This is a genomic window from Bacteroides muris (ex Fokt et al. 2023), assembly GCF_024704895.1.
Taxonomy (GTDB): domain Bacteria; phylum Bacteroidota; class Bacteroidia; order Bacteroidales; family Bacteroidaceae; genus Bacteroides; species Bacteroides muris.
In genome coordinates this window covers 54650-112320 of the sequence record NZ_JAMZEE010000004.1, presented here as the reverse complement: position 1 = coordinate 112320, position 57671 = coordinate 54650, and the positions used below count along the sequence as shown (strand labels likewise).

54 protein-coding genes, 2 tRNA genes and 4 pseudogenes (2 of these 60 running past the window's edge) are annotated in these 57671 nt (G+C 46.3%); 40 read left to right on the top strand and 20 right to left on the bottom strand.

Annotated features, from left to right (window positions below):
• The 15 genes from rsxC to M1B78_RS02910 all read left to right on the top strand — a co-directional run.
• Positions 1 to 1226: the 3' portion of an electron transport complex subunit RsxC gene (rsxC, locus tag M1B78_RS02980; protein ID WP_257939843.1), read on the top strand. The gene continues 112 nt to the left of window position 1, outside the view; 1226 of the gene's 1338 nt are visible here — the last part of the coding sequence; its start codon lies beyond the left edge, outside the window; the stop codon is at positions 1224 to 1226.
• A 6-nt stretch (positions 1227 to 1232) separates the two neighbouring features.
• Positions 1233 to 2225 (top strand): RnfABCDGE type electron transport complex subunit D, encoded by a 993-nt coding sequence (locus tag M1B78_RS02975; RefSeq protein WP_257931849.1) that lies wholly within the window; start codon positions 1233 to 1235, stop codon positions 2223 to 2225.
• Positions 2222 to 2887, top strand: coding sequence for an RnfABCDGE type electron transport complex subunit G (locus tag M1B78_RS02970; RefSeq protein WP_136009984.1), 666 nt, complete (start codon positions 2222 to 2224; stop codon positions 2885 to 2887). Before M1B78_RS02975 ends, M1B78_RS02970 begins: the two co-directional genes overlap by 4 nt.
• A 16-nt stretch (positions 2888 to 2903) precedes the next feature.
• Positions 2904 to 3488 carry an electron transport complex subunit RsxE gene (gene rsxE / locus M1B78_RS02965; protein ID WP_176468688.1) on the top strand — a complete coding sequence of 195 codons (585 nt, stop codon included), beginning with the start codon at positions 2904 to 2906 and terminating at the stop codon, positions 3486 to 3488.
• A 68-nt stretch (positions 3489 to 3556) separates the two neighbouring features.
• Positions 3557 to 4135, top strand: a complete 579-nt coding sequence (gene rsxA, locus M1B78_RS02960) for an electron transport complex subunit RsxA (protein WP_136009982.1) — start codon at positions 3557 to 3559, stop codon at positions 4133 to 4135.
• Between the two features lie 134 nt (positions 4136 to 4269).
• Complete coding sequence (galE, locus tag M1B78_RS02955) at positions 4270 to 5304, top strand: UDP-glucose 4-epimerase GalE (protein WP_136009981.1); 1035 nt, start codon at positions 4270 to 4272, stop codon at positions 5302 to 5304.
• 670 nt (positions 5305 to 5974) lie between these two features.
• Complete coding sequence (gene atpD, locus M1B78_RS02950; RefSeq protein ID WP_136009980.1) at positions 5975 to 7498, top strand: F0F1 ATP synthase subunit beta; 1524 nt, start codon at positions 5975 to 5977, stop codon at positions 7496 to 7498.
• Between the two features lie 21 nt (positions 7499 to 7519).
• The gene (atpC, locus tag M1B78_RS02945; protein ID WP_257939842.1) at positions 7520 to 7765 is read left to right on the top strand and encodes an ATP synthase F1 subunit epsilon; all 246 of its coding nucleotides are present in this window, start codon (positions 7520 to 7522) and stop codon (positions 7763 to 7765) included.
• A 41-nt stretch (positions 7766 to 7806) separates the two neighbouring features.
• Positions 7807 to 8226 carry a hypothetical protein gene (locus tag M1B78_RS02940; protein WP_257939841.1) on the top strand — a complete coding sequence of 140 codons (420 nt, stop codon included), beginning with the start codon at positions 7807 to 7809 and terminating at the stop codon, positions 8224 to 8226.
• Positions 8210 to 9280, top strand: a complete 1071-nt coding sequence (gene atpB, locus M1B78_RS02935) for a F0F1 ATP synthase subunit A (RefSeq protein WP_257939862.1) — start codon at positions 8210 to 8212, stop codon at positions 9278 to 9280. The genes M1B78_RS02940 and atpB overlap by 17 nt, the downstream gene beginning before the upstream one ends.
• Before the next feature lie 74 nt (positions 9281 to 9354).
• Complete coding sequence (gene atpE, locus M1B78_RS02930) at positions 9355 to 9612, top strand: ATP synthase F0 subunit C (RefSeq protein ID WP_176468684.1); 258 nt, start codon at positions 9355 to 9357, stop codon at positions 9610 to 9612.
• A gap of 88 nt (positions 9613 to 9700) precedes the next feature.
• Positions 9701 to 10207 carry a F0F1 ATP synthase subunit B gene (gene atpF / locus M1B78_RS02925; protein ID WP_257931853.1) on the top strand — a complete coding sequence of 169 codons (507 nt, stop codon included), beginning with the start codon at positions 9701 to 9703 and terminating at the stop codon, positions 10205 to 10207.
• Positions 10208 to 10218: 11 nt separating this feature from the next.
• On the top strand, positions 10219 to 10779 hold the full coding sequence (locus M1B78_RS02920; protein ID WP_136009975.1) for a F0F1 ATP synthase subunit delta: 561 nt from the start codon (positions 10219 to 10221) through the stop codon (positions 10777 to 10779).
• Between the two features lie 126 nt (positions 10780 to 10905).
• Entirely contained in the window at positions 10906 to 12489 is a 1584-nt protein-coding gene (gene atpA / locus M1B78_RS02915) for a F0F1 ATP synthase subunit alpha (protein WP_257939861.1), read from the top strand.
• Positions 12490 to 12551: 62 nt separating this feature from the next.
• A complete protein-coding gene (locus tag M1B78_RS02910; protein WP_257931855.1) occupies positions 12552 to 13442 on the top strand; it encodes a F0F1 ATP synthase subunit gamma in 891 nt (296 codons plus the stop codon).
• A 49-nt stretch (positions 13443 to 13491) separates the two neighbouring features.
• On the opposite strand, the gene M1B78_RS02905 is transcribed toward M1B78_RS02910, so the two are convergent.
• The 3 genes and pseudogenes from M1B78_RS02905 to M1B78_RS02895 form a co-directional block, all read right to left on the bottom strand.
• Entirely contained in the window at positions 13492 to 14391 is a 900-nt protein-coding gene (locus M1B78_RS02905; protein WP_257939840.1) for an SDR family oxidoreductase, read from the bottom strand.
• Between the two features lie 84 nt (positions 14392 to 14475).
• Positions 14476 to 15021 (bottom strand): occludin, encoded by a 546-nt coding sequence (locus tag M1B78_RS02900; protein WP_136009997.1) that lies wholly within the window; start codon positions 15019 to 15021, stop codon positions 14476 to 14478.
• A 177-nt stretch (positions 15022 to 15198) separates the two neighbouring features.
• Positions 15199 to 15327 (bottom strand): annotated as a pseudogene (locus M1B78_RS02895) (DNA-binding response regulator); the annotation flags it as partial.
• 203 nt (positions 15328 to 15530) lie between these two features.
• Here M1B78_RS02895 and M1B78_RS02890 point away from each other — a divergent pair.
• Together M1B78_RS02890 and M1B78_RS02885 are read left to right on the top strand one after the other, a co-directional pair.
• The gene (locus tag M1B78_RS02890) at positions 15531 to 18575 is read left to right on the top strand and encodes a SusC/RagA family TonB-linked outer membrane protein (RefSeq protein WP_257939839.1); all 3045 of its coding nucleotides are present in this window, start codon (positions 15531 to 15533) and stop codon (positions 18573 to 18575) included.
• A gap of 22 nt (positions 18576 to 18597) precedes the next feature.
• Entirely contained in the window at positions 18598 to 20334 is a 1737-nt protein-coding gene (locus M1B78_RS02885; protein WP_257939838.1) for a RagB/SusD family nutrient uptake outer membrane protein, read from the top strand.
• A gap of 347 nt (positions 20335 to 20681) precedes the next feature.
• Here M1B78_RS02885 and M1B78_RS02880 read toward each other — a convergent pair.
• The 4 genes and pseudogenes from M1B78_RS02880 to M1B78_RS02865 form a co-directional block, all read right to left on the bottom strand.
• A pseudogene (locus tag M1B78_RS02880) lies at positions 20682 to 21239 on the bottom strand (SDR family oxidoreductase); the annotation flags it as partial.
• A 25-nt stretch (positions 21240 to 21264) separates the two neighbouring features.
• Positions 21265 to 21864: an occludin gene (locus M1B78_RS02875; RefSeq protein WP_257931859.1), complete on the bottom strand. Its 600-nt coding sequence runs from the start codon at positions 21862 to 21864 to the stop codon at positions 21265 to 21267.
• Positions 21865 to 22014: 150 nt separating this feature from the next.
• Positions 22015 to 22734: a response regulator transcription factor gene (locus tag M1B78_RS02870; protein WP_176468677.1), complete on the bottom strand. Its 720-nt coding sequence runs from the start codon at positions 22732 to 22734 to the stop codon at positions 22015 to 22017.
• Positions 22735 to 22785: 51 nt separating this feature from the next.
• Positions 22786 to 24321, bottom strand: a complete 1536-nt coding sequence (locus M1B78_RS02865; RefSeq protein ID WP_257939836.1) for a sensor histidine kinase — start codon at positions 24319 to 24321, stop codon at positions 22786 to 22788.
• Between the two features lie 201 nt (positions 24322 to 24522).
• On the opposite strand from M1B78_RS02865, the gene M1B78_RS02860 reads away from it, so the two are divergent.
• The 3 genes from M1B78_RS02860 to M1B78_RS02850 all read left to right on the top strand — a co-directional run bounded on the left by M1B78_RS02860 (position 24523) and on the right by M1B78_RS02850 (position 29728).
• A complete protein-coding gene (locus M1B78_RS02860; RefSeq protein WP_176468698.1) occupies positions 24523 to 26676 on the top strand; it encodes a TonB-dependent receptor in 2154 nt (717 codons plus the stop codon).
• Positions 26677 to 26810: 134 nt separating this feature from the next.
• Positions 26811 to 27986, top strand: a complete 1176-nt coding sequence (locus M1B78_RS02855; protein ID WP_246866912.1) for a TlpA family protein disulfide reductase — start codon at positions 26811 to 26813, stop codon at positions 27984 to 27986.
• A gap of 71 nt (positions 27987 to 28057) precedes the next feature.
• Positions 28058 to 29728, top strand: a complete 1671-nt coding sequence (locus tag M1B78_RS02850) for a formate--tetrahydrofolate ligase (protein ID WP_257939835.1) — start codon at positions 28058 to 28060, stop codon at positions 29726 to 29728.
• Between the two features lie 97 nt (positions 29729 to 29825).
• On the opposite strand, the gene glyA is transcribed toward M1B78_RS02850, so the two are convergent.
• The 5 genes from glyA to pyrB form a co-directional block, all read right to left on the bottom strand.
• Complete coding sequence (glyA, locus tag M1B78_RS02845) at positions 29826 to 31106, bottom strand: serine hydroxymethyltransferase (RefSeq protein ID WP_136009965.1); 1281 nt, start codon at positions 31104 to 31106, stop codon at positions 29826 to 29828.
• A 102-nt stretch (positions 31107 to 31208) separates the two neighbouring features.
• Entirely contained in the window at positions 31209 to 31979 is a 771-nt protein-coding gene (locus M1B78_RS02840; protein ID WP_176468674.1) for a porin family protein, read from the bottom strand.
• Between the two features lie 24 nt (positions 31980 to 32003).
• Positions 32004 to 32570: a flavin reductase family protein gene (locus tag M1B78_RS02835; RefSeq protein ID WP_136009963.1), complete on the bottom strand. Its 567-nt coding sequence runs from the start codon at positions 32568 to 32570 to the stop codon at positions 32004 to 32006.
• Positions 32567 to 33031 (bottom strand): aspartate carbamoyltransferase regulatory subunit, encoded by a 465-nt coding sequence (pyrI, locus tag M1B78_RS02830; RefSeq protein WP_136009962.1) that lies wholly within the window; start codon positions 33029 to 33031, stop codon positions 32567 to 32569. The genes M1B78_RS02835 and pyrI overlap by 4 nt, the downstream gene beginning before the upstream one ends.
• A gap of 42 nt (positions 33032 to 33073) precedes the next feature.
• Positions 33074 to 34006, bottom strand: coding sequence for an aspartate carbamoyltransferase (pyrB, locus tag M1B78_RS02825; protein ID WP_257939834.1), 933 nt, complete (start codon positions 34004 to 34006; stop codon positions 33074 to 33076).
• A gap of 351 nt (positions 34007 to 34357) precedes the next feature.
• Here pyrB and M1B78_RS02820 point away from each other — a divergent pair, with 351 nt between their 5' ends.
• The 5 genes from M1B78_RS02820 to M1B78_RS02800 all read left to right on the top strand — a co-directional run bounded on the left by M1B78_RS02820 (position 34358) and on the right by M1B78_RS02800 (position 40424).
• Positions 34358 to 36688, top strand: a complete 2331-nt coding sequence (locus M1B78_RS02820; protein ID WP_257939833.1) for a transglycosylase domain-containing protein — start codon at positions 34358 to 34360, stop codon at positions 36686 to 36688.
• 13 nt (positions 36689 to 36701) lie between these two features.
• Entirely contained in the window at positions 36702 to 37067 is a 366-nt protein-coding gene (locus M1B78_RS02815; RefSeq protein WP_257939832.1) for a 2-amino-4-hydroxy-6-hydroxymethyldihydropteridine diphosphokinase, read from the top strand.
• 58 nt (positions 37068 to 37125) lie between these two features.
• Positions 37126 to 37881 (top strand): 3-deoxy-manno-octulosonate cytidylyltransferase, encoded by a 756-nt coding sequence (kdsB, locus tag M1B78_RS02810; protein ID WP_257939831.1) that lies wholly within the window; start codon positions 37126 to 37128, stop codon positions 37879 to 37881.
• A gap of 15 nt (positions 37882 to 37896) precedes the next feature.
• Positions 37897 to 39186: a M16 family metallopeptidase gene (locus M1B78_RS02805; RefSeq protein ID WP_257939830.1), complete on the top strand. Its 1290-nt coding sequence runs from the start codon at positions 37897 to 37899 to the stop codon at positions 39184 to 39186.
• Positions 39187 to 39260: 74 nt separating this feature from the next.
• Positions 39261 to 40424: a phosphatidylinositol-4-phosphate 5-kinase gene (locus M1B78_RS02800; protein ID WP_257939829.1), complete on the top strand. Its 1164-nt coding sequence runs from the start codon at positions 39261 to 39263 to the stop codon at positions 40422 to 40424.
• A gap of 98 nt (positions 40425 to 40522) precedes the next feature.
• Here the strand turns inward: M1B78_RS02800 and M1B78_RS02795 are convergent, their stop codons facing one another.
• On the bottom strand, positions 40523 to 41461 hold the full coding sequence (locus M1B78_RS02795) for a ribose-phosphate pyrophosphokinase (RefSeq protein WP_168354302.1): 939 nt from the start codon (positions 41459 to 41461) through the stop codon (positions 40523 to 40525).
• A 124-nt stretch (positions 41462 to 41585) separates the two neighbouring features.
• Here M1B78_RS02795 and M1B78_RS02790 point away from each other — a divergent pair, with 124 nt between their 5' ends.
• From M1B78_RS02790 to M1B78_RS02775, 4 genes are all read left to right on the top strand, one after another.
• The gene (locus M1B78_RS02790; RefSeq protein ID WP_257939828.1) at positions 41586 to 45932 is read left to right on the top strand and encodes a DUF5113 domain-containing protein; all 4347 of its coding nucleotides are present in this window, start codon (positions 41586 to 41588) and stop codon (positions 45930 to 45932) included.
• Between the two features lie 3 nt (positions 45933 to 45935).
• The gene (locus tag M1B78_RS02785; RefSeq protein WP_257932420.1) at positions 45936 to 46664 is read left to right on the top strand and encodes a DUF5932 domain-containing protein; all 729 of its coding nucleotides are present in this window, start codon (positions 45936 to 45938) and stop codon (positions 46662 to 46664) included.
• Positions 46657 to 48108 carry an AbgT family transporter gene (locus M1B78_RS02780; protein ID WP_257939827.1) on the top strand — a complete coding sequence of 484 codons (1452 nt, stop codon included), beginning with the start codon at positions 46657 to 46659 and terminating at the stop codon, positions 48106 to 48108. Before M1B78_RS02785 ends, M1B78_RS02780 begins: the two co-directional genes overlap by 8 nt.
• Before the next feature lie 379 nt (positions 48109 to 48487).
• Positions 48488 to 48561 (top strand) — tRNA-Arg (locus M1B78_RS02775).
• Positions 48562 to 48678: 117 nt separating this feature from the next.
• Here the strand turns inward: M1B78_RS02775 and M1B78_RS02770 are convergent.
• From M1B78_RS02770 to M1B78_RS02740, 7 genes and pseudogenes are all read right to left on the bottom strand, one after another.
• The gene (locus M1B78_RS02770) at positions 48679 to 48876 is read right to left on the bottom strand and encodes a hypothetical protein (protein WP_022400758.1); all 198 of its coding nucleotides are present in this window, start codon (positions 48874 to 48876) and stop codon (positions 48679 to 48681) included.
• A gap of 20 nt (positions 48877 to 48896) precedes the next feature.
• On the bottom strand, positions 48897 to 49364 hold the full coding sequence (locus tag M1B78_RS02765) for a DUF3761 domain-containing protein (protein ID WP_117880755.1): 468 nt from the start codon (positions 49362 to 49364) through the stop codon (positions 48897 to 48899).
• A gap of 20 nt (positions 49365 to 49384) precedes the next feature.
• Positions 49385 to 49834, bottom strand: coding sequence for a hypothetical protein (locus tag M1B78_RS02760; RefSeq protein ID WP_133303599.1), 450 nt, complete (start codon positions 49832 to 49834; stop codon positions 49385 to 49387).
• 488 nt (positions 49835 to 50322) lie between these two features.
• Positions 50323 to 50562 (bottom strand): annotated as a pseudogene (locus tag M1B78_RS02755) (DNA translocase FtsK); the annotation flags it as partial.
• A gap of 378 nt (positions 50563 to 50940) precedes the next feature.
• Positions 50941 to 51096, bottom strand: a pseudogene (locus tag M1B78_RS02750) (DUF4236 domain-containing protein); the annotation flags it as partial.
• Positions 51097 to 51112: 16 nt separating this feature from the next.
• Complete coding sequence (locus tag M1B78_RS02745) at positions 51113 to 51874, bottom strand: hypothetical protein (RefSeq protein WP_118132118.1); 762 nt, start codon at positions 51872 to 51874, stop codon at positions 51113 to 51115.
• Between the two features lie 259 nt (positions 51875 to 52133).
• Positions 52134 to 52697, bottom strand: a complete 564-nt coding sequence (locus M1B78_RS02740) for a hypothetical protein (protein WP_133303597.1) — start codon at positions 52695 to 52697, stop codon at positions 52134 to 52136.
• Positions 52698 to 52878: 181 nt separating this feature from the next.
• Here M1B78_RS02740 and M1B78_RS02735 point away from each other — a divergent pair, with 181 nt between their 5' ends.
• From M1B78_RS02735 to M1B78_RS02690, 11 genes are all read left to right on the top strand, one after another.
• Positions 52879 to 53205, top strand: coding sequence for an SH3 beta-barrel fold-containing protein (locus tag M1B78_RS02735; RefSeq protein ID WP_118132190.1), 327 nt, complete (start codon positions 52879 to 52881; stop codon positions 53203 to 53205).
• Position 53206: 1 nt separating this feature from the next.
• A complete protein-coding gene (locus tag M1B78_RS02730) occupies positions 53207 to 53416 on the top strand; it encodes a hypothetical protein (protein WP_118132120.1) in 210 nt (69 codons plus the stop codon).
• A gap of 534 nt (positions 53417 to 53950) precedes the next feature.
• Positions 53951 to 54139 carry a hypothetical protein gene (locus M1B78_RS02725; RefSeq protein WP_118273778.1) on the top strand — a complete coding sequence of 63 codons (189 nt, stop codon included), beginning with the start codon at positions 53951 to 53953 and terminating at the stop codon, positions 54137 to 54139.
• A 257-nt stretch (positions 54140 to 54396) separates the two neighbouring features.
• A tRNA-OTHER gene (locus M1B78_RS02720) sits at positions 54397 to 54467 on the top strand.
• A gap of 20 nt (positions 54468 to 54487) precedes the next feature.
• Entirely contained in the window at positions 54488 to 54682 is a 195-nt protein-coding gene (locus M1B78_RS02715) for a hypothetical protein (protein ID WP_117880743.1), read from the top strand.
• 19 nt (positions 54683 to 54701) lie between these two features.
• Positions 54702 to 55058: a DNA-binding response regulator gene (locus M1B78_RS02710; protein WP_257939826.1), complete on the top strand. Its 357-nt coding sequence runs from the start codon at positions 54702 to 54704 to the stop codon at positions 55056 to 55058.
• A complete protein-coding gene (locus M1B78_RS18840; protein WP_118132122.1) occupies positions 55055 to 55354 on the top strand; it encodes a helix-turn-helix domain-containing protein in 300 nt (99 codons plus the stop codon). The genes M1B78_RS02710 and M1B78_RS18840 overlap by 4 nt, the downstream gene beginning before the upstream one ends.
• A 19-nt stretch (positions 55355 to 55373) precedes the next feature.
• Positions 55374 to 56306, top strand: coding sequence for an ATP-binding protein (locus tag M1B78_RS02705; RefSeq protein ID WP_118132123.1), 933 nt, complete (start codon positions 55374 to 55376; stop codon positions 56304 to 56306).
• On the top strand, positions 56296 to 57120 hold the full coding sequence (locus M1B78_RS02700) for an HNH endonuclease (protein ID WP_257939825.1): 825 nt from the start codon (positions 56296 to 56298) through the stop codon (positions 57118 to 57120). The genes M1B78_RS02705 and M1B78_RS02700 overlap by 11 nt, the downstream gene beginning before the upstream one ends.
• The gene (locus M1B78_RS02695; RefSeq protein WP_215709377.1) at positions 57120 to 57584 is read left to right on the top strand and encodes a DUF3127 domain-containing protein; all 465 of its coding nucleotides are present in this window, start codon (positions 57120 to 57122) and stop codon (positions 57582 to 57584) included. The genes M1B78_RS02700 and M1B78_RS02695 overlap by 1 nt, the downstream gene beginning before the upstream one ends.
• Before the next feature lie 30 nt (positions 57585 to 57614).
• A protein-coding gene (locus M1B78_RS02690) for a hypothetical protein (protein WP_227201700.1) crosses the window boundary here: on the top strand, positions 57615 to 57671 show its start. It continues 357 nt past the right edge of the window; only the first 57 of its 414 coding nucleotides appear in the window; the start codon lies at positions 57615 to 57617; its stop codon lies off the right edge, out of view.

The window sequence follows — 57671 nt, the reverse complement described above, 5'->3', positions numbered from 1 at the left end:
AGCACATCGGTGCCCCGGCCAAGCCCATCGTTGCCAAAGGTGATGTTGTGAAAGTGGGTACAAAGATTGCCGAACCCGGCGGCTTTGTATCGGCAGCCATCCATTCGTCTGTCAGCGGAAAGGTCGCTAAGATTGACACGATTGTCGATGCCAGCGGCTACGCCAAGCCTGCCATATTCATTGATGTGGAAGGGGACGAGTGGGAAGAGTCCATTGACCGTTCCGAGATATTGGTAAAGGAATGCAGTCTGACTTCCGAGGAAATCGTGAAGAAAATCGCCGATGCCGGTATCGTAGGTCTGGGCGGTGCATGCTTCCCTGCACAGGTCAAGCTGTGTCCTCCTCCTGCATTCAAGGCAGAATGCGTCATCATCAACGCTGTAGAGTGCGAGCCGTATCTGACCGCCGACCATCAGCTGATGCTGGAACATGCGGAAGAAATTATGGTAGGTGTATCCATTCTGATGAAAGCGGTAAAGGTGAACAAGGCATTTATCGGCATTGAAAACAACAAGCCCGATGCCATCCAGCTGATGACGAAAGTCGCCTCCAGCTATGCCGGTATCGAGGTGGTGCCCTTGAAAGTACAATATCCGCAGGGAGGTGAGAAGCAGTTGATCGATGCAGTCATCAACCGTCAGGTTGCCGCCGGTGCGCTGCCTATCTCCACGGGAGCCGTGGTGCAGAATGTGGGTACCGCATTTGCCGTTTACCAGGCCGTGCAGAAGAACAAGCCTCTGTTCGAGCGTGTCATTACCGTGACCGGCAAGTCTCTGGCCAAGCCGTCCAACTTCCTGGCACGTATCGGCACGCCGATGAAGCAGCTGATTGAAGCCTGCGGCGGCCTGCCCGAAGATACGGGCAAGATTATCGGCGGTGGTCCGATGATGGGTAAAGCCTTGGTGAATACGGATGTTCCGACTGCCAAAGGCAGCTCAGGCATCCTGATTATGAACGAAAAAGAGGCCAAGCGCGGCGAGGCGCAGCCTTGTATCCGTTGTGCCAAGTGTGTGGGAGCCTGCCCGATGGGGCTGGAGCCGTATCTGCTGGCTACCGTTTCGGCCCACGGAGATTTTGAAAGAGTAGAGAAAGAAGACATTATGTCGTGTATCGAATGCGGTTCATGCCAGTTCATTTGTCCTTCCAACCGCCCGATGCTGGATTACATCCGCTTGGGCAAGGGTAAGGTAGGAGCGATGATCCGTGCACGTCAAGCTAAAAAATAACGAAGTATGAATAAATTAATCGTATCCCTTTCGCCCCACGTTCATGGCGGTGACAGCGTGAAGAAGAATATGTACGGTGTGCTTATCGCATTGATTCCGGCATTCCTCGTTTCGCTTTACTTTTTCGGACTGGGTGCGCTGATTGTTACGGCTACTTCCGTAGCAGCCTGCCTGTTCTTTGAATGGGCCATCGGCAAATTCCTTTTGAAAAAAGAGACCACGACCGTTACCGACGGTTCTGCCATCATTACCGGTGTGTTGCTGGCCTTCAACCTGCCTTCCAACCTGCCCGTCTGGATCATCATCCTCGGCGCCTTGTTTGCCATCGGTGTAGGTAAGATGTCTTTCGGAGGTTTGGGTTGCAATCCTTTTAACCCCGCACTGGCAGGACGTGTGTTCCTGCTGCTTTCCTTCCCCGTGCAGATGACGACATGGCCGGCCGTGGGCCAGTTTGCAGCCTATACGGATGCCGTGACGGCCGCTACGCCGCTGGCTGTCATGAAAGGCGTCATCAACGGCGCTCCGGGCATATCATTGAGCGACCTTCCGGGAGCTTTCGACTTGTTGATAGGAAACAATGGAGGATGTCTCGGTGAAGTGAGCGCGTTGGCTCTGCTGTTGGGACTGTTCTATATGTTATGGAAGAAAATCATTACCTGGCATATCCCCGTATCTATTCTGGCGACGGTATTCGTGTTCTCCGGCATCATGTATCTGGTCAATCCGGAACTTTACGTGTCTCCGGTGGTGCAGTTGCTCTCCGGTGGTCTGATGCTGGGTGCTGTCTTCATGGCTACGGACTATGTGACTTCTCCGATGAGCCACAAAGGAATGTTGATTTATGGTGTTTGTATCGGTCTGCTGACTGTCGTAATCCGTCTGTTCGGCGCATATCCTGAAGGTATGTCGTTCGCCATTCTGATTATGAATGCGTTCACTCCGCTCATCAACACCTATGTTAAACCTAAACGCTTTGGGGAGGTAGCGAAGAAGAAATGAAAAAGTTAGAATCATCCTTGAAGAACATGTTGCTGGTACTTACGGGCGTTACCGCAATCTCCGTGGCGCTGCTGGCTTATGTAAACGAACTGACAAAGGAGCCCATCGAGCAGGCCAATGCAAAGACTTTGAGCGATGCCGTAAGTGCGGTAGTTCCGGGTTTTGACAATGACCCTATTGCCGAAAAGAAGATGCAGGAGGTAAACGGAGTGCAGTATGCCGTATATCCTGCCACCAAGGGCGGCGAATATATAGGTGCTGCGGTAGAAGCCACAGCGATGGGATTCGGCGGCGAGCTGAAGGTATTGGTCGGTTTCGATGCCGAAGGCAAAATTATCGACTACTCGTTGTTGTCGCATGCGGAAACTCCGGGTTTGGGCTCCAAAGCTGCCGACTGGTTTAAGAAAGGAAATAGAGGTGACATCACCGGCATGAATCCGGGTGAAGCGGCACTGACAGTGAGCAAGGACGGTGGTAAAGTAGATGCCATTACAGCATCTACCATCACTTCGCGTGCTTTCTTGAGTGCGGTGAATGCGGCATATGCAGCATACGCCGGTCAGGAAACTGCCGACGGCACCACCGGTGCTACCTCCAAGAATGTTGAACAACCTGCTGATTCCGCAGCTCCCGAAGCTGCGGATACACTCGGCGCTAAATAAGAAAGGAGTAGAAGATATGAATAATTTTAAAGTTATGATGAACGGGATTATTAAAGAGAATCCTACGTTTGTACTCCTGCTGGGTATGTGTCCTACACTGGGTACCACTTCCTCTGCCATTAACGGTATGGGTATGGGACTGGCCACGATGTTTGTACTGATATGTTCCAATGTCGTGATTTCAGCCATCAAGAATCTGATTCCCGACATGGTGCGCATCCCTTCCTTCATTGTGGTTATCGCATCGTTCGTAACTCTGTTGCAGATGGTGATGCAGGCATACGTTCCTGCATTGTATGCCACGCTAGGGCTGTTTATTCCGCTGATTGTGGTAAACTGCATCGTACTGGGACGTGCCGAGGCATTTGCCGCCAAAAACAATCCGGTGGCTTCCCTGTTCGACGGTCTGGGTATGGGATTGGGCTTTACCCTTGCGCTGACATTGCTGGGCGCCGTGCGTGAGTTTCTGGGAACCGGCAAGATATTCAACCTGAGTATTCTTCCCGAAGAATACGGCATGCTGGTATTTGTCCTTGCTCCGGGCGCATTCATCGCATTGGGCTACCTCATCGCTTTAATCAACAGTATGAAGAAGGCTTGACAATGGATAATGGATGGTTGATGATGGATAATTGTCAATTGTCAATTTTCAATTAATAAATTAAAGAAATGGAATATATATTGATATTTATCTCGGCAATCTTTGTAAACAACATCGTATTGTCGCAATTTTTGGGAATCTGTCCGTTTCTGGGGGTTTCCAAGAAAGTGGAGACTGCATTGGGCATGTCGGCAGCGGTGGCATTCGTGCTTACCATAGCCACTATCGTGACATTCCTTATTCAGAAGTATGTGCTCGACACTTTTAGTCTGGGCTATTTGCAGACCATTACCTTTATCCTGGTGATTGCCGCGTTGGTGCAGATGGTAGAGATTGTCCTGAAGAAAGTTTCTCCTTCTCTGTATCAGGCCTTGGGCGTGTTCCTGCCGCTGATTACTACCAACTGCTGTATTCTCGGTGTGGCTATCCTTGTTATCCAGAAAGACTACGATTTGCTGACGGGAGTGGTTTATGCGTTCTCCACGGCACTTGGTTTCGGCTTGGCGCTGACACTGTTTGCAGGCTTGCGCGAGCAGATGAGCCTGGTTAGTGTACCGAAAGGTATGCAGGGCACTCCGATTGCTTTGATTACCGCCGGACTGCTGGCAATGGCGTTCATGGGCTTTTCGGGGGTTGTGAAGATTTAAAAGAAGAAAAAACGGAAATAAAGTGAAAGAGGGGGATAAACTAAAATTTATCCCCCTTTTTCTGTTTTTATTAATTTATTTCCTTACATTTGTGGCGTATTGATAACCTAAAAGCTAAATTATCTATATTTAATATGAAAGAGAAAATCTTAGTTACGGGTGGAACCGGTTATATTGGTTCTCACACGGTGGTGGAACTTCAAAACGCAGGTTATGAAGTCGTTATTATTGATAATTTGTCAAACTCCAGCGCAGATGTTGTAGATAACATAGAGAAGGTATCGGGCATCCGTCCTGCATTCGAGAAATTGGATTGCTTGGATTATGCCGGTCTTGACGCTGTGTTTGCTAAATATAAAGGCATTAAAGCCATCATTCACTTTGCGGCCAGTAAAGCTGTAGGTGAGTCTGTCCAGAAACCGTTGCTTTACTATCGTAATAATCTGGTTTCACTGATTAACCTGCTGGAATTGATGCCGAAACACGGAGTGGAAGGTATCGTATTCTCTTCTTCCTGCACGGTTTACGGTCAGCCGGACGAACTTCCGGTAACGGAAAAGGCACCTATCAAGAAAGCCGAGTCTCCGTATGGAAACACGAAGCAGATTAATGAAGAGATTGTTCGTGATACGGTTGCTTCTGGTGCGCCGATAAACGCCATCCTGTTGCGTTACTTCAACCCGATAGGTGCACACCCCACAGCATTGCTGGGAGAGTTGCCTAACGGTGTACCGCAAAACCTGATTCCTTATCTTACCCAGACCGCTATCGGCATCCGTGAGAAACTGAGCGTGTTTGGTGACGATTATGACACTCCCGACGGTTCTTGTATCCGCGACTTCATCAATGTAGTAGATTTGGCCAAAGCACACGTAGTGGCTATTTGCCGTATCTTGGAGAACAAGCAGAAAGAGAAAGTGGAAGTATTCAATGTCGGTACAGGTCGTGGACTTTCCGTATTGGAACTGATTGATGCCTTCGAGAAGGCTACCGGTGTAAAACTGAACTATCAGATAGTTGGCCGGCGTGCCGGTGATATTGAGAAGGTATGGGCCAACCCGGAATTGGCAAACAATGAACTGGGTTGGAAGGCAGAAACAAGTATTGAAGATACTTTACTTTCTGCATGGAAATGGCAGTTGAAGCTTCGTGAAAGAGGTATTCAATGACAAACTTTGAAATTTGTGTTTTTTAATAAATAGGCAATAAACAAATGCCTCCCCGCATTTGTTTATAATGTGCAAATCAACCTGAAGCTATTTATGTATATGTGAATATCCGTAACTAGTACGTATGCCTCCCCGGCATAGACAGGTAAGATTGCATAGTAGTTTTGTCGTGTTTTATTTTGTGTTTGTGTTGTGAATAAGCCTTGTCGAGAGACAAGGCTTATTTTTTTTGAATGCAGGGAAAAGCGGGTAGCTACGGCTGTTCTGTTATAACGCTGTCAAGTAAGGAAAATAGGAAGATTTGCCTGTCAAAAGCGAGTAGGATGAGTTAGGTGGGATTCTATGGATAGTTTATAAACTAATTGTTAATCGAAGTTATAATATCTGTAATGAATTGTTCTAATTGTAACATTAATCGTCCAAATGGCACTTTTTGTTCAAAAAATGCTATATCCGATAACAATTACGCACAATTTGTCTGTACATTTGTGTAGTTGTTTATATAACTATTGGGATGAACAAACCATAGCAGACAAACGTTAATAGGTATGAGTACATGCAGAGCTGATGAAAGACGCGACTTGGCTGACTTATTTATGAGGATATACGCGACTTACAACTTGGCATTGGGAAAAATAATTAAGAAGATATAGAATAAAAAAGATTGCTTATGTCACAGATTGTCGGACATGTCTCGCAGGTAATCGGACCTGTAGTAGACGTTTATTTCGAAGGTACGGAGGCAGAAATGATGTTACCGAGTATTCACGACGCACTGGAAATAAAAAGGTCGAACGGCAGAAGACTGATTGTAGAGGTGCAGCAGCACATTGGTGAAAACACGGTGCGGACTGTTGCCATGGACAGTACGGACGGCCTGCAGAGAGGAATGAAAGTGTATCCGTTGGGAGGACCTATCACCATGCCGATAGGCACACAAATCAAAGGTCGCCTGATGAACGTAGTGGGCGACTCTATTGACGGCATGAAAGAATTGGACCGTACCGGTGCCTATCCCATCCACCGCGACCCCCCTAAATTTGAAGATTTGACTACCGTACAAGAAGTTCTTTATACGGGAATCAAGGTTATCGACCTGCTGGAACCATACAGCAAGGGTGGTAAAATCGGTCTCTTCGGCGGTGCCGGTGTAGGCAAGACCGTGCTTATCCAGGAACTCATCAACAATATTGCGAAGAAGCAGCATGGTTTTTCTGTGTTTGCCGGTGTAGGAGAACGTACACGTGAAGGCAACGACCTGCTGAGGGAAATGATTGAGTCCGGTGTTATCCGCTACGGAGAGGAGTTCAAGAAAGGAATGGAGGAAGGTCACTGGGATTTATCGAAGGTAGACTATGACGAAGTGGCAAAGTCGCAAGTATCCCTGATTTTCGGCCAGATGAACGAGCCTCCCGGTGCGCGTCAGTCAGTGGCATTGTCTGGGTTGACAGTGGCCGAGTCCTTCCGCGACATGGGAGCGGAGACAGACGGTCCGCGTGACATTCTGTTCTTCATCGACAATATCTTCCGTTTCACCCAAGCCGGTTCCGAGGTTTCAGCATTGTTGGGGCGTATGCCTTCTGCTGTGGGCTATCAGCCTACACTGGCTACGGAAATGGGCGCCATGCAGGAGCGTATCACCTCTACAAGAAACGGCTCCATTACTTCCGTGCAGGCTGTATATGTGCCTGCCGATGACTTGACAGACCCGGCACCCGCCACCACTTTTACGCACCTCGATGCCACCACGGTATTGAGCCGTAAGATTACCGAGCTGGGCATTTATCCTGCTGTAGACCCGTTGGAATCCACTTCACGCATTCTTGACCCACACATCGTGGGTGTGGAGCACTATGAAGTGGCACAACGTGTGAAGCAGATACTGCAGCGCAACAAGGAATTGCAGGATATTATCTCTATCCTTGGCATGGAGGAATTGTCGGATGCCGATCGTACGCTGGTGAACCGTGCGCGTCGCGTGCAGCGTTTTCTTTCGCAGCCGTTTGCCGTTGCCGAGCAGTTTACGGGTGTTCCCGGCACAATGGTTTCCATCGAGGACACCATCAAGGGCTTCAAGATGATTCTTGACGGAGAGGTGGATTACCTGCCCGAACCGGCTTTCCTGAATGTGGGAACCATTGAAGAAGCCATTGAGAAAGGCAAGAAACTGCTGGAGCAGGCGAATCGTAAATAGTTAAATCGTAAATAATATCTGATGAAAGGATTACAGCTAAATATAGTATCACCGGAAGAGGAACTCTTTGATGGAGAGGTGGACAGCGTGACACTGCCCGGTGAGATTGGTTCGTTTACCATTCTGCCCCGGCATGCGCCTATTATATCGGCCTTGAGGGCCGGCACGCTGTCTTACGTGACAAAGGACGGCGAAGAGCATAGCAGGGAGATTAACGGTGGTTTTATTGAAATGAACGGTAACAACGTTTCCGTTTGTATAGACTGACCTCCGGTTTAATTGTAAACTTTTAATTATTAATTGGCGAAGTGACTATTACTAAGAGAAACTACTTGTTGCATACGGCACTCTTGACAGCATTGACAGGGATTCTGGGCGGTTGGGCGTATTTTTCAATAAATCCGCACCACTATTTCGGCGGTTATCCGCTGATTCCGTTTTTCTTCTTTGTTTTCGGTGCATTTATGATTAATATGACTGAGAGCTGCCGCCAGCGGATGCCGGGACGGATGTTGCAGATTTATCTGCTGATACGTGTGTTGAGAATGCTGGTTTCGATGATTGTGATGCTGATTTATTGCGTTGTTGTGCAGGAGGAAGCCAGGGCGTTTCTGTTGACGTTTATAGCCAACTATCTGATATATTTGATTTATGATTCCTGGTTCTTCTTCACTTTTGAAGCGGGCAGGAAACCGAAAAAGAAAAGTAATGATGAAAAGATTGCGTGACATACTGACTGTTGTTCTGCTGGCACTGGGCATGCTGCTGCCTGCCACGGTGCGGGCCGGGAGCACGGTGGACGTGAAGGAGATTGTCTTCGGGCATATCGGCGATTCTTACGAATGGCACATCACGACGTGGGGTGAGACTCACGTTACGATTCCGTTGCCGGTAATCGTACATAGCCCGGCTACCGGATGGCATGCCTTCTTATCCTCACGTCTGGAGGAAAATGGCGGAAGTTATGAAGGCTTTTCCATCGCTCCCGCAGGAAGCAAGTACGAAGGCAAACTGGTGGAGCATGATGCCGTCGGAAACGAAACGCGTCCGTTGGACATCTCCATCACGAAGGTGACTCTGGCTTTGCTCATCAACAGTGCATTGCTGCTTGTCATCATTTTGAGTGTGGCGCACTGGTATCGTAAGCACCCGCAGGGAAGTGCCGCTCCCGGTGGTTTCATCGGGTTTATGGAGATGTTCATCATGATGGTGAACGATGATATTATAAAGAGTTGTGTCGGTCCAAAATACCGTAAATTTGCGCCTTACTTGCTGACGGCCTTCTTCTTTATCTTCATCAACAACGTCATGGGGCTGATTCCTTTCTTTCCCGGAGGGGTCAACGTGACGGGAAATATAGCCGTTACGATGGTACTGGCCATCTGTACTTTCTTGGCCGTGAATATCTTTGGAACCAAGACCTATTGGAGAGATATCTTCTGGCCGGACGTACCTTGGTGGCTGAAGGTGCCGGTTCCCATGATGCCGTTTATCGAGTTCTTCGGCATTTTCACCAAGCCGTTTGCTTTGATGATACGTCTTTTTGCCAATATGCTGGCAGGACACATGGCAATGCTGGTGCTTACCTGCCTGATATTCATCTCGGCCGGTATGGGACCTGCTTTGAACGGAACGCTGACCGTAGCATCGGTGTTGTTCAATATCTTTATGAATGCGCTTGAACTGCTGGTTGCCTTTATCCAGGCATACGTGTTCACCATGCTGTCGGCTGTATTCATCGGTCTGGCGCAGGAAGAGCATAAGGAGGAGGCGGTAAAGTGATGAGGTGATAGAAGGATAAAATTGTGTGGGAATATAGAATATGAATAAAAATAATCATTTAAAAACTAAAAGTTATGTTACTATCTGTATTATTGCAAGCTGCTGCGGCAGGTATGGGAGTTAGTAAACTGGGTGCGGCCATTGGCGCCGGTCTGGCTGTTGTTGGTGCTGGTGTAGGTATCGGTAAAATCGGCGGTTCTGCCATGGAGGCCATTGCCCGCCAGCCGGAAGCATCCGGAGATATCCGTATGAACATGATTATTGCCGCTGCCTTGATTGAAGGTGTTGCTTTGTTGGCAGTAGTTGTGTGTTTATTGGTATTCTTTTTATGATGTACAGTCTACCATTTGCAAAGTTTAATTTGTCGTGCGGCATCACTGCGCAGCCAAATTGTAAAATAGTAAAATACTGAATAAGATTATGTCATTGTTATTACCCGATAGTGGTCTGCTTTTTTGGATGCTCCTTTCATTCGGTGTGGTGTTTACGGTGCTTGCCAAGTACGGTTTTCCCGTTATCACCAAGATGGTGGAAGGTCGCAAGACCTACATCGACCAGTCTTTGGAAGTGGCACGCGAAGCGAATGCCCGGCTCTCCAAACTGAAAGAGGAGAGTGAAGCGCTGATTGCTTCTGCCAACAAAGAACAAGGACGCATTCTGCGGGAGGCGATGCATGAGCGTGACAAGATTATCGTCGAAGCACGCAAGCAGGCGGAAGCCGCCGCGCAGAAGGAGCTGGATGAAGTTAGAAAGCAGATACGGCAAGAGAAGGAAGAGGCCATCCGCGATATTCGCCGTCAGGTGGCAGTCTTGTCCGTGGATATAGCCGAGAAGATTATCCGCAAGAATCTGGACGATAAACATGAGCAGATGAAGATGATAGACCGGATGCTGGATGAAGTGCTGGCCGCAAGTAAAAACAATTAATTCTCAAAGAAATGGATATAGGAATCGTTTCGATGCGTTATGCGAAAGCTTTGATGGAATATGCCAAGAGCATGGGGACAGAAGATACGCTGTACAAGGAATTTTGTATGCTCGACCGCAGCTTCAGGAAACATCCGGATTTGCGCATGGCATTGGAAAACCCCATCCTGACGATACGTGAGAAGTTCGCACTTATCTGTACCGCTGCTGTGGGGGATGCTCCTGCCAGCCGTGAGTTTGCACGTTTCATGGCCCTGGTGTTGAAGAACCGGCGGGAAAACCTTCTCCAGTACATCTGCTTGAGCTTTCTGGATTTGTACCGGAAAGACAAGCATATCGGTGTAGGAAGGCTGATAACAGCCGTTCCCGTCAGCCGGGAAGTGCGGGAACGTATCCATGACAGTGCCTCCGCTCTGCTGCATGCCAGCATGGAGTTGCAGACCGAAGTGGATTCCTCTATTGAAGGTGGTTTTATCTTCGACATCAACGACTTCCGTCTGGATGCCAGTATTGCTACGCAGCTTAAGAAAGTGAAACAGCAGTTCATTGATAAGAATAGAAGAATCGTGTGACTTACGATTTGACAATTTGCAATTTGCTATCTAATGGTCTTACGATGCGTAAGTTGCAGAGGTCAAACAGTATGTGGTCCGGATTCTTTCAAAATAGTAAATCGTAAAATAATAAATACTAAGATGTTGTCTGAAAATATAAAAGTAAGCGAAGTCTCCGAAATTCTCCGCAAGCAACTGGAAGGGATTGACACCCGCGTGCAGCTGGACGAGATTGGCACGGTACTGCAAGTCAGTGACGGTGTAGCCCGTATCTATGGGCTGCGCAATGCCGAAGCCAACGAGTTGTTGGAATTCGACAACGGCATCAAGGCCATTGTGATGAACCTTGAAGAAGATAATGTGGGTGCTGTGTTGCTTGGCCCTACGGATAAAATCAAGGAAGGCTTCATTGTGAAGCGTACCAAGCGTATTGCTTCCATCATGGTGGGAGAGGGTATGCTGGGGCGTGTAATAGACCCCTTGGGCGCACCGCTTGACGGCAAAGGGCTGATAGGCGGAGAACTTTATGAAATGCCGCTGGAACGTAAGGCACCGGGAGTTATCTTCCGTCAGCCGGTGAACCAGCCGCTGCAGACCGGTCTGAAGGCTGTGGATGCCATGATACCTATTGGCCGCGGACAGCGTGAGCTGATTATCGGTGACCGCCAGACCGGTAAGACGGGCATTGCCATTGATGCCATCATCAACCAGCGTGCCAATTTTGAAGCAGGTGATCCGGTGTATTGCATTTATGTGGCCATTGGCCAGAAAGGTTCTACCGTAGCTTCTATTGTGAACACCCTGCACCGGTACGGTGCGATGGACTATACCATCGTGGTGGCTGCCACGGCGGGCGACCCGGCCGCATTGCAGTACTATGCCCCCTTTGCAGGAGCAGCCATCGGAGAGTATTTCCGTGATACCGGTCGTCATGCACTGGTGGTCTACGACGACTTGTCCAAGCAGGCAGTGGCCTATCGCGAAGTGTCTCTGATTCTGCGCCGTCCGTCGGGACGTGAGGCATATCCGGGCGACATCTTCTATCTGCACTCCCGTTTGTTGGAACGTGCGGCAAAAATCATCAGTCAGGAGGAAGTGGCGCGGGAGATGAACGACCTGCCGGACAGTCTGAAAGGCAAGGTGAAGGGTGGCGGTTCGCTGACTGCATTGCCCGTCATCGAAACTCAGGCAGGAGACGTATCCGCCTATATCCCGACGAATGTGATTTCAATTACCGACGGGCAGATATTCCTTGATACGAACCTCTTCAATCAGGGCAACCGTCCCGCCATCGACGTGGGCATCTCCGTGAGCCGCGTGGGTGGCAATGCCCAGGTCAAGGCCATGAAGAAGGTGGCGGGCACGCTGAAGATTGACCAGGCGCAATACCGTGAGCTGGAAGCATTTGCCAAGTTCAGTGGCGATATGGACCCCGTGACGGCATTGACCATCGACAAGGGACAGAAGAATACACGCCTGCTGGTACAGCCCCAATACAGCCCCATGCCGGTGGAAAAGCAGATTGCCATTCTTTATTGCGGCACGCACGGCTTGCTGAGGGATGTTCCTTTGGACAAGGTCGGCGAATTTGAACGCAACTTCCTTGAGTCTCTTGAGATGAACTATCGCATGGAGGTGCTCGACGTTTTAAAGACGGGTGTCATCAACGACGATGTCTGCAAGAAGATTGAGGAGACGGCAGAGGCGGTTGCAAGGCAATTCATGTGACCTGCAATCGGATGCAGGCAAAAGTAACCTCAATCGTAAATAACTAAATCGTAAATAAATATATGGCTTCACTGAAAGAGGTAAAAAATAGAATCAGCTCCGTCAAGAGTACACGCCAGATAACATCGGCGATGAAGATGGTGGCATCTGCCAAGCTGCACAAGGTGCAGGGGCGGATTGAGAATATGCTGCCTTATCAACGGAAGCTGAATGAGATTCTGACGAACTTTCTGCGTACGGATGCTTCCTTCCAGTCGCCTTATACCGAGAAAAGGCCCGTGAAGAGGGTAGCGGTCGTGGCGTTTTCGTCCAACAGTTCCTTGTGTGGTGCATTCAACTCGAACGTGGCGAAGATGCTGGAACGGACTTTGGAAGACTACCAGTCGCTGGGCAAGGAGAATATTCTGATATATCCCGTTGGGAGAAAGGTGGAGGAAGCCGTCAGGAAGATGGGATATGTGTCGCAAGGCAGCTTTCAGGTGATGGCGGACAAGCCTTCGTATGTCGAAGCGTACGGACTGGCAGAGAAGCTGATGCGGGAGTTTGTGGAAAAGCGGATTGACCATGTGGAACTGATTTATCATCACTTCAAGTCGATGGGTTCGCAGGTGTTGTTCCGTGAGAATTATCTGCCCATTGACCTGACACAAGTGGTGCAGGAGGCGGAGGAGGGTATGCCGGAAGATGCCCGCAGTTTTAATAATGACTATATCGTGGAGCCTTCCGTCGGTGAGCTGATAGCGGAACTCCTGCCCAAGGTGTTGAGCCAGAAGATATTTACCGTACTTCTTGATTCCAACACTTCGGAACATGCTGCCCGCATGCTTGCCATGCAGACGGCGACGGACAACGCCAACGAGCTGATTCAGGATTTGACGAAGCAGTATAACAAGAGCCGCCAGCAGGCCATTACGAATGAGCTGCTCGATATTATCGGCGGTAGCTTGAAATAGCCCGGATTGCTCCGTAAAGGGAATCTGCTGCCATCCGAGCCTGCATTATTCACCATCCGAACATCAGCTTTATTCCTTCATCCAGCGTGTGTGGCCGATACTCCAGTTCCTGGCGTGCCTTTTCTATACTCAGTCCGCTGAAACGGGGACGTGGCGTCTTTTCATTCATCTCCTTTGTGGTGACGGGACGGATGAGCGAGCGATTCAGCCCCAATACGTCCGCTACCCGATAAGCGATGTCTGCAATGGTCAGGCACTCGCTGCCACAGAGGTGGTAGATGCCGTTTTGCGGGTGGTTTATCAGTTTCTCCACTCCTTGCGACACGTCTCCCACGAAGGTGGGCGTACGCCATTGGTCGGCCACGACGAACACTTCCTCATTGCTCCTTAATCTGTTTGCCACCAGTTGGAGCACATTGCCATGCTGTCCGGGCAGGGCAGCACCGTACACCACCACTACACGGACGATGGCATAATTCCCGCAAACGGCAGCGATGCGTTTCTCACCTTCCAGTTTGGTGTAGCCGTAATAATTGACAGGAGCGGGAATATCCTCCTCCGTATAGAGCCGGTCTGCATCACCACCGAAAACGAAATCGGTGGAAAGATGGATAAAACGGCTGCCTCCCGCCTCACAGCATTCTGCCAGATGCTCCACGGCAGTAATGTTGACGGCATCCGCTTCTGCATGGTGTGTTTCGCAATAATCGGGGACGGAAAGGGCGGAGGTATTGATTACGACATCCGGCCGTACTTCCTGTAAAAGCTTTTCCACTGCGGATCGGTTGCATATGTCCGTACGGATAAAGCGATAGTCGCCCGAATGAGGACAGATGTCATCGTGCAGGGAACAGCCCGTTGCCTGATAAGCCTGATTGCGGGACAAATCGTCCAGGATGCGTCTGCCGGTAAAACCGTTGGCGCCTATCACCAGTATTTTCCTTTTCATAATTACGTTTATAAATGCGTGATTGAAGACAGACAAAAGAAGCATGCTGGGGCTGCCAGAGTCACATTGTCACTTCGGCCCCTTTCAATATGGATAGTTCCTTCCCTGCTGCACTTCGATGCGTATGCCAAAGGCTCCGTTGGCCGATTTCAGCTCGAACGCCCCTTTGAAATTGTTCTTTTCCCAAGGCAGTGCGGAAGGGTTGGGCACTCGCCATCCGTCTTTGTCATATTCGCCGTAGGTATGGATGCGCATGCCGTTCTTCAAAGTGAAACTTCCCATCTGCAGGTTGTCAGTAGAGCCCCAGAAGCCCGTCAGTCCGAAGGGGTTCGAACTGAAATACCGGGAGTTGCTGAGTGAGAATATGTTCGAAAGACCTTGTGAATAAGTCATGTTCGGGTTCAACCGGAAGATGCGGCTGTAGTCCTTGCTGGCATCCGGTATCTCCAAAGTAAATTTAGGAAGAGTGGGGGCGGACAGATTCATCAGTCCCATATCCAGCAGGAAGCCGTCGTAATTTTTTACGGTTGCCGGTAGGCCGCTTATCGTGTCGGTCGCCACTTCTTCTTGTGCATGGACGGACAAAGTGCCTGTAAATAAGACAAGGACGCAAAGCAGCATCCGTTTTATCATTCCATTTTGGTACATAATTATTATTCTATATTATTATAATCTTTGCCGTTTTATAATTGATTCATTGGGTTTCAAATACAAAGGTAGTTGGAATATATGAGACTTTAATCTTTCTAAAGAATAAAGTTACTACAAAATTCAATTATAAATGAGAAAGCTTTATTAAAGAGAGTTTCAGCCGTTGATGATCCGTTTGTAGCCTATTCCCCTCATATTAGCAATACAGATGTACTCGTTTCCAGCCAGCTTGCGCCTCAGTTTTGTGATGAACACGTGCTGGCTACGGGTGTTGAAGATGGTATCCAAAGCAACTTTAGATATTACGATATTATTCTATGTTTTTTATATATTTTTTTAATAGGGGTATTGTAATTATTAAATATTTGTATAATTTTGCGCTGATTATTAACAAATGGTAGGTCTCTCTGCTTTAGAAAGAACGGATAAGTGTGTTTTATTTGTTGATAATCAAAATTATACATATTTATTAACCCAAAGTAATACTTATGAAAGTTGAAAGATTAACTCTGACTGGCAAGTATGTCTTGCTTGCAGGTGCCTTGGGAATATTTTCCATACCAGTGTCTGCTACTCTGGCAGATGCGGTAAATTTGCTGCCTGCAATTACACAACAAACCACGAAAATCAAAGGTAAGGTTTTGGACAATAATGGGGAAACCATTATTGGTGCCAATGTATTGGTGAAAGGTACAACTAATGGTACCATTACGAATCTGGATGGAGAATATGAATTGAATGCACCGGTAGGCGCCACGTTGGTCGTATCTTATATTGGATATAAGACTATCGAGGTGGCTGCGACCTCTGGAACGCAAATTGTCAAGTTGGCAGAGGACACCGAAACATTGGACGAGGTAGTCGTTGTGGGTTATACTACCCAACGCAAGGAGAGTTTGACAGGAGCCATGAGCACTGTGAAGAGTGACAAACTGAAGGACATCACTACTCCTTCTGTGGAAAATATGCTGAACGGCAAGGTGCCGGGCGTATATGTGGCTCCGGGTTCTGGACAACCAGGTTCTAATGGTGCCGTAGTGATTCGCGGACAAGCTTCGTTGAGCGGTGGTACACAGCCCTTGTGGGTTATCGACGGTGTTATCGTAGGTAGTAGTGCCGGTGATTTGAACCCTGCTGACATTGAAAGTATGACCGTTTTGAAAGATGCCGCTTCGACTGCTATTTATGGTTCGGAAGGTGCCAACGGTGTGATTGTAGTCACTACCAAGAAAGGGCGTGAAGGCAAATTGAATGTAAGTGCATCCGTCAAGATGGGTATAAGTACTGTGAACAACGGTAATCTGGAAGTGATGAACGGTGCCGAGTTGTACGATTATTACGCTTCTTTCCAGAATGTTAACGAAATTGCGTTTACCCGCTGGAATCCTGAACTGCGCAACAGTAATTTTAACTGGTGGGATTTGGCTACCAAGACCGGTTTCACGCAAGATTATCACGTCTCAATCTCTGGAGGTTCAGACAAACTCCAGTCTTACTTATCTGTTGGCTACTACGATGAAGAAGGAGCTGTAAAGGGATATGACTATAAGCGATACAGCTTCCGTACGCGTACCACCTATAAGCCGTTCAACTGGTTAACAGTAAAACCGTCATTGAGTGGTTCTCGCCGTGACATTTACGACCAGCAATATTCTGTTACCGCCATGTATTCCATGTTCCCTTGGGATAGTCCGTATGACAAAAATGGAGAATTGGTGCCTCATCGTTATAGTGGATGGGTAAATGCGCAGAATACCAACTATTTGCTGGACTTAAGCTATGGCAACTATGGAGAATCTACCAACTATGAGTTCATGGGTAACTTTGACTTCGACATTCGTCTTACAGACTGGTTGACATTCACCTCTGTAAACAATTACCGCTACCTTTCTTATTCTTTACATAGCTATACAGACCCGCGCTCAAATGGCGGTTCCGGTGTGGATGGACGTTTGTATGAATATCGCAGTGAAGTGGTGCGCCGCTATACCAACCAGAACTTGATGGTGAGCAAAATGTTCGGTAAGCACTCTATCAACGGTCACGTATCCTACGAGTTTAAGGACTACACGGCCAAGACCTTTGCAGGAAACGGTACAGGGTTTATTCCCGGTTTCCAGGTGATGGACGTTACTGCCATTCCTGAATCTATTGGAGGTGCACGCACTGAATGGGCTGTACAATCTTATTTTACCAACTGGAAATACACTTATGACAATAAATATTTGGGAGAAGTGATGTTTCGTCGTGATGGTGCTTCCAATTTGGGAGACAATGCCAAGTATGGTAATTTGTTCTCTGTCAGTGCCGGTTGGATTATTAACCGTGAAGACTGGTTCAACGCAGATTGGGTGGACAATCTGAAACTCCGTGCATCCTACGGTTCTGTAGGTAACCGTCCCAGTTCACTTTATCCGCAGTACGACCTTTATTCCGTTTCTTCCAGCTATAACGAACAGGCAGGAGCTTTGATTTCTGTCATCGGGAACAAAGACCTGACTTGGGAGAAAACTTTCACCACCGGTATTGGTGTGGATGGTGCGTTCCTTGACAATCGTCTGCACATGACTTTTGATTACTATCTGAAGAACACCGATAACATTCTCTACAATGTGCCCGTTACTGGTTTGACTGGTGTAACATCCATCTACAAGAATATCGGTAAGATGCGTAATACCGGTTTTGAACTTTCCGTAGGTGGCGACATTATCCACAACAAAGACTGGAACTGGAACGTAGAGTTCAACGTCGCTACCAACAAAAACGAGTTGAAAGACCTCTATGCACAGAAGCAAGCTGACGGCAGTTATGCCATAGTTCCCGTTATCATTAGCGATGGTAGTTCCATTGCCGGTACCATCAACAGACGTCTGGAGGTGGGTGAACCTATCGACACTTATTATGGAAAAGAATGGGCAGGTGTAAATTCTGAAAACGGTGCCCCGATGTGGTACATGGACGATGAGAACGGTAATAAAGTAACGACATCCAATTATTCGGAAGCAGACTATTACAAACTGGGTACAGCCAATCCGAAAGTATTCGGTGGATTCTCTACTTCTTTATCATGGAAGAACTTCGACCTGAGTGCTGTATTCGGCTATTCTCTCGGTGGACAAATCTACAACTACTCACGTCAGGAATATGACTCGGACGGTACTTATACCGACCGTAACCAAATGAAATTGCAAAAGGGCTGGAGCCGTTGGGAAAAACCGGGTGACATTGCTACACACCCTGTGGCCAAATACAACAATTCCGACAAGGGTAATTCCGCATCTTCACGTTATTTGGAAGATAGCGATTATCTGAAGTTACGCTCACTGACTCTGAGCTATAACTTCGTTTTGAAGAAATACGGTATACAGAACCTCCGTCTTTCTCTCTCGGGCGAGAACCTGTTTACCGTTACAGATTATTCCGGAGTTGACCCTGAGATTCCTGCATCCGATGGTTCCGTTATGGGAACTGCCGGTCCGGCGGTTTATCCGTCTGTTCGTAGATTCATGCTTGGTCTAAATGTTACATTCTAATCTAAAAAAAGGAAAATAAACAATGAAAAAGATACTAGCCATCGCACTTGTTGCAGCAACTGCATTGACAAGTTGCGACATTGAAAGACTGCCATATGGTTCTATGTCTGCTGAGCAAATCACCAGCGACCCTTCTGCATCCTTGGATGCCTTGATGAATGGAGTATATGCACAATTGAAGACATGGTCCGACCCTATGCACCGTTGCGGTGAATACGCCGGAGACAACATGATGATTCGTGGTAGTTCCACGGATGCTTTCTTTGAATTCATCTCATACTCTCGTACTCCCAACAACTATCGTCTCCAGAACTTTTGGGACTATGGTTACAAAGGTATCGCACAGGCTTCGAACATCATCAACATGATTGAAGAAGGACAAAGTGAAGAAATCGACAACCAACTGGGCGAATGCTATTACGTGCGCGGTATGCTCTACTTCTATTTTGTACGTGCATATGGACGTCCATACTATCAGGCACCGGAAAAAAATTTGGGTGTGCCCATTGTAAACGGTACTCCTGACAACATCATGACAGACTTGTTTATGGAAGACCGTGCTACCGTGAAGGAGACTTACGAACAAGTTATTAGTGACTTGAAGAAAGCCGAAGAAATGCTGACTATAGACAAAGGTCCTGCTTACGCTTCAAAAGGTGCCGCACAAGCCATGCTGTCACGTGTGTACCTGTACATGAGCGGTACTTATGAAAACCCGAATCAAGAATATGCACGCTTGGCTGTGGAATATGCCGACAAGGTAATCAATTCCGGTGATTATAGCCTGTTGAATCGTGACCAATTCATGAAATACAATACCCTTACGCCGGAAAACAACGACGAATCTATCTTCGTGGTAAAACGTGTGGCTTCCGAATTCTCGGGATATGACCATTACTACGGTATCGGTGGTATGTATGCCAACATTGGCGGTATGGGATGGGGCGAAATGTATGCCAGTGCCAAATACATCGACTTGCTGAATGAGACAGGTCGTAACGACTGGCGTCCGGACCATTATAGAATTGTAGATGCACGCGCTGCTTTCATCGAACCGACGTATGAAGATGGGAATAAATTGGTGTTCCGTTTCATCAAAAAAGAACAAGAAAAAGGCTCCGACCCTATATTGAACTACGCACAATTCGATGCAGAACGCAATGGGGCTACAGTGACTTGCAAAGATGCAGAGAAGAACTCTTATACACTGACTCCTGTCAACGAAGAAGAGGAAATCTACGAAATCAATTATGGTGGAGCAACCTACCAAGGAGTATTGGACTACTATATTTCTCTGAACCGTGTATATCCGCAATTCTATATCACCAAGTGTTCTCGTGAGGGTGAAGATTCACATCTCCATTCTCCCATCATCAGCCGGTTGGGCGAGATTTACCTGAACCGCGCGGAAGCGTACGCTAAATTGGGACAATATAGCCAGGCTTTGACTGACCTGAACACAATTCGTGAACGTTCTATTCCGGGAGCTGGCTATGTATCGTTGGATGAAGAGGATGCTGCCGAAAGAATCGACAAAGAGCGTCAATTGGAATTGGCGTATCAGGCAGAACGTAGCTATGATGTATTCCGTAACGGCAAGCCTTTGACTCGTCGTTTCCCGGGTCCGCACAAACAGTTTGAAGACGTTTCGGCTACTGACTATCGTGTGACTTATTACATTCCGCAAGATGCTATCAACGCTTATCCGGGTACTTTAACCCAGAACCCGACAGACAATGGCGGAGTGGTACTCAACTAATAGGAATATAACAGTTTTGCATTACATTATTTCACAATTCTAACCTTGAATCGAGTGGTTGCCCATTTTGTGGGCAGCCACTTTTTGTTTTTCATTAATCAAAATCAGTAGAGGACTATGAATTGTAATACGGCAATAAACGCTGTGTTTCTATTATTGGCAAGCATTTGTGTGCAGGCGCAAGGAAGTTTTATTATTGAAGGTAAGGTAAAGAATGTGAGGTAGGGTGTCTGCTTGAATCTGTTTAGGATGGAAGGTGGCGTAGGAGTAGTATTGCTGTCGATACGTTGCAGGGAAACAGCTTTCGTTTCGAGGTACCTGTTTCGGAAGTGGGTACGGATTGTTTTAGTCTGGTGATTTTTGATGGTAATCTGTACAGTATGGGGTTGCCGCTTTGGGCTAAGAAAGGTACTTATATCTGCCTGATAGGTGAGGATATGAACATCTACACTTGGCGGGTAGAGAGTGATATGCCACAACAGCAGACATGGCAACTTTTTGTTATCTTCTTCCGTATAAGGCCGATTCGTATTGCCGCTGAAAACAAAGTCTGTGGAAAGATGGATGAAGCAGCTTCCTTCTGCTTTGCAGCATTCTGCCAGATGCTCCACGGCAGTAATGTTGACGGCATCTGCTTCTGCATGGTGTGTTTCGCAATAATCGGGGACGGAGAGGGCGGAGGTATTGATTACGACATCCGGCTGCACTTCCTGGAAAAGCTTTTCCACCGCCTGGCGGTTGCATATATCCGTACGGATGAAACGATAGTCACCCGAATGGGGACGGATGTCGTCGTGCAGGGAATAGCCCGTTGTCTGATAAGACAGGTTGCGGGACAAATCATCCTGGATGCGTCTGCCGGTAAAACCGTTGGCGCCTATCACCAGTATTTTCTTTCTTGCCATAGATTCTGTCGTTAAGTGATGGACATCAATAGGGCACGTGTTTGCCTTGCTGTACCTCGATGCGTATGCCAAAGGCTCCGTTGGCCGATTTCAGCTCGAACGCCCCTTTGAAATTGTTCTTTTCCCAAGGCAGTGCGGAAGGGTTGGGCACTTTCCAGCCGTCCTTGTCATATTCGCCGTAGGTATGGATACGCATGCCGTTCTTCAAAGTGAAACTTCCCATTTGCAGGTTGTCGGCAGAGCCCCGGAAGCCCGTCAGCCCGAAAGGGTTCGAACTGAAATACCGGGAGTTGCTGAGTGAGAATAGGTTCGAAAGGCCTTGTGAATAAGTCACGTTCGGGTTCAACCGGAAGATGCGGCTGTAGTCCTTGCTGGCATCCGGTATCTCCAAAGTGAATCTGGGAAGAGTGGGGGCGGACAGATTCATCAGCCCCATATCCAGCAGGAAGCCGTCGTAATTCTTCACGTCCGGCAGAAGCTCCTTTTCGGACGGAGACATGCCTTCGGGAGACATCTCGTCGCGTACGGACGCAGAGCGTACCGTATCGGCAGGCATCTCGCTCTGTGCGCTGACGGATGACATGCCTGCAAGTAAAGTGATGATGCAGAAGAAGATTTGTTTCATAGTTCTTTGTTCACGATTTCAGTTGCTGCCCACCGCATAGGGGCGGACTGAACAAAGATACTCGTTTCCCTCTATTTCCGGAAATATCTTTGTATTACTTCTATTTCTTTATACGAATGGCAGGGACGAAGACGGCAGTTTAGTTTTAGTTTAGTCTACTATCAGTTTATATCCTATTCCCCGCACATTGACGATACGGATGCGCTCGTCTCCGGCCAGTTTATGCCGCAGTTTGGTGATGAACACATGCAGGCTGCGGGAGTTGAAAAAGCTGTCGTCTCCCCAGAGGTCGAGCAATACGTTCTGGGTATTGACCACCTGGTTGCGGTTCTCGCAGAGGCGTTTCAGTATTTCGGACTCGCGGTGGGAGAGTTCCACTTCCGTCTGCATCTGCGGTGAGGCAGCGACTCCCACGTACGTAAGTCGCTGCGTGATGGAGTTGAGTCGGTAGTCGCCTATCTCGAAGCTGGTGCTTTCCTTGGGCTTCTCGTCTGTAAAGGAGAAGGCTTTACCTGCCAGCGCCTTGATCCGAATCATCAGCTCCTGCATGCCGAAGGGTTTCTTCAGATAGTCGTTGGCACCCAGTTCAAACCCTTCCACCACATCGTTGATGGCGGAGCGGGCGGTGAGGAACAGTACCGGGGTCTGTTTGTCGGTCTGCCGGATGCGGCGCACCATTTCAAAGCCGTCCATGCGGGGCATCATCACGTCTGCCACCAGCACGTCGGGGCGGAGGTCGAAGAACTTGCGCAATCCTTCTTCACCGTCTGCTGCGGTGTGGATGATGAAGTTCTGCCCTTCCAATGTGTCTTTGATAATCATGGCGAGGGTTTGTTCGTCCTCAACCAGAAGTACGGTTATCTTTTCCATAATTGTCGCTTTTGTTACAAGTAATGTAAAGTGCCCTAACAAATAATGTTATCATATCCTTATCGTAAAGGTACTTCCTTTTCCCAACTCACTCTTTACCGATACGCCGCCACCATGCTTCTCTATCATGGTCTTCACATAGAACAGTCCCAGCCCATAGCCTTTCACATCGTGCAGATTACCCGTGGGTACGCGGTAGAACTTGTCGAAGATATGCTTCAGCTTTTCCGGTGCGATGCCTATGCCACGGTCGCTGACAGATATTTCGGTCTGCTCGCCTTGCTCCATGGTAGCAATCCGTCGGCAGCGGATGTCTATTTCGGCTTCTCCGTTAGAGTATTTGATGGCATTGTCCAGCAGATTGCTGAGGATGTTGCTGAAGTGCGTACGGTCGGCAAGGACGGTGAGGTCCTGGGGCTCGATGTCGGTGGAGGTGTGGACGGGCTTCCCGGCTTTCAGCTTGTGTTGCTCTACGAGGCGTTCCACGATTTCTTGCAGGGAGAGCTCCTCCGGATGGAGGCGAAACGTACGGCGGCGCTCCATGCTCATGGAGAGAATCTGCTCCACCAGTCTGCTAAGCCGCTGAAGCTGCTCCTGGCAAATGCGCAGGTACTTGTCGCGTTGCGTCTTTTCCTCGGCCTGGTTGAAGTTCAGCAGGGCATCGTTGGCGGCATAGGCCACGGCGATGGGTGTTTTCAGTTCGTGGGTGATGTTGTTGGTAAAGTCGCTCTTCATTTCCTCCAGGGTCTTTTGCTTCAAGATGGTGCGGATAAGGAACCAGAAGGAGAAGGAGAGTATCACGAGAATGATGAAGGAAGTGGCGAGAATGCCCGACATCTGCCGTAGCACAATCGCGGTGACGGGTTCTATCGTCAGCCGGTACAACTGGCTGCCATGCAGGTTGAAGGCATAGTCGTACTGCACGGCTTGGGCGCTGGGCGTGTACCCCTCGGTGCCCTTCACGGAAAGGGTGTCGGTGTAGGGGAGGACGTTGCCGCTGCCGCCTCCCGCATACAGGTATTCCAGCCGGTAGGGCATGTCGAGTCCCTGCTCGCGCAGCAGGCTGGTGAGCAGGCTGTCGTAGATGGCGAGGTCTGGGTTGAGGACGACGTCCAGTCCGGAGTGCAGTCCGCGTTGGAAGTAGTTCGTCAGTTTCTGCATGTTGTTCTGCTTGCCGAGGATGACGTCCATGCCTTCGTGGACTCTCATGGCGGATTGCTGCAGGTCGGCAGGTTCGTACTCGGATATGGTGTCTCCCGTCACTTCCACAATGAGGCTGTCCGCTTTCTCGGGCTCTTGCTTCGGGATGGTCGTGGTGATACTTGTGGAGCTGCTGACGTAGGACTTGTCGTTATCATAACCTGCCGATACACTCACGGTTCCTTCTTTGATGCTGTCATTCCGTAGTTTTTCCACGCGTATCATCATCTCGTTATAGTCGCTCATGCGCATGGCTTCGGTGATGTCGCGCTCCATCTGGTCGTGCATGGTATGGTAGAGTCCCGTCAGCCAGTAGGCTTGGTAGGCGAAGATGCCGGCCAGGGAGACGATGACAAGTATGGCAATATATTTGAATGGCAGTTTCATGTTTGTTTCCGGTTGTTTTTATACATACAAAGATAGGATTAATGTTGTGAACCCTGACATCCGATAAGACTAAATAACACTCCCGATAACACTGGATAACACTTGGTAAGCCGCTGATAACACAAGTTTCTGCTGATTCTGCCGTACTTTGCGGATGAAGATTCACAGAAGAAGAATATAAACATGAATATGAAGAAGAACATGAAACGATTCTATTTACTCCCTATTGTATGCTGTGCATTGAGCATCAGTCTTTCGGCACAAGAGAACAACGGCACTGCAACCACCTCCGATGCGGACGGCAACCGCATCCTCAGCGCTGACAGCCTTGTCACGACCGATGCCCGTCTGGACAGCCTTTATCAGACCTTGCCGGAGGTGATGATTACCGGTGAACGCCCCATCGTAAAGGCAGCACAAGGCAAACTGGTGTATGACCTGCCCCGCCTTATCCGGAATCTCCCCGTGGACAATGCCTACGATGCCGTGAAAGAGCTTCCCGGCGTCATCGAGGTGAATGGCGGGCTGCAACTGGCAGGCCAGGGAGTCACCGTTATCCTGGACGGCAAAGTAACCACCCTCGGTACCGGGCAGCTCTATGCCTTGCTGCGCAGCATTCCTGCCAGCCGCATCGAGACAGCGGAAGTGATGTACAATGCCCCTGCGCGCTACCAGGTGCGTGGCGCACTTGTCAATATCACCCTGAAACAATCGGCAGACGGCCCCGGCTCCTGGCAAGGCGAACTCTACGCCAAGTATCGCCAAAAACACGACGAAGGCTTTGAACAACGCGCCAGCCTGCTCTTCAGCAAGAATAAATTCTCAGCAGACTTTCTTTACTCGCACAGCCATGGCCGCGGCTACTCTACTACCGGTAAAGAGGCTGTGCACACCTTGGCAGACGGCTCGGTTCACCCCATGACAACAGATGAGGTGAGCCGTGGCCGCAGCCATGCCCACAGCTTCCGGGCAGGAGCGGACTATGACCTCGCCAAGGACCATCAGCTGAGTTTCGTCTATGACGGCGCCTATTCCACCGGTCACAATCACAGGGATATCACCGGTACCCAAGTTTCTACCACTCGCAGCAACAGCACCGACTGGCTGCACAACGGCCGTCTGGACTACCGCGCTCCTTTCGGCCTCAAAGCCGGTGCCGAACTGACCTACTACCGCTCTCCGTCCGACCAACTACTACATAGCCGCATGCAGGACGAGGAACTCGATTTCTACACGGAAGACTGCCAGCGCATCAATCGCTGGAAGTTCTTTCTGGCACAGGAACACAGTCTGGGCAAAGGCTGGGACTTGAACTACGGAGCCGTCTACACCACCGGCATCGACAACAGTTATCAGTATTATTACGACCCCGAAACCGGTGAACGTTTGACTTCGTCGGATGCCTTGAGCAATATGAAGTCCCACCGCCGCGAGCAGACCTGGAATGTCTATGCCGGCTTCAGCAAGAGTTTCGGCGACAACCTTGTCTTGGACGCTTCTCTTGCCGTGGAGCATTACAAGACTCCCGTCTGGAGCCAGTGGGACTGGTATCCCATCCTCAACCTGAACTATATGCCTGCCCCGGGACATATCCTCCAACTCTCCCTGAGCAGTGACAAGGACTATCCCGACTACTGGGCCGTGCAGGATGCCGTCTCTTACATCGGTGGCGGATATTCCGAGCTGCATGGTAATCCGTTGCTGAAACCGGCACAAGAGTATGGGGTGAAAATGACCTATATTTTGAAAAGCAAATACATCTTCAGCGCCTGGTTCAATCACACCAAGGACTACTCCGTACAGACGCTCTACCAATCCTCCGAACGTCTGGTTGAAATCTACAAGACACTCAGTTTCGACTGTCAGCAACAAGCAGGCATACAAGCCTCTATTCCATTTAATGTGAAGAATTTGTTGAACTCGCGCCTTACCCTCATCGGCTTGTGGCACCGCGAAAAGGATGGTGATTTCTGGGATATTCCTTTCGACAGAAAACAATGTTATGGCATTGCCCAGATGAACAATACTTTTACTCTCTCCACCAAGCCCGACTTGAAGCTGACGGTGACCGGATTTGTGCACAGCAAAGCCATCCAGGGCATCTACGACCTGCCAGCGTCGGGCCATGTGAATATCGCCCTGCGCTACGGCTTCGCCAAGAACAAAGCCATCCTCAACCTCTACTGCAATGACCTTTTTGAGACGGGACAGATTTCTCCCCGCATCCGTTTCAGGACGCAGAATGTGACGAACCGTTACTCATGCTTCCGCGAAGCAGGTGTATCGTTCACCTATAAGTTCGGAGGATATAAGGAGAAGCAACGGGAGGCGGTGGATACGTCGCGGTTCAAATAAAAAGTAATTATTCGCTGAATAGTTACCAATAAAAAAGGTCGATGTTAAATATGAATAAAAGGGGGTACGATATTTTCGTAATTCCTTTTATTCTTAGTATCATTGTTCATTGTTAATCAAAATCGATAAAGGATATGAACTGCAGGAAGGTAGTAAGCGCTGTTTTTCTGTTATTAATAAGCGTTTGTATGCAGGCGCAAGGTACTTGTGTCATTGAAGGAAAAGTAAAGAATGTGAAGCAAGGAGTCTGCCTGAATCTATTTCGGATGGAAGGAGACGTGGAAAACAGTATTGCGACAGATACCCTTCAGGGAGACAGTTTTCGTTTTGAAATACCTATCTCTAAAACAGATACAGAACGTTTGAGTTTGATGATTCGTGACGGTAATCTGTATAGTATGGGATTGTCCCTTTGGGCTAAGGAAGGTTCCCATATCCGCTTGACGGGCGAGGATATGAACATCTACACCTGGCAGGTGGAAAGTGAAATGCCGCAACAGAAGATATGGCAGCTTTTTGTAAACGATTCACGGGATTTATGGAACCATAATCAGGAGAATAGAATGGAGCACATGCGATTGATGCGCAAATATCCCCGGAAACCGGATGATAAGGAGGTGCTGGCAAAGGTCGTTGCTTTGCGTGACAGTTTGGAAAAAGTGGAAAATGATTTAAAATTCCGTATAGCCTCCAATGTAATAGCCCGAATGAAGCAATTGCCGGTAGAAGAAGTTTGGATGGATAACCTGAAAAGCTTGGCAATAGGAGTGAAGTACACAAAAGGTTATCCTTACCGTAAAGAAGTAGAGGAATTATATGCCAGACTTACTGAGGAACAGCGTCATACACCGGAAGCTTTGGACATCCAAGCCTATTTGTTTCCTGTCAAGGCGGTAGCTGCACAGGAAAAGGCAGCAGACGGCGATTTGTTCGACTTGCAAGGAAATGTACACCGTCTGTCCGACTTTAAAGGGAAAGCAGTCTTAATGGATTTTTGGAGCCGTGGATGCAGACCTTGCCTTATGGCATTGCCGGAAATGAAAGAAATCAGCAAGAAATACGAAGATTGTCTGGTGATAGTCAGTTTGAGTATTGATGATAAAACCAACTGGGAGATAGCTTCGCGCCACCATGACATTAGCTGGTGGAATTTGAATGACTTGAAAGGAAATCACGGTTTGTATGCTAGGTATAGTTCAGGTGCTATCCCTCGCTATGTATTTTTATCTCCGGAAGGAGAGGTTGTAGAGATGTGGTCCGGTTATAGAAAAGGCAGTTTGTTGGAGAAACTGGAAAAACTGATGGAATAGTAGGGGATTTTTCGTACTTTTGCAACTTTGAAGCAAAATATTAAAGTTGTTATTTAAAGAAAAGACTCTGTATGAAATCTGACATTGAAATAGCTCGCAGCATAGAGCTGAAGAAGATAAAGCAGGTGGCCGAGAGTGTGGAGATTCCGCGTGACGAGGTAGAGAACTATGGCCGTTATATAGCCAAGATTCCTACGCATCTGATTGATGAAGAGAAAGTGAAGAAAAGTAATCTGATACTGGTGACGGCTATCACGGCTACGAAGGCGGGTATCGGTAAAACAACCGTGTCCATCGGTCTGGCATTGGGGCTGAACAAGATTGGCAAGAAAGCGATTGTGGCTTTGCGCGAACCCTCGTTAGGTCCTTGCTTCGGCATGAAAGGCGGTGCCGCCGGCGGAGGGTATGCCCAGGTGCTGCCCATGGAAAAAATCAATCTGCACTTCACGGGAGACTTTCACGCCATCACTTCCGCGCACAACATGATTTCCGCTTTGCTCGACAATTACTTGTACCAGCATCAGGCGGACGGATTCGGGCTGAAAGAAATCATCTGGCGGCGTGTACTTGATGTAAACGACCGCTCCTTGCGCAGCATTGTCACCGGATTGGGACCGAGCACCAACGGCATTGCCGAGGAGTCGGGATTCGACATTACTCCGGCTTCCGAAATTATGGCCATTCTTTGCTTGGCAACAAGCCTGGATGACCTCCGTCGCCGTATCGAGAACATTATTCTGGGATTCCGTTTCGATGGTACTCCATTTACGGTGAAAGAGTTAGGCGTAGCCGGTGCCATTACTGTCTTGCTGAAAGACGCCATCAATCCCAACCTGGTGCAGACTACCGAAGGTACTGCCGCTTTTGTTCATGGAGGACCGTTCGCCAATATTGCTCATGGTTGCAACTCCATTCTTGCTACAAAAATGGCAATGACATTCGGCGATTATGTGGTGACAGAAGCCGGATTCGGGGCTGACCTCGGTGCGGAGAAGTTCTACAACATCAAGTGCCGCAAGAGTGGCCTACAGCCCAAGTTGACGATAATCGTTGCTACCGCACAAGGACTGAAGATGCATGGCGGCGTCAGTCTGGACTGCATCAAGGAACCCAATATGGAGGGACTGAAAGAGGGCTTCGGCAACCTGGACAAGCATGTACGCAATTTGCGTTCATTCGGCCAGCAGGTCATCGTGGCATTCAACCGTTTTGCCAGTGATACGGACGAGGAGGTGGAGGCTATCCGCCGCCATTGCGAAGAAAAGCTCAATGTAGGGTTTGCCGTGAACAATGCCTTTGCCAAAGGAGGAGAGGGAGCCGTTGACCTTGCCAATCTGGTGGTAGATACCATCGAGAACAAACCATCCGAACCGCTGACCTTCACCTACGAGGAGAACGATTGCGTGGAACGTAAAATTGAAAAGGTGGCCTGCAACCTCTACGGAGCAAGCGTAGTGACTTACAGTCTCCATTCCCGCAAGGTTATCAAACTGATAGAGCAGATGGGCATCAGCCATTACCCCGTCTGTATCGCCAAAACACAGTATTCCTTCTCTGCCGACCCGAAGATATACGGTGCAGTCAACAACTTTGAGTTTCACATCAAGGATATCGTAGTCAACAACGGTGCGGAAATGATTGTAGCCATTGCCGGTGAAATCCTCCGTATGCCGGGATTGCCAAAGAAACCACAAGCCGAACGCATTGACATTGTGGATGGAAATATAGAAGGGCTGAGCTAAACGTACGGGCGCATGTTTAGAATGGAGGATTAAAAATAAAGGCTGCGCAGTTCAAAGCTCGCGCAGCCTTTAATTTTTAATTTCCTCCTGTTGCTTATTAATAAGCAAACAGAGGATATTCTTTCATCTTTGCATTGACGCGTGCGCGTACCTCTGCAATGACTTGTTCGTTGTCTACGTTGGACAAAACGGTTTCAATCATCTCGGCAATTTCGAGCATCAGGTCTTCCTTGGCGCCACGGGTTGTGATGGCAGGAGTACCCAGGCGGATACCGGAAGTCTGGAAAGCCGAACGGCTGTCGAAGGGAACCATATTCTTGTTTACGGTGATGTCGGCAGATACCAACGCCTTCTCGGCAACCTTACCGGTCAAATCGGGATATTTACTGCGCAAGTCCACCAGCATGGAGTGGTTGTCCGTACCGCCGGAAACGATGGTGAAGCCACGGTCTATCAAGGCTTGTGCCAAGACAGCGGCGTTTTTCTTCACCTGCTTGGCATATTCTTTCCATTCCGGTTGCAGGATTTCGCCAAAGGCAACAGCTTTGGCAGCGATGACGTGTTCCAGCGGACCACCCTGAATACCGGGGAATACGGCTGAATCCAGCAATTGGGACATCATCTTGATTTCTCCCTTCGGAGTTTTCTTGCCCCAGGGATTGGGGAAGTCTTTACCCATCATGATAACGCCACCACGCGGACCACGCAGAGTCTTGTGGGTAGTAGAGGTCACGATGTGGGCATATTTCACGGGGTTATCCAGTTCACCGGCTGCAATCAGTCCGGCAGGATGAGCCATGTCAATCATCAGGATAGCACCTATCTTGTCTGCGATTTCGCGCATGCGCTTGTAGTCCCATTCGCGGGAATAAGCAGAACCGCCGCCGATAATCATTTTGGGTTTCTCGCGCAGGGCGACTTCTTCCATCTGGTCATAGTCCACGCGTCCGGTCTCCTGATTCAAATTATATTCGCAGGGAGTATAGATAATACCGGAAGTGTTGACCAAGGAGCCGTGGGAGAGGTGACCGCCGTGTGCAAGGTTCAGTCCCATGAATTTGTCACCCGGGTTGAGTACGGCGAGGAATACGGCTGCATTGGCTTGTGCACCGGAGTGCGGCTGTACGTTGGCCCATTCTGCGCCGAAGATTTGTTTCAGGCGGTCAATGGCAATCAGCTCACTCTGGTCCACGACCTCACAACCACCATAGTAACGTTTGCCGGGATATCCTTCAGCATACTTGTTGGTGAGGCAGGAGCCCATTGCCTGCATAACCTGGTCACTTACAAAGTTCTCTGATGCAATCAGTTCAATGCCCTTGAGCTGACGTTGGTGTTCTTTTTCGATAAGTTCGAAAATTAAATCATCTCTTTTCATTCTGCTTATTAGATAAGTTTGATAAATCTGTATTCTCTTATTAAGCGTACAAATTTACGGGAAATAAATGAATAAATTGAAAGAAAAGGAAGAAATTTACTGTCAAAAGAACACTCCGAAAGAAAAACTCAGCACATTGTCCCTGCGGTGAAAACGGATTTCGTTTTTCGTATTTTCGTTTGCAGCGTTGTTGTCGGCCGGCATGTCGTATGTCACGCTCTTGGAGATGTTGTGCAGTCCCATGTCGTAACGGAAGTCGAAAAAGACGCGTGATATGGTGACGGATACGCCAACCGTGAAGCTGAGATTAAGCGGGCGAAGCCTTTCACGGATATTCATCTGGTCGAAATTTTCGAAGTCGATGTCGCTTTTCCGGTCCCATATATAGCGCACTTTAGGACCGCCAAAGACAGCAAGGCTGTACGGCCCCTCCTTGATGAAGTTGTATCCGTAGATGACGGGGATATCTATGCTGTGAATGGATGATGTAATGGAGGCTTCCTCCGGCAGGGCTCCCGATGCGGCGTCTTCGGGCAGAGGTTTCTCGAAAGTGATGTTGCACCGGTTGATGTTGTAGGAAATTTCCGGTTGCAGAAAGTGGCGGTCGAAGTTTATCCGCATGAAAAGGGAACCGAAATATCCTATCTTGTAATTGTTCTGCACTTCGTCAATGGGCATTCCGTTGACGCTGAACTGGGATACAAGGAATAAGGAAGAGGTGAAACCGCCTTTGAAACCGAAATTGACCGGAGTTTCCTTGTGGTGTCCGGAATGCTCTTTGCCGGCAGTGCCGGGCACAACCGGAGTCTGTCCCCACATCATGGCAGGAAAGGCCAACAGATATAAACCCATCAAGATTCGTCGCAGCTCCATCTCTTAAAACCTTTAATTGCATTATTACTTCTTTTTCTCCACTGACCATCCGAACTTGCCTATCTTTTCCCCCAGCTCATAATATCCGCCGTGCACATAGACCAGGGGATTTGTTTCCGCCAGTTCCAGCTTGCCGGTTTCAGGGTTCAGATTACGGGTATCGGCACGGACATTTACCACATCCGCTATGAACATGTCGTGCGAACCGAGAGCCATAATCTCCTTTACCCGGCATTCTATGCAAAGCGGTGATTCTTCGATAAGAGGCGCGCTGACTACGGTGCTTTTCCCGGGTGTCAGATGCATTTCCTCAAATTTGTTGTAATCCTTTCCGGAGCGTACACCGCACCAGTCCGTGGCCTGCGCCATGTCTTTTGTGGTGAGGTTGATGACGAACTCCATATTTCGCTTGATGATGTCGTAGGAGTGGCGTTCGGGGCGTACGGAGATGTAGCACATGGGCGGGTTCGTACAAATCGTTCCCGTCCATGCGATAGTCAGAATGTTATATTCCTCCGGAGTGCTTCCGCAACTCACCAATACGGCAGGCAGCGGATAAATCATTGTTCCGGGTTTCCAGTCTTCTTTCATATGATTTCAATATCTTCTCTGGTCTGTTCCTTTTCGCAATAGTGGCATTTGATGATGCAATTGTCCTTATCCACAACATGAAATAATGTAGGCATCGGCTCATTGTTCGTGATGCACTTCGGGTTGGCGCATTTCACGATTCCGCGCAGCTCTTCGGGCAGGCGGACTTCGCGTTTTTCCACCACTTCGTAGTCGCGGATAATATTCAGTTTTACATTGGGAGCCACTACGGCGATACGGTTTATCTCTTCGTCGCAGAAGAACTTGTCGGCAATCTTGATGATGCCTTTCGTGCCCAGTTTCTTGCTCTTGAGGTTGAAGCCGATGGTGATATTGTTGCTCATGTGTTCCAGTCTGAGCAGGGAGACTACTGTAAACAGTCTCTCGGAGGGTATATGGTCTATTACAGTGCCGTTTTCCAGAGCGGCCACCTGCAATTCTTGTTTCTTTTCGCTTAACATCTTGATATATTTGTTATTAGACGATTCTATTGAATTACTCCTTTACTCTTTTTTCACCTCATCCAGTGTGATGCCCAGTACATCGCACAGAATAGCTTCACGGGCATATAGTCCGTTTTGTGCCTGCTGAAAATAGTATGCTTTGGGATTGTCGTCCACATCATAGGCTATTTCGTTGACACGGGGCAGCGGATGCAGTATGCGCAGGTTGGGACGGGTATGCTCCAGCATCTTGTTGCGCAGGATGTAGACATTCTTCACCTGTTCGTATTCCATGAGGTCGGTGAAGCGCTCGCGCTGCACACGGGTCATGTAAAGGATGTCGGCGTCTGCGATGATTTCTTCCGTAAAGTCCGTATGTTCCATATACTTGATGTTGTGCTCGCGGCAGTAGATTTTGTATTCTTCGGGCATCCGCAACTCGTCGGGAGCGATGAAGTGGAAGGTAGGGTTGAAGTGGCGCATTGCCATCAGCAGGGAGTGGACGGTACGACCGTACTTCAAGTCGCCGACCAGAAAAATGTTCAGGTTTTCCAGCGTACCTTGCGTCTTGTAGATGGAATAGAGGTCGAGCATGGTCTGTGAGGGGTGCTGGTTGGCACCGTCTCCGGCATTCACAATGGGCACGGTGGTGACTTCACTGGCATAGCGTGCGGCCCCTTCGAGGTGGTGACGCATCACGATGATGTCGGCATAGTTGCTCACCATCTTGATGGTGTCTTTCAGCGTCTCGCCTTTGGATGAGCTGGTGGCCTTTGGATCGCTGAATCCGATGACACGTGCTCCAAGTCGGTTGGCGGCAGTCTCAAAACTGAGGCGTGTACGGGTGGAAGGCTCGAAAAATAAGGTGGCAACTACTTTCCCGTCCAATATATGCCGGTTGGGATGGGCTTCAAACTCTTTCGCCATCTCGAGCATATAGAGGATTTTTTCCCGGCTATGCTCGGCAATGGTGACTAAACTTCTGTTTTCCATATCGTTGAATTCATTTATACTTTTCGAGAGTGTAAAGTTACGTAAAATATGCGGGCTACGGAAATGTGCGGGAAAATTTTTTGCGAAATATGGGTTGTTTTTACCATGTGGCATTTCGGATGGCGGCCCGTCGTCGTTCTGTCAACGACAACATCGTTTTTTCCTATTCGTTTTTTTTCTTCAAGTTTTTCTGGTCGTTTTGCAATTCATTGAGAATTTCCGTTAAAATGAACGGGTGTTTTCATAGGTTCCGTAAAGCTTATCCTGAAAAAGATATAAAAAGCATAGGCACATCCAATATATTTCCGTACCTTTGCCCTATTATTGAACTTTGATTTTAGCAACTGAAACATGATAAAGAAGGTCGTCAAAATCCTATGGATTTTTATCGCACTGATTGCGCTGGTGTGTGTCTTTATATTCTTTTCCATAGCCAAGGGCTGGATAGGTTATATGCCTCCGGTGGAGGATTTGGAGAATCCGAATTACAAATTTGCCACAGAAGTCTTTTCCGATGATGGAAAAGTATTGGGTACTTATTCCTATAGTAAGGAAAATCGTGTGTTTGTGGGCTACGATGAGCTGTCTGCCAATATCATCAATGCCTTGATTGCTACGGAAGACGTACGCTTTGCCCAGCATTCGGGCATTGATGCCTACGCTCTGACGCGTGCCGTGGTGAAGCGCGGTATCCTGATGCAGAAGAACGCCGGCGGTGGCAGTACCATCACCCAGCAACTTTCCAAACAGCTTTATTCTCCCGGCGCCGACAATGTGATGGAGCGTCTGTTTCAGAAGCCTATCGAATGGGTGATTGCCGTAAAGCTGGAACGTTACTATACAAAAGAGGAAATCCTCACCATGTACCTCAACAAGTTCGACTTCCTGAACAATGCGGTAGGTATCAAGACTGCTGCTTTTACCTATTTCGGTTGCGAACCGAAGGATTTGAAGATTGAGGAAGCGGCTACGTTGGTGGGCATGTGCAAGAATCCGTCGCTTTATAATCCGGTGCGCTACAACGAACGTTCCCGTGGGCGGCGCAATGTGGTGCTCGACCAGATGCGGAAAGCGGGATATATTACGGAAGCCGAGTGCGACTCCCTCCAGGCGTTGCCTCTGAAACTGAAATATAACCGTGTAGACCACAAGGAAGGGCTCGCCACTTATTTCCGCGAATATCTGCGTGGTGTGCTCACCGCCGAGAAGCCCGACAAGGCCGATTACCGCGGTTGGCAAATGCAGAAGTACTACGAGGATTCACTCAACTGGGAGAACAATCCGCTCTTTGGATGGTGCGAAAAGAATACCAAGAAAGACGGTACCAAATACAACCTCTACACCGACGGGTTGAAAATCCATACCACGCTCGACTCGCGTATGCAGCAGTATGCCGAGGATGCTGTAACAGAGCATCTGAAGGAGCTGCAAGGCTATTTCTTCAAGGAAAAGAAAGGGGCCAAGAAAGCCCCCTACACCTTCCGTCTGACTCAGGAACAGGTGGACGAGATTTTGAGACGTGCCATGAGGTTGTCCGACCGCTACCGCTTCATGAAGAAAGCCGGAGCCACTGAAACTGAAATAGAGAAGGCCTTCGATACGCCGACAGAGATGTCCGTATTCAGTTGGGAAGGGGAGAAAGATACCATCATGACCCCGATGGATTCCATCCGTTACTACAAATTCTTCCTTCGCGCCGGCTTCATGTCCATGGACCCGCGCAACGGACACGTAAAGGCATACGTGGGCGGACCGAACTATCATTATTTCCAGTACGACATGGCCATGGTGGGACGGCGACAGATAGGCTCTACCGTCAAGCCTTTCCTCTATACGCTGGCTATGGAGAACGGATTCTCTCCGTGTGACGAAGTACGCCATGTAGAATATACGCTGTTTGATGAAAACGGGAAACCGTGGACACCGCGTAACGCCAACAAAAAGCTGATTGGTGATATGGTGACGGTGAAGTGGGGGCTGGCAAACTCGGACAACTGGATTACGGCCTATCTCATGAGTAAACTGAATCCCTATAACTTGAAACGTCTGATACATACTTTCGGTGTCCGTAACCGTGATATTGTACCTTCCGTTTCACTCTGTCTGGGCCCGTGCGAGATTTCAGTCGGCGAGATGGTGAGTGCCTATACCGCATTCCCCAATAAGGGCATCCGGGTAGCTCCGCTGTTCGTGACCCGCATCGAAGACAATGATGGAAACGTGCTGGCAACCTTTGCTCCCGAAATGCAGGAAGTCATCAGCGTATCCAGCGCTTACAAGATGCTGGTCATGTTGCGTGCCGTTGTCAACGAAGGTACCGGAGTCCGTGTGCGCCGTCTGGGTGTGAAAGCCGACATGGGCGGCAAGACCGGAACGACGAACTACAATGCCGACGGCTGGTTTATGGGCTTCACGCCTTCGCTCGTATCCGGTTGCTGGGTGGGCGGTGAAGACCGTGACATTCATTTTGATACGATGCTTCACGGACAAGGCGCTTCCATGGCATTGCCTATCTGGACTAAATATATGGTAAAAGTGTTCGGTGACAAATCTCTGGGATATGATGAAAATGAAACATTCCAGTTGCCTGAAGGCTATAACCCCTGTAAAGATGATATAAATCTGGAAGGAGATACCCATATAGAAGAACCGATAGAGGGACTCGACGAACTGTTTAATTAGTTGAGAATCGAGAATGGATTATACGATTAGTATCGGGAGCAACGAGCAGCGGAGGGAGAACATGGACCTGGCACGCAGACGCTTGACGGAACTTTTTCCCGGAATACGTTTCTCGGAAGAGGAGGAGACGGAACCTCTGTTCTTTCACCGTCCGAATCTGTTCTCCAACCAGGTGGCACGCTTTGTTTCTGATAATCCGGCAGAGGAAATCACTGTCTGCCTGAAAACCATCGAACGGGAAGCCGGAAGGAAACCCGAAGAGAAGGAGCGGGAAATTGTACGGCTGGATATAGACTTGTTGTCTTGTGACGAGACGGTCTATAAGCCGAAAGAGCTGAAACGTGGTTATATCCTGCGAGGATTGAAGCAACTGTTATGATAAATACCATTCTCCCTCTCCTTAAGGGAACGAGGAGATTAAAAGACGAAGATTAGAAATGAAATTTTTAGGAATCATACCTGCCCGTTACGCGTCTACGCGTTTTCCAGCCAAACCATTGGCGGTGTTGGGCGGAAAAACCGTGATACAGCGGGTATACGAGCAAGTGGCAGGAGTCTTGGACGATGCATACGTGGCTACGGACGATGAGCGTATTGAAGCCGCAGTCAGGGCATTCGGCGGAAAGGTGGTTATGACTTCCACCGAACACAAAAGCGGCACTGACCGCTGTCGGGAAGCTTGTGCGAAAATAGGAGGACTGTTTGATGTCGTGGTGAATATTCAAGGGGATGAACCTTTCATCCTGCCTTCGCAATTACAAGCCCTCAAGGCATGTTTCGACGTCCCGGCCACCCAGATAGCCACTCTGGTGAAACCTTTTACGGCTGATAATGGTTTCGAGGCATTGGAAAACGTGAACTCTCCGAAGGTCGTGCTCGACAAAAACATGAATGCCCTCTATTTCAGCCGTTCTATCATCCCCCACCAGCGCAATGCGGCGAAGGAGGACTGGCTGAAGAACCATACTTATTATAAGCATATTGGCCTATATGCCTATCGCGTTGAGGTACTGAAAGAGATAACTGCTCTTCCGCAGTCATTTCTCGAGGTTGCCGAATCATTGGAACAGCTTCGTTGGCTGGAGAACGGATACACTGTCAAGGCAGGTATCACAGATGTGGAAACTATCGGCATAGATACTCCCCAGGATTTGGAACGCGCAGAAGAATTTCTTAAAAGCCGTGGGCTGTAAACTCATTGGAAGCCCATGCTGAACCGAAGTGACCAACCCCGGATTCTTGAACCGGAACAACTGGCAGTGCAAAGACCAGAGCGTATCAAGTTGCCTAATGGCGTGCTTTTGAGCGTGCTCAATGCCGGTGACAATGAAGTGACACGTATCGATCTTCTCATGGCAGGCGGCCGATGGCAACAGAAACAGCCATTGCAGGCGTTGTTTACGAATCGCATGCTTCGCGAGGGAACCCGACGTTACGATGCCGTTGAGATAGCGGAAAAGCTGGATTATTATGGAGCCTGGCTGGAACTGTCCAATGCATCCGAATATGCCTATGTCACCCTTTATTCTCTGAATAAATACCTTCCCCAAACGCTTGACATATTGGAGTCTATCGTCAAAGAACCGGTATTTCCCGAGAAAGAGCTGGGAGTGATTGTGGACAACAATATCCAGCAGTTTCTTGTCAACTCTTCCAAGGTGGATTTTCTGGCACACCGCGGATTGGTGAAGGTTCTGTACGGCGGGCAGCATCCCGGTGGACGTCTGGTGCAGGAGGAGGATTATCGGCGCATCACCCCTGCAGTGCTACGCGAGTTTTATGACCGTTACTATCATTCCAATAATTGCAGCATCTACCTTTCAGGCAAGGTAACCGACGATTGCATCTGCCGGATAGAGTCCTTGTTTGGTTGCGAGGCTTTCGGTACAGACCTCCGAAAACCGGAGAAGAAAGAATTCCAGCCGGTTACTGCTTCTGGAAAACGCATTTTCATCGAACGTCCGGACGGCCTGCAGAGTGCCGTCCGTATGGGCATGCTTTCCCTGGACCGTAATCATCCGGACTACTTGAAGGCCCGCGTGCTGGTCACACTGTTCGGGGGCTATTTTGGCAGTCGCCTGATGTCCAATATTCGGGAAAATAAAGGATACACATACAGTATCTCCGCGGCCATCATGCCCTATCCGGGACAGGGAGTGTTGGCGGTCAGTGCTGAAACTGCCAACAAATTTGTGGAGCCTCTTATCTGTGAGGTTTATCATGAAATAGACCGCCTTCAGAACGAGCTGGTTTCCGATGAAGAACTTTCCATGGTGAAGAACTATATGTTGGGCGACATGTGCCGCAGTTATGAGTCTGCATTCTCGCTGGCAGATGCCTGGATTTTTGTGCAGGTATCTGGCTTGCAGGATACTTACTTTGCTAAAGCACTGGATGCTGTCAAGGAGGTTACCCCGCAAGAAATCCGTGAACTTGCAGGGCGTCATTTATGCAAAGAGAAATTAAAAGAAATAGTGTGTGGCAAAAAAATGTCATAAAAAGCAGGAGTTATCGCATCATTTTACCGGATAAATCCTACCTTTGTCAATTATCAACTATCAATTATCAATTAATGAAATATCTATATACTGCACTCATTCTGGCTTTCTTATGTCAAGGCGAAGCCACTGCCCAGGAAAAAAAAAGCGGCTTTTTCGATAAAGTGAAGAGCACATTCTCTTCAGAAATAAAGATAGGTACCTATACGTTCAAAGATAACGGAGCTGTCTATACCGGCGAAATAAAAGGCCGCAAGCCCAATGGAAAGGGAAAGACCGTTTTTAAGAACGGTGACGTTTACAAGGGCGAGTATGTGAAGGGCAAGCGTGAAGGCTACGGTACGTATATGTTTCCCGACGGTGAAAAGTATGAGGGGCAATGGTTTCAAGACCAGCAGCATGGCAAGGGCATCTACTATTTTATGAATAACAACCGTTATGACGGCACGTGGTTCCAGGATTACCAGCACGGGAAAGGAGCCATGTACTATTACAATGGAGACATTTATGAAGGTGACTGGGTGAATGATAAGCGCGAAGGCCAGGGAACATATACCTGGAAGAACGGTTCCAAGTATGTAGGCTCATGGAAGAATGACAAGAAAGACGGCAAAGGAACACTGACCTGGAATGACGGCTCCAAATATGACGGGGAGTGGAAAAATGATGTCCGGGACGGTAAAGGAACTTTTGAATATGCCAACGGCGACAAATATGTAGGCGATTGGAAGGATGATATACAACATGGCAAAGGTATTTACTTTTTCCATACAGGCGACCGTTATGAAGGTTCTTATGTTCAAGGTGAACGTACCGGAGAGGGCATTTATTACCATGCCGGCGGCAACAAGTATGTAGGTAGTTTCAAGGATGGAAAGCAGGAAGGGCACGGTACATTTACGTGGGTAAGCGGCGCCGTTTACGAGGGTAATTGGAAAGATAACCAACGTGACGGTTATGGTACTTACAAATGGAATGTAGGTGACTCTTACGAAGGTGAATGGAAAGACAACAAGTTCAACGGCCAGGGCACCCTGATTCAGACTGATGGAACCAAATACAAAGGCGGTTTTGTGAACGGCATGGAAGAAGGTAGCGGCATCCGGGAAGACAAGAACGGAAACCGTTATGAAGGTTTCTTCAAACAAGGCAAGAAACACGGTCCGTTTGTGGAAACGGACAAGAACGGGAAAGTGATACGGAAAGGAACATACAAGATGGGAAGATTGGAAAATTAAAGAATTGATAATTAAAAATTAAAGGCTGCGCAATGTTCGGACGAACTGCGCAGCCTTTAATTTTTAATTATCAATTTTCAATACTAAACGCTTCACGTTTAGATAATGTATTGTGAACTGATTGATTCATTGTTCATCACCCGCTTGATGGTTTCGGCAAACATGTCGGCAATGCTCAACTGCTTAACCTTGGCGCATTTCTTAGAGTAGGGGATGCTGTCGGTAAATACCATCTCGGTCAGTGCGGATTCTTGTACACGGAAAGAAGCCGGGTCGGACATTACGCAGTGGCTGGCAATGGCACGGACGGATTTGGCTCCTGCTTCCAGCATGATGTTGGCAGCTTTGGTAATGGTTCCTGCCGTATCTACAATATCGTCTACCAATACGACATTCTTATCCTTTACATCACCGATAATCTGCATGGTGGCAACCACGTTTGCTTTTTCGCGTGTCTTGTTGCATAATACCAGAGGGACACCGAGGTATTTGGAGAATGTGCTGGCGCGTTTTGAACCACCGACATCAGGGGTGGCGATTACCAAGTCTTCAAGCTTCAAGGATTCAATATAGGGGAGGAACACGGCTGATGCATACAAATGATCCACCGGAATGTTGAAGAACCCCTGAATCTGGTCTGCATGAAGATCCATTGTAATCAGACGGTCAATACCTGCAACAGATAGCAGGTCGGCCACTAGCTTGGCGCCAATGGACACGCGAGGCTTGTCTTTTCTGTCCTGACGAGCCCAACCGAAGTAAGGGATAACGGCTACAACGCTTTTTGCCGATGCTCTTTTAGCAGCATCAACCATCAGCAGAAGTTCCATCAAATTGTCAGAATTAGGGAAGGTTGATTGAACCAAGAATACATGCGAGCCACGGATAGATTCCTCATAAGAGACTGCAAACTCACCGTCTGCAAAATGGGTGATGTTCATCTTTCCCAGAGGGCAATCAAGGCTAGCGCAGATTTTCTCTGCAAGGTATCTCGAATTTGTTCCGGAGAATACCATAAAGGGTGCTTTTTCGCTCATTTGTGTAATAGATGTTACCTATTTGTTAATTTGCGTGCAAAGGTATGAATTTCCCGTTACATAAAACAAGAGTTATTGTATAAAAAATATTTTTCTTTCCCGGATTTATTCGTAGCTTTGCTTTATGAAACAGCTTTCTTCTATATGGTTTGCGGGTTTGTTGTGCCTTTGTACAACAATAGTTTCGTGTGTGGGAACGGCACCCATGAAGGAAGTACGCCTTGTCGACTCTCTGAACCAGGTGGCCTATGCTTATCGTTACAAGAACTTGGATTCATCCTGCCATGCGGCATCAAGGGCGTACCGAGAGGTTAGCCTCTATAAACAAGGCAAGGCGGAAGCGTCCAATAATCTGGGTTTTTGTGCTTTCATGCGTATGGATTTTGAGCAGGCCGAAAAGTTTCATACGGATGTTTATAATCTGACCAAGAATGAACTGGAACTCCTTATTGCCGACATCGGTTTGATGAAGATTTATCAGCGGACAGCATTGAACAAGGAGTTTTACGATTATCGCAACAGTGCTTTGCGTCGTATGAAGAGAATAGCAGAAGATGACAATCTTTTTGTGGACAAACACGAACTGATGCGCTTGAATTATGCTCGCTCTGAATTTTATATAGTTTCTGCCGTTTATTATTATTATCTGCAACAACGTCCAGAAGCGATGGCTTCTATTAATGAAGCAACCGGAAATCTGAAACTGTTGGCAGATACCAACCAGTTATTGTATTATCATTACATCAAAGGCTCTGCTGCCTTGTGCGAGGGCGAGACACCGGATGAACGGAGACTGTGCGAGTTTGACGAACTATATATCACGTGGCGGCTGGCATCCCGTAAGGGGTATCTCTACTTTGAAGGGAACGGAGTGCAGGGGCTTGCCAATCTGATGGCTTCGCCGGATAATTATGAGTTTTTTCTAGAGCGCCGTTCCCATGCTCTGACACGGTTAGGAATACCGGTAGACTCTCTATTGCCAATGCGTCTGGGGCAATTGGCATTGCAAAAATTCAACCAATACAAGGATTTGTACCAGATAGCGGGAGCATACGTGTCCATCGGCAAATACCTGAATGCCCACAGTCACTATACAGAAGCTCTTGATACTTTAAAACTTGCTCTGGAATGTGTAAATGATCATCACCGCCTTTTCTATGACTGCCACGATAGTTTGGACTGGCTGAAAGCATTTGACCGCCGAGATACGATTTGTGCGGAGAAGGCATGGATGGAGCAGAAACTGAAGACCGTACCTGAATGGATTTCACGTATTCGTGAACAGTTGAGCGTTTCGTATGCAGGGCTCGGGATGAAAGAAAAATCAGACTATAACCGCAATATTTATCTGGATATCCTTGAAGATACACGCCAAGATAAAGAGCTGGAAAGCCGCTATCAGGCATTGGAAAAGGAGGCGGGACAACTGAATGTTGTGCTGTCATTGGTCATTGCAGGCTTTGTTCTCGTATCTCTATTTTTCTGGTTCTTCAACAAGCGTTCCAAAGAACGGAATAAAATGCATCTTCACCGCTTGCAACTGATGCTGGATATTTGTCAGAAAATAACAGCGTCCATTCCTGCCGATGCGCAGGCTGAAGAGGAAATTGTCGATTCCATACGTACGGCTGTCTGTCCGGAACTGGAAAAGTTGTTTGATGTGAAGGATATTCACATAGAGAACGGAGAATTGACGTTCCCCCGTCGGATGAGCAAGGATGAGCAGGCAATGGTACGGGTGATAACTCCCTATATCCAATGGGCAATCGACAACGGCATGACGTCCATCTCCCTTGGCGACGAACGCCGCAGGCTGGAAAAGCAACGCTATATTTACGAGCAGCACATAGCGGGAAACAAACGGCAGAATCTGATAAAGAAAGCATGTATGGCTATTGTAAATGGGATTCATCCTTACATAGACCGTATTATCAACGAAGTGCAGAAACTGATTCAAAAAGGATTCATCAAAGAGGAGCGGATAAAGGAGGAGAAATACCAGTATATTGACGAGTTGGTCACTACCATCAACGAATACAATGATATTCTTGCTCTTTGGATAAAAATGAAGCAAGGAAGCCTTAGCCTGAACATAGAGACTTTCGGGCTGAATGAACTTTTTGATTTGATAAGGAAGGGTAGCCATACGTTCGAGATGAAGAAGCAGTCTTTGGAGGTGCAGCCAACGGATATCTTGGTAAAGGCAGACAAAGCTCTTACCTTGTTCATGATAAATACGCTGGCGGAGAATGCCCGTAAATATACTCCTCGGGGCGGCGTGGTGAAAGTATATGCACGGCAGGAGGAGAATTATGTGGAAATCTCGGTAGAGGATAACGGCTGTGGGTTGTCACCGGAAGATGTAGCCCGTATCGTGGGAGAAAAAGTCTATGATTCGAAAAGCATTGGCATGAATGACGCTCCCGACAAGGAAGAATTAAGGAAGAGCAAAGGAAGTGGCTTTGGACTGATGAACTGCAAGGGCATCATTGAAAAATATCATAAGACGAATGATTTGTTCAAGGTTTGTCTGTTCAATGTAGAGAGCGGGCTGGGGAAGGGTAGCCGTTTCTATTTCCGTCTGCTTGCTGGCATCCGTAAGCCCGTGTCGGTGTTGTTCGTCGTATTGTCTCTGTGCATGTCGTCCTGCCGGCATACTGTGGAGCAGCCTGCTTCCGGAGAAGTGCGGCCGGATTCTCTGGCACTGCTTGCACAGAACGAATATGAAGCTTTGTTGGACGAAGCTTCCGATTATGCCAATGAAGCTTATTACTGCAATGTAGATGGAGAATATAAACTGGCCTTACAATACATAGATTCGGCAATGTATTGCCTGAACGAACATTGCAGACAATATGCCCCTTCTACACATCGCTGTATGACGCTGACGGGAGATGGGATGCCTGCGGAACTGGATTGGTGGAACCGGATGTTTAACTCGGATTTCCATGTAATTCTGGATATCAGGAATGAAGCGGCAGTCTCATTCCTTGCATTGAAGCAATGGGATGACTACAGTTATAACAATGCAGCCTACACCACTTTATATAAGTTGTTGGGAGAAGATCAATCTCTGGAAGAATATTGTCGACAATTGGAACGCTCCACCAACAACAAAATGGTAGGTGTTTTGCTGGCGGTGATTTTGCTGTTTGCATTATTGTTGGGATATTATATACTCTATTTCCGTAAGCGTCTGATCAACCGCTGGAATCTGGAGCAAGTATTGGAAATCAATGGAAAGGTGTTCAATGCATCCCTGCTTCCGGCTTCGGATACGGAAGAAATGTTGCAGCGTGAGGAGGACACATTGAAGGAAATTCCACAGCAGATAGTAAATTCCGCTTTTGATGCAGTGAACGAACTTTTGAGTATCGACCGGTTAAGTATAGCTGTATACAATGAGACTACACATAAGTTGGAATATACTTCCAATCCGTTGGAAGATGTTGTAATGGATGAACAGCCTGTTTGGAGAAAATGTATGGAGAGTTGCTTTGAACGGCAAATGTACATATCGGAAAAAGGTATACAGGCATTGCCGCTTGTTGTGGATGCGGGCAATATGTGCCGTTGCATAGGTGTGCTGTGTCTGGAACGCAGGGAAGGTACAGAGCAGGAGACCGATCATTTGCTTTTGGAACTGATTGCCCGTTATGTATCCATTGTAATCTTCAATGCAGTGGTCAAGTTGGCTACGAAATACCGGGACATCGAAGTGGCTCAGGATGAAGCCCGACGAGCTTCGTGGGAGGACAGTTTGTTGCATGTGCAGAACATGGTGCTGGATAATTGCCTCTCGACCATCAAGCATGAAACGATTTATTATCCGAATAAGATAAAGCAACTGATAGGGAAACTGCGGTCTGGCAGACAGACGGAAGTGAAGGAGCGGGAAACGGTGGCTGCCATCAGCGAATTGATAGAATACTACAAAGGTATTTTTACGATACTCAGTTCATGCGCTTCCCGCCAGCTGGAAGAGGTGACTTTCAGGCGTGCGACAATATCAGTGCCGGAGCTTATGGCTACTGCCGAGAAGTATTTCCGCAAAGTGTACAAGGGAAACAAGGCGCATATTGATTTTAGGATACAACCGTTGGAGGGACGGATTACCGGTGACTGGAACCAGTTGCGTTTCCTACTTGAAAACTTGATAGATGAGGCTTGTTGCATAACTCTGGATGGAACAGTCTGTCTGACGGCTCAAGAAGAAGGGGAGTTTATACGTTTTCTGTTTACGGATATGCGCAGGGAAAAGACCCGTGAGGAATTGAACCAATTGTTCTATCCCGACCTGTCCCGCATGGCAGCTGGTGAGAAAGGAGAACTGTATGGTACGGAATATCTGGTGTGCAAGCAGATTATCCGCGACCATGATGAGTTTGCCGGACGCCGGGGATGCCGTATCAATGCCGAACCGGGAAGGAAAGGAGGTTTTACAATATATTTTACGCTACCGAAAAAATGAAATATGGAAGACAAAAAATTTAAAGTAATCATCGTTGAAGATGTCAAGCTAGAGCTGAAAGGGACGGAAGAAATCTTCCGCCATGAAATTCCCAATGCGGAAGTAATAGGTACTGCTATGACTGAGCAGGATTTCTGGACATTGATTGAAGCCGGTGTGCCAGATCTTGTCCTGCTTGACTTGGGATTGGGAGGTTCGACCACGATTGGGGTGGACATCTGCCGGAATATCTTTAAACGTTATCCAGGGGTTCATGTGCTGATATTCACGGGAGAAATATTAAATGAGAAGTTATGGGTGGACGTACTTGAAGCCGGTGCCGACGGTATTATCCTGAAAACCGGAGAACTGCTAACCAAAACCGATGTGCAGGCAGTGATGGACGGCAAGAAGCTGGTCTTTAACTATCCGATACTGGAGAAGATAGTGGAGCGCTTCAAGAAATCGGTCTTGAATGATGCGAAACGTCAGGAAGCAATCATAAGCTATGATATTGACGAGTATGACGAGCGTTTCCTCCGTCATCTGGCATTGGGCTATACCAAAGAAATGATTGCCAATCTTAGGGGAATTCCTTTTGGGGTCAAGTCGTTGGAGAAACGGCAGAATGACTTGGTCGGCCGTCTTTTCCCACCCAGTGAACGGGTGGGAGTGAATGCCACTCGACTGGTGGTGCGTGCATTGGAACTCCGAATCCTGAATATAGACAATCTGGAAGCTGACGATGAGTAAATTCCGAATGCCACATCCCGCTACGATGTTCTTCCTGCTAACTCTGGCAGTCATCCTTCTTTCATGGATATTCGATATCTATGGCCTGAGCGTGCTGCAACCGCAGACAGGAGAAGAAATACGCGTGCAAAGCTTGCTGAGTCCAGAGGGCATACGCTGGCTGCTGCGCCATGTCGTGACTAATTTTACAGGATTCGCTCCGTTAGGGCTGGTGATTGTGGCTATGTTTGGAATAGGGGCGGCAGAGCATTCGGGATTCATTGACGCATGTATTCGCAGGGGAGTACGGCACCAACGTGCTTCCTGGCGCATTATTCTGCTGGTCATTGTCTTAGGGATGTTGTCCAATATAGTGGGAGATGCAGGATATATTATTCTGCTGCCGATAGCAGCAACTTTGTTCCAGTTCGTTGGTCTGCATCCTATTGGAGGTATAATTACAGCTTATGTTTCAGTCTCTTGTGGCTATAGCGCTAATGTGTTTTTGAGTACCTTAGACCCCATGATTGCCTCTGTAACGCAGGAAGCGGCTGATAGGATAAATATCGCTCCGGGGCAGACAAGACCATTGTGCAATTATTATTTTCTCTTCGTTTCCACGTTCTTGCTTGCATTCATCATTTATCATATTACCAGCAGGAGCTTATTACCACGTTTGGGAGAGTACGTAGGGAATATTCATTTTAATGGTTACAAGCAATTGTCACGCAAGGAGCGGAGAGCCATGTTGGGAGCTGTATTTGTTGGCTTATTGTATATTGTTATTATTTTGTTGGCTACATTCTCTTCGTGGGGAATACTGCGGAGTGTCAATGGTGGACTGATTCGTTCTCCATTTATAGTCGGCATTCTGTTCTTGCTTTCGTTTGGAATAGGTTTGATGGGAATGGTTTATGGTTTCGCTTCTGGTCGTTATCGCACAGACAGTGATGTGATAAAAGGACTTACACAGCCGATGAAACTGCTGGGCGTTTATTTTGTGATAGCTTTCTTTGCCTCACAGATGTTTGCTTGTTTTGAGTATTCCCACTTGGATAAGTGCATTGCCATTTTAGGCGCCAATCTGTTATCTTCCGCTTCTTTGAGTAGTTTATGGATATTGATTTTATTTATTCTTTTCACGGCGCTGGTCAATCTTTTTATGGTATCTGCCACAGCTAAATGGATTTTTATGTCTTTCATTTTTGTTCCGGTATTGGCAAGTATGGGCATATCGCCGGATATGACCCAATGTGCATTCCGTATAGGTGATAGTGCGACAAATGCCATTACTCCTTTTATGTTTTACATGCCGCTTGTCTTGACCTATATGCAGCAATATGACAGGCAATCTACTTATGGTTCACTGCTGAAGTATACTTGGAGATATTCTTTAGTCATTCTATTGGCATGGACTGCCTTATTTGTACTTTGGTACATCAGCGGTTTGCCATTAGGACTGTAATATCATAATCGGTGAACAGCCTGCTTTCGATAATATCGGTAATGGCGCTTTCAGTTTCTGTTCCAAATCAGGAATACCATACCATGCAGAACCATTATAATACTGAACCATTTCGTTAACAGGAGAACGAATGGATTAATGCTACTTTCCCTACTTGAATATTCCTTCAGATTTTTATTTTTCATAATTGATAACATTGATAATTTGCAAAATGTCTTGATGTATCTGTATATAAATATCGTATATCTTGTTTATGAAAATAACTAATCATTACTTTATATATGACAAATGAGCCTTTTATACATAGATAACAAAAAAAAGTGATACAAAAATTTGCAATATTCGTAAAAAAACGTACCTTTGCACCGCAATTAAGGCTGGTTCCGTAGCTCAGCTGGATAGAGCAACGCCCTTCTAAGGCGTGGGTCTTGCGTTCGAATCGCAACGGAATCACAAGGAGAAATGCTAATAGGTTCATTGATAACTTGTTAGCATTTTCTTTTTATGATAGTTGCACAACATTTGCACAACTTGCGAATAGGGAAAGAAAAAGCCGGGAAATAATTCCGGCTATATTGTTGTTTTAACCCCACCGCTGATTTTAGGAGATGGGTCGTATTCTGCTTTTTGTCTTCGTTTCTCATCCTCGTCTTTGAGGTACTTGTTCCTTATCTCTTTGATGTCATTCGTCATTCCCCATACCTTGAAGAAGAGGATGATTTGCAATACTCCGAATATTAGGAGTATGATGGTTAGAAAGTCAATCATAATCTTATGTGTCTAATTTGTTATTTTAGCCATTTTGCAACTCCACCATGATGTGAACATGTTCCTCTACGGCTTTTGCTAAAACTATATGTTCCATCTCTACATAAAGCTGTTGCTCCAGGAGGCGCGGAATTATAATAAGTTGGAGATTGTACTCTTTCTCCCTTTGAATTTGTATAATATTTAATAGACGTACTGTTATTGTATGTAGTAGTACATTCTATTTTTTCTTTTGAAAGGTATTTAGTCGAAACATATCCTATGTATCCATTATAGTTTATCGGAATCCATTTACATTCACAGTCTTCATCTATGGTAACTTGAGTGCCTTTAGGTATTTGAGTAATAATAGCAGAGGTCGTATTAGGAGCCTCTCTCAAATTTAGATTTGCCATAACATATCTTATGGTATCTTGCTGAGTGGAAAGTTGGGCATTTAACAAGCAAGGAAATAAGAAAGAAAAAAATAGTATTATTCCTCTTTTCATAATCTTAGATATTTAGTTTGTTATTTTCTCCTAGAAGGAGCTCTTCTTGTATGTGGCTTAACATAAGTTCCATCCTTTCGATAGTATCCTTTAACTTGGACAGTACCACCAGTTGATGTTGGCTTATACTTATATTTTGTTGAATTACTAAGTGCATGATTAGAATGCGAATATTTATATGTAGATGTTTCAGAATCAAAATTCCAATCAGATAAAGAACGAATTTTCTTTTCTGATAGGAATCTTGTTTTATATACATAACCTCTTTTGTTACCGTATTTAGCTCTTCTGTATTTCTTGTATTTTCCTGTTGAAATTAAGTTTTTGCCAACAGGTACTTCTATATATGTCGAGTTAGTATTTGGCGATGCGTATAACTTTACAGGACCTGCGGTTTCACATAAAAAATAATTGGTTGTACAACTACCGAATATTAGTATGAAAAATAGTAGTATTAATAATTTTTTCATGACTTTTATAATTTAGATTGTTCTTGAGATTTCTTATACAGTTTTTGGGCTTTTTCAAGTCTTGTAATATACTCCATTACGTCATATTGAACGAAAGCCCATTTCCCGTCTTCGTATCTAATACTTTCATTGGTTTCAAGTGCTTGCATCACTTGATTGTATAATGATGAATCTTCTTCAATTATTCTTCCGGCTCTACGTTCATTTTCTTTCATAAATACGCTTATGGCTATCTTGATGATTCTGACTTCATTATCATAATCTTTCTTTTTCCGATAGAGAATCATTAGTCTATCATAGGGATGTGTTGCTGGAAGTTGTGGTATGATAGCTTTTTCATATACAGCTATAGCTTCATTTATCATACCTTCCTTTTCTAAATCTATGCCCAATTTAATTAATCTTGAACTTTCATTCTGTATTTCTCGTTGAGATGCTTCTTCAAATTCTTCTTCCTGTTTTTGTTGAAGTCTTTCAAAGCGAGATTTTTCCAAATGGTTTAGTTTATATTCGAGTTCATCTTCATCTTTACATAAAACTTCTCTCGCTTTAATCCCACTTGTTTCTCCTACAATACCAGCACATTCCAGTTGGTCCATAATACGCCCTGCTCTATTATAGCCTATAGCGAATTTACGTTGAATTAATGAAGTGGAACCTTGTTGGTGGATAACAACTAATCGAGCTGCATCTTCAAATAGTGGGTCAAGCCTTGTCATGTCAACCTTTTCTACAGAGGGGTACTCTATTTTTTCTTCATCTTCCTCCGTTATGAATTCCTCTTCTTTTTCTTCTGTGTCTATAATTGCCCTGTTTATAGGCGTTTCTACAACTTTGGCATTATTACCGTTGTCAACCTCATTATTGCTTTGAACTGTTTCCTTCTTTTCAACCGACGATAGATGCAATGCAAATCCTATTATAATAAGAAATATAGATACAGAGAAGTGCACACCGCAAATCGGCAATATGATTGCAAGCGCATAGCATATCGCCGAGAAAAGACATCCTGTGTAATTTTTAATCTCATATCCAGAATCAATATTGCTTGATTGCATTCTACGATTAGATATACCATTACTACTGACTTTTGTTCTTGAGTAAATTCCGGTTCCCGGTATTCCGGTTGTTACATAAGTGCCACGCTTCCCAAAGTTAACTTTTGCTCCACGTGGACCAACTGACCAGCTTGTACCGGATTTGCTAATATTCATGTGCACTCCGGGAAGTATCTTAATTCTTTTTCTGAAATATAGTCCCATAGTATTTAGATTTCATCTACAATAATATATCACTTACAATATGTTGTTTAACTATCCATAAGCTCCTAACCTGAGCAATTTCTATATCGAAGTCATCAAACTCTTTTTCATTTATTGAATGAGCTATCCAGTATTTTCGAGATACTTCTTGGTCTTTATATCTGCGAATAACTTTAATGTGACCGTGATAATCTCCGGTAATTTCATCTTCAACAACTACTCCGAAAATATTCCCAAATGGAATTGCATTTGGATTATTACGAGGAAGAGTGTATTTTTTGAGTGCAACCCAGCATCCGGCAGGAAGCGCAGGCGTCATTGAATTTCCTACAATTTGGGCAACTCCTTCGCAATCTTTACAATCGGGAAGATACCAATAACGGGTAATATCTTCTGTTTTGCTTATCAATTCTGCCTGACCGGCGGCAAACTTGAAAGTTACTTCTGGAAGAAGATGAAATCCTTTCTCCATAGCTTCTTTATACTCCTTTTCGGAAGTTACAGCTATCCCGTTTGAAGCAGGAATATTGATTGTTTCGCTCAAGGCGTTTTCTTCCTTTAGTGGTGTTCCTCTTCCGGTGAGAATGTATTCTGGATTCGCATTCTCATAATACGAACAAAATGGAGCTATTATTTTAGTAGAAACTTCTCCTGTTTCCCCAGTTCTAAGTTTTGACATCATATTTTTTGTGATGCTTGGAATGGTAGTATACACTTTATAGTCATTTAAGCCAAGCTTTTCCATTACCGCATAAAATCTATCTTTAATAGTTTCCATAGTTCTTGATGGTATCATAAAAGATACTTATATTTGTGCTGGAATCAAGTTGCGGATGATACCAACTAAATTGTTTAACTGTTCCCGCAAGGGATTATATAGGCGACTTCACTTCAAACCGCAACTTTGGAGTTGGTCGCTTTACTTATTATTATGGAAAAGAATATTCCCGAAGGTTTTTCTACAGAATTCTTAGACAGCGATGAAGGTAAGGAGTTGTATTCTCAAATACAATCATCAATGACGGATTACCACTTCGTTACTTCACGTTCACTAAAGCGATCCTATTTAATAATTCAAGGAATCCTTCTATTTTGTCGGTGTGTTTCACGCCAGATAAAAGCTTGAGAATGTCATTCTTTCCATTTTTTGTTATAGTTATAGATTTAGGATTTGCTATACATTCAAGTAATCCTTTTACTACCACATTGCAAGTCGTTATATCAGAGAATTGTGATGTATGGAATAAGCATGCAACTCCATGATATAAAAATCTGTATTCTAATCCCAATGGGTCTTTTCCTAATAATAAATAATGATATATCATCCAGTTGGTGTTTTCAGAAACTGCCATGTTTTTTTGTACCATGAATGATGCTCCAGTTGATATTTCATCAATCTTATCTCTTGTGTTTTTTATGTCAATTATCGTATATATATTCCATCCTATCAAAATTGTAACAAGTAATGATAGAACACCAACCAATACGCCTTGATAGTCAAATCCTAACTCTGCCTTGTGAGGGCAAGAAATACATAATGCAATAATGCTTATCGCTATCGCAATTCCACTCAATACTAAAGCCCAATTTTCTTTCTTCATATTATAATAAGGTATAAACCGCTCTAATAGTTAAATAATGTTTGTTACTATCTAAAAAGATACCATTTGTTTTGATGGTGTCTTTTTAGATAGTATATTTGCATCATCAATCAATCACGTAGCAAAGATAAACTAAATGATTGACGATACAAATAGTATAAACATATTAAATCACACGATTATGAGCACGAAGAGTTTTTTACATGAAGTTATGAGCCTTGCATGGCAGTTCGTTCGCAAGAACGGTTTCACGATGTCAGAAGCATTAAAATGCGCTTGGGCTAACATGAAATTGAAATTGCAGATGAAAAGCAAGATTGTGAAATTCTATTTTCAAAAGGTGGACGGTTCTGTGAGAGAAGCCTACGGTACACTAAATGAAAAACTGATGCCTGCCGTCACTGGTACTGACAACAGAAAGAAGAACGACACCGTTCAAACTTACTATGATACTGAACGCCAAGAGTTCAGATGCTTTAAGAAAGCTAACCTTTTAAAAATCGCCTGATATGAGACAGTTTAGAGTATGTGACAGTGTAGAAGCCTACGGGCTTGAGAAGGCTTTGGATAAGGCTTGTATAGACCTTGATAGAGTTGATAAGATGTCTGACACAGAGGCTTGTGCTTTCTGTAATACTGATACCAAAGAAGAGGCCTTAGAGGTTATTCAAGAAGAGATTGATTACATAGAGTTTCAACTTGATAGAATAGCAGTATGATAGAGGCATTGATAGTATTAGGCTGCTTGTATGCAAGTTATAGGCTTTTCAGAAAGCCGGGCGAGAAGTTCTTTTACGATGATTAATCACACGATTATATCACGCACGACAGTCCTATTGACAGCTAAAGACTGGCATCCGATAGCGAGAATCGGGTAGGGTACTATTGATTGGTTCTTTGATAAGTCTGTGAAAGCAATTACGGTGTAATTCATAAGCCGTTTTTGCCAACCAAAGATAACGAACGCACATAAGCAAGTTGGGGCTTGCGAGCTGTGCAATGTTTAACAATTAATAGATGTGTAACCATAGTCTTTGAGGTGTAAGTAATGACGGATTAGGCGGCCGACACGCACATCGACAATATAGCCCTATTGACAGCTAAAGACTGACATCCGATAGCGAGAATCGGGTAGGGTACACAACCGCAGCAAAGGTTAGTGCTACTATCGTACTAAAAGCCACGGGCAAAGCGAAGTGCGCACCGCTTTACCTCATCCTTGTACGGGCGGTAAAATTTAAAATCACACGATTATGGGAAAAAGTATGTATAAATCACGTATGCCATATATAGGTATGCCGGTTAAGTGTAAACATCCCGGATGGGAAAGCAAGATTGGGGCGATTTGCGCCATCAATGGGGATAAAGTAATGGTAGAGTTCGGAAAGCACGATTTTGTAGAATTCTATAGTGATGAACTGGTTGCAATGACGATGTTATGAAGATAATTATGTTCTCTTTTTCGTTGCTTGTACTGCTTTGTATGACAATGATATTATGTAATTCCATAATAAAGGATGGCCCTTTGTACATGACGGGAATCGTGTTGACATCTGCAATGTTTATTTTGTCTGTTATACTTGCAGTGATAACCGGCATGGAGTTACATGAAAAGTGTTAGTATAAACTGTTTTGTCGTGTTTTATTTTGTGTTTGTACTGGGTGTGCCGTCTGTGAAGATAGCGCACCTTTCTTATTGGGGCGTTCGGTGTAATGGTTAACACACCTCATTGGAGGAGACTGGCGGTTCGAGTCCGTCAACGCCCACCAATCATTCTAATATAACATTTATGGAAAAGGTAGAAAGTAAAGAGAAAATGAGAAACATGAAGAGAGGAGCCACGATAGAGCTGCCTATATCTTCACTTGAGACAATCCGCAACAACGTATCACTTCTAAATGCCAAGCATCTTCTTGAGGGTAAAAAATGGGCTTCAAAGTCTTATCCGAAAAAAGGTATTGTCGTTGTAAAAAGGGAGTCATAGTCATCTAACTCACACGATTATGGAACGGGTATTCACAGAACTCACCCCTGAATGCGAGATTACAGCACGGATGTATGCACAAGGGTATGAGAAAAAGGAAATCGCCAATTTCAAATGCCGGGCGGTTAGCACGATTAATAACCAATTGCAAAAGGCTTTTGAAATATTGCATGTACGGAATGGGAGAGAACTTGCAACAATGCTTTATGAACGGATAGCCGGTGTGAGGCTCACGATGGATTTTTCGCCTATAGTCCGTGTGTCCGTCGCATGTTGCTTACTGTGTATATTTTCTTTGTCACTTTACCACGAACAAGGTGATATGAGAAGGTTACAAAGATTTAGAATTGAACATATAGAAAGGGTAAGAGAATGAACATGGAGGATATTTTAAATAGTGGTGCCAATGTTACTTTGACAATAAAGTCCACTGATTTGAAAGAGTTCGCAGAACATCTTGTAAAAAAGACTGTGAGAAGTATTAGAGACTCTTTCATCAGACCGGAAGAGGACTACTTGACCATTAAAGAGGCAAGTCAGATTCTACATACCGATAAGTCAACCTTATGGAGATGGCATAAAATTGGATATTTGTGCAGGTTGGAAATAGGAGGTAAGAGATTGTACCGAAAAAGTGATGTAGATGCTATTCTACAGAAAGAGAATAATTAACCCTTTAAATTTTACGATTATGAGTCTTATCAAAAAATCAAATGAATTAGTAATCCCTACCACAGTGAAAATGATGATTTACGGCCAGGCTGGTATGGGAAAATCAACAGTGGCATTGAGCGCACCGAAACCGTTATTATTGGATTTCGATAATGGCGTTAAGCGTATGAATATGGCGCATTTGGAAAACATAGATACCGTACAGGTCACTTCATGGAGTGATGTTCAACAGGTCTTGCAGGAGGATTTGTCTGCTTATCAGACCATTGTAGTTGATACTATCGGTAAGATGATGGATTTCATCATTACTTATAAATGTGGCAGCCGCCAACCGTCTATCAGGGATTGGAGTGGTATCAATGCGGAGTTTTCATGGATGACACGAACACTTTCGGGGCTTAACAAGCACATCATTTTCGTTGCCCATCGCGACACACGGAAAGAAGGTGATGATACCGTGTTTATCCCTGCCTTGCGTGAAAAGTCCTACAACTCCATCGTTACCGAACTGGATTTGCTCGGCTATCTTGAAATGAAAAGCGAAAGAGGTGTTCAAAGACGCACTATAACTTTTGACCCGACTTCAAGAAATGACGGTAAGAATACATGCAATCTTCCTTCAGTGATGGAAGTTCCTACCATCCTTGACAAGAATGGTAATCCAACCGCAAAGAACGACTTTATCACCGCCAAGATAATCAATTCGTATTTGGGTATGCTTGCTGCCAAGAAGGAAGCGCAGGAAAAGTATGACAAGGTGATAGAAGAAATAAAAGAAAGCATTGAATTTATCACCGATGCCAACTCCGCTAATGAGTTCGCTTCACATATCAATGAGTTTGAACACGTTGGTAGTTCTTTGATGATGGCGAGAAATTTGTTTGCTGCAAAGGTAAAGGCTTTGGGACTGGTATTCAATAAGGAAACTAAAATCTACTCAGATGCAGCCTAACTATCGTATATATGCAACATTGTTGGATTCTTACTTCAATTACCTTAATAGCGATGTCATATATGAGCGTTATTATGGGTGGAGTGAGAATCCACCATATACGGAAGAAGAGTTTCGGCAGAAGCAGTTTCAAGAACTGATAGACCGGATTAACCGCAGGCCATTCGACAGCGAAGCGGCAGACAAGGGAACAGCCTTTAATGAGGTTATTGACTGTATGGTTGAAAATCGGAAATCCGAAACGGTGCAGGTTGAAAAGGTATATAAGGCAATACGCGAAGGAGCTTGTGACGAAACAGGTAAACCTTTGTATTACGATGAGGTTCAGACCAACGAGGTTATAGGTTTGAGAGTTACCTATAATAATCGTGTTTTTACTTTCCCAATCTCACTTTGCCGAGAGTTCGCCGGTTACTTCAAAGGAGCATTGACCCAACAAAGGGTAGAAGCGATTCTTTCAACCGCATACGGCAATGTTTTGGTTTATGGGGTAATTGACGAACTGATGCCGGCCAGCGTCCACGACATCAAAACAACCGGAAGTTATACCGTAGGGAAGTTCAAAGACCACCATCAACATTTGGTTTATCCTTACGCTTTGATGAAGAACGGTTCGGATGTACGGACATTTGAGTACAACATTGTAGAGTTCAACAAAGGCAATTATGTGGTAGATACCTATACAGAAACATATGTTTTCAACCCCGAACGTGATATACCTATTCTTACTAATCATTGTGAGGAATTTATCCGGTTTTTGGAAGAAAACAGAGAACTTATAACCGATAAAAAGATTTTTGGAGGAGAAAATTAATGGCAAACCAAATAACCGGACGGATAATCGAAATCGGACAAACCGTTCAAATACCATCCAAAAACGGTGGTTCCTCATTTATAAAACGGGAGTTTATTTTAGATGCTACCACTTACGACCCTTATACGGGAGAGCGTAGCGAGTATGAGAACATTATTCCCTTAGAGTTTTCGGGTGACAAGTGTACAGAACTTGACCGCTTTAATCAGGGTGATGTTGTTACTGTATCATTTGTCTTACAAGGGCGTTCTTGGACGAATCAAGACGGAGAATTCAAACGTATGGCGTCTATTCGGTGTTACAAAATAGATGCGCGTGGCGGTGTGTCGCAATCCTCACAAGCTACACTGGCACAGCAACCAATTCAACAACCTACACCGCAACCGACTTATCAGCAACAGCCGCAGAATTTCCCACCTCCGGTTGATGCGAATGGCAATGTAAAGGACGATTTGCCTTTTTAGTGTATGTCCCTTTACGATACTTCAAACCCTTTGCAGAAAGAGCAATTTAAGGCTCGTTCTGCAAAGCTCGCAGAAAGCGGTAAGGTT

Bases quoted from the DNA above. Each gene is read 5' to 3' on its own strand.
- M1B78_RS02760 (WP_133303599.1), bottom strand. From the start codon at position 49,834: ATGAAAAAATTATTAATACTACTATTTTTCATACTAATATTCGGTAGT.
- M1B78_RS02885 (WP_257939838.1), top strand. From the start codon at position 18,598: ATGAAAAAGATACTAGCCATCGCACTTGTTGCAGCAACTGCATTGACA.
- M1B78_RS02855 (WP_246866912.1), top strand. From the start codon at position 26,811: ATGAACTGCAGGAAGGTAGTAAGCGCTGTTTTTCTGTTATTAATAAGC.
- M1B78_RS02790 (WP_257939828.1), top strand. From the start codon at position 41,586: ATGAAACAGCTTTCTTCTATATGGTTTGCGGGTTTGTTGTGCCTTTGT.
- atpF (WP_257931853.1), top strand. From the start codon at position 9,701: ATGTCATTGTTATTACCCGATAGTGGTCTGCTTTTTTGGATGCTCCTT.
- M1B78_RS02890 (WP_257939839.1), top strand. From the start codon at position 15,531: ATGAAAGTTGAAAGATTAACTCTGACTGGCAAGTATGTCTTGCTTGCA.
- M1B78_RS02785 (WP_257932420.1), top strand. From the start codon at position 45,936: ATGGAAGACAAAAAATTTAAAGTAATCATCGTTGAAGATGTCAAGCTA.
- M1B78_RS02710 (WP_257939826.1), top strand. From the start codon at position 54,702: ATGGAACGGGTATTCACAGAACTCACCCCTGAATGCGAGATTACAGCA.
- M1B78_RS02795 (WP_168354302.1), bottom strand. From the start codon at position 41,461: ATGAGCGAAAAAGCACCCTTTATGGTATTCTCCGGAACAAATTCGAGA.
- galE (WP_136009981.1), top strand. From the start codon at position 4,270: ATGAAAGAGAAAATCTTAGTTACGGGTGGAACCGGTTATATTGGTTCT.
- M1B78_RS02735 (WP_118132190.1), top strand. From the start codon at position 52,879: ATGAGCACGAAGAGTTTTTTACATGAAGTTATGAGCCTTGCATGGCAG.
- M1B78_RS02725 (WP_118273778.1), top strand. From the start codon at position 53,951: ATGGGAAAAAGTATGTATAAATCACGTATGCCATATATAGGTATGCCG.
- M1B78_RS02695 (WP_215709377.1), top strand. From the start codon at position 57,120: ATGGCAAACCAAATAACCGGACGGATAATCGAAATCGGACAAACCGTT.
- M1B78_RS02715 (WP_117880743.1), top strand. From the start codon at position 54,488: ATGGAAAAGGTAGAAAGTAAAGAGAAAATGAGAAACATGAAGAGAGGA.
- M1B78_RS18840 (WP_118132122.1), top strand. From the start codon at position 55,055: ATGAACATGGAGGATATTTTAAATAGTGGTGCCAATGTTACTTTGACA.
- atpC (WP_257939842.1), top strand. From the start codon at position 7,520: ATGAAAGGATTACAGCTAAATATAGTATCACCGGAAGAGGAACTCTTT.
- M1B78_RS02820 (WP_257939833.1), top strand. From the start codon at position 34,358: ATGATAAAGAAGGTCGTCAAAATCCTATGGATTTTTATCGCACTGATT.
- rsxA (WP_136009982.1), top strand. From the start codon at position 3,557: ATGGAATATATATTGATATTTATCTCGGCAATCTTTGTAAACAACATC.
- atpB (WP_257939862.1), top strand. From the start codon at position 8,210: ATGAAAAGATTGCGTGACATACTGACTGTTGTTCTGCTGGCACTGGGC.
- M1B78_RS02770 (WP_022400758.1), bottom strand. From the start codon at position 48,876: ATGATTGACTTTCTAACCATCATACTCCTAATATTCGGAGTATTGCAA.
- kdsB (WP_257939831.1), top strand. From the start codon at position 37,126: ATGAAATTTTTAGGAATCATACCTGCCCGTTACGCGTCTACGCGTTTT.
- atpE (WP_176468684.1), top strand. From the start codon at position 9,355: ATGTTACTATCTGTATTATTGCAAGCTGCTGCGGCAGGTATGGGAGTT.
- M1B78_RS02975 (WP_257931849.1), top strand. From the start codon at position 1,233: ATGAATAAATTAATCGTATCCCTTTCGCCCCACGTTCATGGCGGTGAC.
- rsxE (WP_176468688.1), top strand. From the start codon at position 2,904: ATGAATAATTTTAAAGTTATGATGAACGGGATTATTAAAGAGAATCCT.
- M1B78_RS02815 (WP_257939832.1), top strand. From the start codon at position 36,702: ATGGATTATACGATTAGTATCGGGAGCAACGAGCAGCGGAGGGAGAAC.
- M1B78_RS02705 (WP_118132123.1), top strand. From the start codon at position 55,374: ATGAGTCTTATCAAAAAATCAAATGAATTAGTAATCCCTACCACAGTG.
- M1B78_RS02745 (WP_118132118.1), bottom strand. From the start codon at position 51,874: ATGGAAACTATTAAAGATAGATTTTATGCGGTAATGGAAAAGCTTGGC.
- M1B78_RS02765 (WP_117880755.1), bottom strand. From the start codon at position 49,364: ATGAAAAGAGGAATAATACTATTTTTTTCTTTCTTATTTCCTTGCTTG.
- pyrI (WP_136009962.1), bottom strand. From the start codon at position 33,031: ATGTTAAGCGAAAAGAAACAAGAATTGCAGGTGGCCGCTCTGGAAAAC.
- M1B78_RS02970 (WP_136009984.1), top strand. From the start codon at position 2,222: ATGAAAAAGTTAGAATCATCCTTGAAGAACATGTTGCTGGTACTTACG.
- M1B78_RS02840 (WP_176468674.1), bottom strand. From the start codon at position 31,979: ATGGAGCTGCGACGAATCTTGATGGGTTTATATCTGTTGGCCTTTCCT.
- M1B78_RS02730 (WP_118132120.1), top strand. From the start codon at position 53,207: ATGAGACAGTTTAGAGTATGTGACAGTGTAGAAGCCTACGGGCTTGAG.
- pyrB (WP_257939834.1), bottom strand. From the start codon at position 34,006: ATGGAAAACAGAAGTTTAGTCACCATTGCCGAGCATAGCCGGGAAAAA.
- M1B78_RS02700 (WP_257939825.1), top strand. From the start codon at position 56,296: ATGCAGCCTAACTATCGTATATATGCAACATTGTTGGATTCTTACTTC.
- M1B78_RS02860 (WP_176468698.1), top strand. From the start codon at position 24,523: ATGAAACGATTCTATTTACTCCCTATTGTATGCTGTGCATTGAGCATC.
- M1B78_RS02835 (WP_136009963.1), bottom strand. From the start codon at position 32,570: ATGAAAGAAGACTGGAAACCCGGAACAATGATTTATCCGCTGCCTGCC.
- M1B78_RS02800 (WP_257939829.1), top strand. From the start codon at position 39,261: ATGAAATATCTATATACTGCACTCATTCTGGCTTTCTTATGTCAAGGC.
- M1B78_RS02905 (WP_257939840.1), bottom strand. From the start codon at position 14,391: ATGAAAAGGAAAATACTGGTGATAGGCGCCAACGGTTTTACCGGCAGA.
- glyA (WP_136009965.1), bottom strand. From the start codon at position 31,106: ATGAAAAGAGATGATTTAATTTTCGAACTTATCGAAAAAGAACACCAA.
- M1B78_RS02920 (WP_136009975.1), top strand. From the start codon at position 10,219: ATGGATATAGGAATCGTTTCGATGCGTTATGCGAAAGCTTTGATGGAA.
- M1B78_RS02740 (WP_133303597.1), bottom strand. From the start codon at position 52,697: ATGAAGAAAGAAAATTGGGCTTTAGTATTGAGTGGAATTGCGATAGCG.
- M1B78_RS02850 (WP_257939835.1), top strand. From the start codon at position 28,058: ATGAAATCTGACATTGAAATAGCTCGCAGCATAGAGCTGAAGAAGATA.
- atpD (WP_136009980.1), top strand. From the start codon at position 5,975: ATGTCACAGATTGTCGGACATGTCTCGCAGGTAATCGGACCTGTAGTA.
- M1B78_RS02865 (WP_257939836.1), bottom strand. From the start codon at position 24,321: ATGAAACTGCCATTCAAATATATTGCCATACTTGTCATCGTCTCCCTG.
- M1B78_RS02875 (WP_257931859.1), bottom strand. From the start codon at position 21,864: ATGAAACAAATCTTCTTCTGCATCATCACTTTACTTGCAGGCATGTCA.
- M1B78_RS02805 (WP_257939830.1), top strand. From the start codon at position 37,897: ATGCTGAACCGAAGTGACCAACCCCGGATTCTTGAACCGGAACAACTG.
- M1B78_RS02870 (WP_176468677.1), bottom strand. From the start codon at position 22,734: ATGGAAAAGATAACCGTACTTCTGGTTGAGGACGAACAAACCCTCGCC.
- M1B78_RS02780 (WP_257939827.1), top strand. From the start codon at position 46,657: ATGAGTAAATTCCGAATGCCACATCCCGCTACGATGTTCTTCCTGCTA.
- M1B78_RS02910 (WP_257931855.1), top strand. From the start codon at position 12,552: ATGGCTTCACTGAAAGAGGTAAAAAATAGAATCAGCTCCGTCAAGAGT.